This is a genomic window from Streptomyces sp. 5-10 (genome assembly GCF_014712245.1).
GTDB classification, from domain to species: domain Bacteria; phylum Actinomycetota; class Actinomycetes; order Streptomycetales; family Streptomycetaceae; genus Streptomyces; species Streptomyces violaceusniger.
The window spans coordinates 115,344-172,184 of sequence record NZ_JACVYG010000014.1 but is presented as its reverse complement, the minus strand read 5'-3'; the positions used below and the strand labels follow the sequence as shown (position 1 = coordinate 172,184).

Below are 56,841 nucleotides of genomic sequence, written 5' to 3'. Positions count from 1 at the left end.
CACCCGGCCGGACACCACGCTGGCGGAGTTGCCGATGGTGAAGTAGCCGGCCGAGCCCTCGGGCACCTGGGAGGCGTCGGAGCAGTAGTCGAGGTGATCGCAGCCGATGAAGGTGCCGGTCCGGCTGCCCCGCAGCGACTCCGGGTCGACCCCGGCGTGCTCGATGGCCTCCCAGGACGCCTCGAGGGCCAGCCGCTGCTGCGGCGCCATCCCAAGGGCCTCGCGGGGGCTGATGCCGAAGAACGTGGCGTCGAATCCCGCCGGGTCGTCGATGAAGCCGCCCTCGCGCGTATAACTCGTCCCCGGGTGGTCCGGGTCGGGGTGGAAGAGATTCTCCAGATCCCAATTGCGGTCGGTGGGGAGTTCCGAAATGGCGTCCCGTTCCGTGGCGACCAGTTCCCACAGCTCTTCGGGGGACGTTACGCCTCCGGGGAAGCGGCAGGACATTCCCACGATGGCGACCGGCTCATGCCCCGCGGACTCGACATCCTTCAGACGGCGCTGCGTCTGCCGGAGATCCGCCGTCACCCGCTTCAGATAGTCGAGCAGCTTCTCTTCATTGCTCGCCATGGTCGGCCACCCCCACTTCCCTCGGTCCGGAACGCTGAAACGCTATTGGCGACGGCAGTCGTAACTGCCTTGCAAAGTACTTCCGTCGGGGAAGGTGAAACTCGTGGTGTCCCTGAAATGCCCCGGCCCGAGCACCTGGTAGTCATCCTTGAGATCCAGCTTCACGCCCGTCGTCTGCCCCGAGGCATTCGGTGTGATCACCTGGGTGAGGGGACCCTTGAATATCAGATGGCCGTCCTCCCAGCCGGACGAGGTGTAGTTTCCGGAGGAACCCCAGTTGTCGTGGTACTGGGTGATGAATTTTCCGTCCACGGGATTCCAGCCGAAGGACGAACGGCCGACCACGCTTCCGGGTTCGAGCGTTGCGTCCGTGTACAGGTAATGCCCGCCCATGGCCCGCTTGGTGTTCAGCTTCAGCACCGCCGGCTTTCCGCCCGGCGGTGGGGTGTAGTCGCAGGTGTAGGAGCCGAGCAGAAAGTCCAGATCGCGGATCTGCGGGGGAGCGGGGAGCGGATTCCTGCCGCGCGGTGGGTTGGCTCTGGTATCGGGCTCGGCGTTCACCGGGGAGACGGTGAGCGCGATCAGGCCCACCGCGGCCACACCCACGACACCGGCCGGGACCTGCCGGCTCCACCTCCTCCGTCGGGCCGTGCCCCGGGATTCCCGTTCCCGTTCCTCCGACCTTTCGGTACGCACACTCGACTCCCAACCGTCAATCGGGCGCTGACCTGCGGCTGAGCCGCCTGATCGGCGGCTTGTCCGGATACGGCGACCATCATTTGTGCCGTCGCCAAAGTGGGTCTAACGCCCGGCTTGGTCTGCTCCCGGACGAGAACCTGGCCTCCTCCCGGACGAGAACCTGGCCTCCTCCCGGATGGGACTTGGCTTCCTCACGGATGAGAAAAGGGCATCGCGAAAGAGGAGTCCTGGCCTCGCATTAGCCCAGCTTTAGCCCGCCCACCGACCATGAATGCCGACCATGGCGATGAGGAGGATGACGATGAGCGGCTGGCCGGAGCTGGAGAAGTACATCGATCGGGCCCCCACCTCGAAGGAGATGATGGCCTGGATCGAACTGATCGTCAGCCAGGGCATTCGACGGGCGGGTTATCCGGCCGACGGCTGGACCGAGGAGTGGGCCGCCGAACAGTTCCGGGAGACCGGCCTTGAGGACGTACGGCTGGAGCCGCTGGACACGCCCATCTGGCGGCCGCGGTCCGCCGCCTTCGAGATCTGGCCCACCGACCGGCCCGATGAGGTCATCCGCTTCGAGGGGCTGGCCCTGCCGTACACCACCCCGACCGAGGGCACCGAGGGCCGGCTGGTGCGGATGGAGGACGGGGAGGTGCGGGGCTCCATCGCGGTCCAGGAGATCGCCTTCACCCGGCTGCCGCAGACCGAGGTGCAGGCCCGCGCCACCGGCTCCTACGACCCTGAGGGCGTCTTCCCCGACCTGGTCCAGACCGTGCCCTTCGACCTTCCCCATGTGCTGGACTTCGACATCGCCATCAAGGACGGCGCCACGGCCTATGTCGGCCTGCTCACCGGACTGCCCTGGGAGACCAGCGACTTCTACTGGCCGTATGACGCCGAGCGGCGCTCCATCCCCGGCATCTGGCTGAGTGGCAAGGACGGCCGGCGGGTCCGTGAGCTGATGGCGTCGGGCGAGTGCGAGGGCCGGATCGTCTCCGATGCCACCATCACCGAGGAGACCACCCACAACGTGGTGGGCACCCTGCCCGGCGCCTCCGACCACTGGGTGATCGTCGGCTCACACCACGACGGCCCCTGGGCGTCGGCCGTTGAGGACGCCTCCGGGGTGGCGCTCGTCCTGGCGCAGGCCAAGTTCTGGGCGTCGGTGCCGCAGGACTTGCGGCCGCACAACATGCTGTTCGTGCTGACGTCCGGCCACATGGCGGGCGCCGCGGGCACCCAGGCGTTCATCGCGGCACACCCCGAGCTGTTTCCCCAGGTCGTCCTCGAAATGCATCTGGAACACGCCGCCCGCCAGGCCGAGGTGGTCGACGGGGAGGTCGTGCCCACCGACGACCCCGAGGTGCGCTGGTGGTTCACCACCCAGGCGCCCGAGCTGGAGCAGCTGGTGGCCGAGTCGCTCGCGGCGGAGGACCTGCGCCGCTCGTGGATCCTGTCGCCGACCGCCTTCGCGCCGAATCCGGCCACTGACGGCGCCTACTTCTACTACACGGGTGTGCCGCTGGTGCAGCTGATCACCACGCCCATGTACATCTTCGATCCGCGGGACACCCCGGACAAGGTGGACGAGCAGAGCCTGGTGCCGCTCACCAAGGGGGCGGCGCGGATCATCGCCGGTACGGCGGGCTGTGAGCCCGACACCCTCCGGGTGCCGATCCAGACCGCGGCCGACGAGACGGAGTAGGACCGCGGAGGGAGTAGGACCGCGGAGGGAGTAGGACCGCCGAGGGAGTAGGACCGCCGAACGGGGACGGCCCGCCGCATTCCGGCGGGCCGTCACCCGTCGCCCTACCGGCGACCCGACAGCCGGCACAGCGCCTTGGCGGTTCGGTGCGGATCGCTCTCGGAGCGGGCGGTGAGGACGACCGCGCCCCGCCGCTCGGCACCCTTCTTCGCGGCCACGGCCACCTCCACGTCCACCGAGCCACCGGCCCTGGCGGTGGCGAGACGGTTGGGCAGCCAGGCGGACCAGCCCCGGCCGACGGCCCTCGCCGACAGCCGGTAGACATCCGAGTCCACCGACGTGGCCGGAGCCGTCGCCCGCTCGCCGGTGGCGCGTCCGGTGTTGTCGAGGCCGAAGGTGCACACGGCCCGGGAGCGGGAGGGATCGCCCTTGGCCTCGCCGCGGTGCAGGGCCACTCCGCGGCGCTGCGGTCCGGCGCCGTCGAGGGACTTCACGGCGATGGTGTACGAGAGCACTCCGGACGTGTCGCGCTCGAGGTCGAGCACATAGAAGTGCAGCCGGTTGGCCCGGTCGAGGTACTCGTACTGGCTGCCGGAGTCGGCCCCGGCGTGGAAGAGCGCATCGCTGAGCTGCCGGTAGTCGCCCATGGTGATCTTCTGGGTCGTGCCGTCGGGGCGCCGGAAGTCCACCAGGTCGATGTCCTCGGGGTGGGCGTCGACCACCCAGGCGAACGGGGCCCGGTCCTTGTCCTTGGTCTTGGCCAGCAGCACCCCGTGATCCGGGGTGAACGAGTCCATGCCCATGCGGTCGACGACCTCGACGGTGTAGTTGTCGTAGCCGCCGCCGTCGCACAGCGGGTCGGTGCCGTTGTCGCAGGGCTCCGACAGATCGCCGCCCATGGTGATGTTGACCCCGGAGAGCCCCTTCTCGCCCGGTGGCGCCGAGCGTGCGGTGACCCGGGCGACGACGACCCCGGAGCTCTTCAGCGCATCGCGGTCCAGCCGCAGCACGTTCTTCTCGTCCACGATGCCAAGCTTCAGCTTGTCGCGCAGCACGTGCTGGGAGCCCATCGAGCCCCCGGCCGTGGCGGGGATCTGCCACCGGGTGTGCGGTCCGCCGGGGCCGTTGAAGGAGCCGCGGGAGAGCATGCTCCAGATACCGGTGTACGAACGGCTGAGGGGGGTGCCGTACGGGTTGTTGTAGTTGTCCCCGATGCCCAGTATGTGGCTGAGCTCATGGGCGTACACGGCCATCCCGGAGCTCTCTGCCTGCACCGACGACCCGTCGGCGGCGTTGGGCCAGATGCGGGCGGCGGCCTGCCAGGACGTCCACGGCACATAGCGGGTCCGGGCGGAGTTGTCGCCCGCGGAGGCCGGCGGCCCCCAGGCGGCGGGTATGTCCGGTGCGCCCGGGAACTTCATCGGGCCGAACTCCTGCCAGGTGGACGACTCGTCCTGCCCGGCGGTGAGATAGAAGGCGAAGTCGAACGAGTCCGCCTTGTCGGCGCCGACATCGGCCACCCAGGCGGCCTTGCCGTCCTGCCGGATGTCCTTGCCGCAGGTGTCCCCGGCCGGGCAGGCGCCCGGGTTCATCGAGTCCTCGACGCCGTACTGATAGGACTTGCCCGGCATGCGGTACACGCCGAAGGCGGTCAGATCGACACCGATGCGGCCGCCGGAGTCCTCCATCCAGTACTCGTTGATGGTGTGGCCGTTGTTCAGCGGCCCCGGTGTGTTGAGGAAGTCCTGGTAGAAGCGCGGCAGGCGGTCGCGCGGGATACCGGATGCACTCGGCTGCGGATTGCCGAACAGGGTGGATCCGGCCGGCCGGCTGACCGTGAACTCCTCGTCGGGGTAGTCCAGGAGCACCAGCGCGCCCTTGAAGGTGCGCTGGGTGGGCTTGACGGAGGGGTCCGCCCAGTGCGTACCGGGGACCGCGCGGTAGTCGGCCCAGGTCATGTCGTCGGGATTGCGCCAGTGTTGCGGATCGATCGGCCGCACCAGCGACGGCCGGGCGGGACCGGCCGACGGTGTGCCGTCGGGGGTGGCCCGCGCGGGTCCGGCGGCGATGGCCGCCGCGGTGGCGAGGACGGTGGCGACGACGGTCAACCGGCCGACAGGTCTTCGGGGGAGGATCAAGGCTCACCTCGTGTCGGGCGTCTCGGAGCTCAGACATGACAAGCCGTGCGAGCGGTATGCCTACCGCTGCCCAAAGGTAGGACGGGGGAAGGGGGGACGCCAGAGTGCGTCGGGACGCCGAAGTGCGTCGGGATTGTCGAAGCGCCTCGGGACTGCCGGGCCGTCGCCCGTCGCCCGCCGCCCCCGCTTCGGCCCGCGGATGTCGTCCGGATGACGTCCTGGATGTCGTCCCGGCCCCGGTACCGGAGGACGGCTGCCGGGCCGGCCGGAAAGCGCGATAGCGTGTACAGGCCAACGGGAGCTGCCGCCGCCTGGGACTTCGTCAGCACACCCCGGGAACAGCCCACCCGGAAGGCGAGGTGCGACCGCGCCCCCGGTGCGTACGCGCTCGCCCGAAGCCGGGCACCGGCCCTCCCTCCCGTCCGGCGCGACTCGTGGATACCAGCACTAGGAGCCCTCTTGACCAGCCCAGAACAGCGCACGGCTGACCTGCTCAAGACCTTCGGTGAGCCTGCGGCGAACACCGCGTACCTGCTGTGCGACAGGCACCCGGACGACGCCGTCGCGTTCACGGTGGTGGGCAAGGACATGACCGGCCATGACATGACGTACGGGGAGCTTCGCGACCGTTCCTCGCGCATGGCCGGTGCCCTGGCCGATCTGGGGGTCGGGGTGGGCGACCGCGTCGCCACCTTGATGGGCAAATCCACCGAACTGCTGGTCGCGAGCCTTGCGATCTGGCGGCTCGGGGCCGTCCAGGTGCCGCTGTTCACCGCGTTCGCCCCGCCGGCCATCGCGCTGCGGATCACGGGCAACGACACCAAGGTCGTGATCACCGACGCCGACCAACGCCCCAAGCTGGACCCGGAGTCGGGCTTCCCCGGCGAGCGGCCCTGGCGGATCGTCACCACCGGGCCGGTCACCGAAGCCGATCTGTCCTTCGCGGAGCTGGTCGAGGGGCACGCCCCGCTCTCCGAGCCGGTGTCCGTGGGCGGCGACGGGCTCATCGTGGAGCTGTTCACCTCCGGCACCGCGGGCACCCCCAAGGCCGTCCCGATCCCGCTGTGGGCGGTCGCGAGCTTCGCCATGTACCAGCAGTTCGGCCTGGACCACCAGCCCACCGACGTCTTCTGGAACGCCGCCGACCCGGGCTGGGCGTACGGCCTGTACTACGCGATCATCGGGCCCCTCGCCCTCGGGCAGCGCGGACTGCTGCTGAACGGTCTGTTCTCCGCGGAGTCCACCTGGGAGGTGCTGTCCCGCTTCGGCGTCACCAACTTCGCCGCCGGACCCACCGTCTACCGCAAGCTGCGCGCCTCCGGTATCCCCGCCCCCGCCGATCTGCGGCTGCGCTGCTGCTCCGCGGCGGGCGAACCGCTGCCCCCGGACGTCGTCGACTGGGCGCTCGAGACGCTCGGCGTCCCGGTGCGCGACCACTACGGCTCGACCGAGCTGGGCATGGTGGTCGCCCACGCCTGGCACCCTGCCCTGCGCGAGGAGGTCAAGCCCGGCACCATGGGCCGTCCGCTGCCCGGCTGGAGCGTGAAGGTGCTGCGCGAGGACACCAACTCCGCGATGGCCCGCGTGGACGTTCCCGGCCGGGTCGTGGTGGACATCGCCGACAGCCCGCTGATGTGGTTCAAGGGCTACCGCGACGCCCCCGAGCAGACCGCGGAGAAGTTCAGCCCCGACGGGCGCTGGTTCTACACCGGTGACACCGCCGCCCGCGACGAGGAGGGACGGCTGTTCTTCTCCGGGCGCGGCGACGACATCATCCTGATGGCGGGCTACCGCATCGGCCCCTTCGAGGTGGAGACCGTGCTGCTGGAGCACGCGGCGGTGGCGGAGGTCGCCGTGGTCGGCGTGCCGGACGAGGAGTACGGCGAGGTCGTGGAGGCGTTCGTCGTGCCGCGTCCCGGGATCGAGGCGGGCGACGCGCTCGTGGCCGAGCTGCAGCAGCTGGTCAGGGAGCGGTACGCCAAGCACGCCTATCCGCGGCGCGTGCACTTCGTGGCCGAGCTGCCGAAGACCTCCAGCGGCAAGACGCAGCGGTACCTGCTGCGCCCGCAGCAGGCCACACCGCGGAGCCGCTGAGCCGGCCCGAGGCCGCCCGAGGCGGTGTGAACGACCGGGCACCGCGTACGCCCCGGCGCCCCGTGTACGTACACGGGGCGCCGGGGCGTTTCCGTGGTCCCTGGGCAGGTCCCCAGGCGGGTCCCGCGGCGGGGCCGGTGGCCGAGGCCCGAGGCGCGTCCCGAGGCCGGGACCCCGAGGGTCAGCCCCGGGACCGGGACAGCGCCTCCCGCACCGCCTCCTCGGTGCGCCCCACCACCGCCGAACCGTCGTCCGCCGTGATGATGGGCCGCTGGATGAGCTTGGGGTGCTCGGCGAGTGCCGCGATCCAGCGACCCCGGGCGCTCTCCTCACGCGGCCAGTCCTTCAGGCCCAGCTCCTTCGCGGCGGCCTCCTGGGTCCGGGTGATGTCCCACGGCTCCAGCCCGAGTCGGTCGAGCACCGCGCGGATCTCGTCCTGGCTCGGTACGTCCTCGAGATAGCGGCGCACGGTGTAACCGGCGCCCTCCGCGTCGAGCAGGGTGAGCGCGCTACGGCACTTCGAGCATGCCGGATTGATCCAGATCTCCATGCCGGACACGGTACCGCGAGACCGCCGTGGAATGGCGCCTGACCAGGGGCCTTTGTCAGTACCCGGCCGTAGAATGGAGGGAGTTGAAGGGAAGGTTTCCCGACCGACTCAGGAGGTTGCCGATGGCCGTTGCCGGACCCCCTCTTCAGGATCTGCCGACCTTTCCGACCCTACCGAAGAAGCGGATGCCGGCCGGGCGACCGCGTGAGTGGTACGAGTCCCACAACCGCCGTCTGAAGGCCATGCGCCTGGCCATCGCGCTGCTCAACTCCGGTGTCTACCGACCCGAGCAGGCGTCCAACCGCAAGATACGGTCGACGGCCGCCCGGATCGGCGTGCATCCGCCGTCCAACACCACCTGCCGGATGGTGCGCTCCCTCATCCGCACCGACCACACAGAGCACACCGACCGCGCCGCCCGCCGCTGAAACCCATAAGGTCCGTCGCGCCTCCGGTTCCTTTCCGTCCGACGGAAAGGAACCGGAGGCTTCCGGGAATCCCGTGGTGTCGGACCGGGTGGGAATTGAGGGGCGGAGAGTGCCGGGGAAATGTTCCGCGGAGAGCCGCGGTGGCGTTCCGGATATCCGGTGGTGCGGACTCGCCGCAAGGTTTCTCCGCTCTTCCCCGCCCCTCTCCCGTTGCGAGGGGGCAGGCGCGGGCGCACGCTCTCCTTGACGGAGGGAGTCAGCGATGACCCAGCAACCGCCGTCGGAGGTGGTCGACCGCCCGGTCGTCGGCTCGTACCCGACCTACGCCGGCGCCCAGCGCGCGGTGGACTTCCTGGCCGACAACAAGTTCCCGGTGGAGCACACGGCGATCATCGGCTCGGACCTCCGGATGGTCGAGACCGTGCTCGGGCGGCTGACCAGGGGCCGGGCGGCGCTCGCGGGTGCCGGTACGGGGGCGTGGTTCGGGCTGCTGATCGGGCTGCTGCTGTCCGTGTTCGCCGCGGGGGCCCACAACGTGATCGTGCTGCTGGTCAGCGGCCTGGTCTACGGCGCGGTATTCGGCGCGATCTTCGGTTTCGTCGGGCACGCCATGACCGGAGGGCGGCGCGATTTCTCGTCCCGCAGCCAGATCGTGGCCGCGCGCTATGAGGTGGTCGCGGACGCCCAGGTCGCCGATGAGGCGAAGAACATGCTGGCCAGGCTGGCGATGCGGGAGGGCTGAGCGGCTTCGGGGGCTTCCGGGGGCCCGTGCGCGTACGGCGCACCATGCGTTCGGTGAGCTGCGCCCCGCGCCGTATGGCGGCGATGCCGCGCGGTACGACGGCGACCCTGGCCGTATGGCGGCGACCCCGCCCTATGGCGTCGGCCACGGCGGCGGTACGGCCGCCACCGACACCGGGCCCCGGCGGGCCGCTCCCGCCCCGTCCGCCGAGGCCGGGCATGTCCCGGCCGCGCCCGAGACCAAGCCGCGCGAACCCATGACCGGTATGGACATGGCCTCGCTGTGTGTCGCGGTGCTCGGCGTCTGGGTGCTCGGAGCGCTCCTGCGCGCGGTGCTCGCCCGCCGGGGCGGTCCGCCGCTGCCAGCACGCCCCATGGAACAGTCAACACTTGGCAAAAAGAGGTATATCGACATGTCAGCTTCGCGCGGATGATGATCCCGCGTCATGAGCAGGCCCTGGAGATGGCCGGACTGGTCGACGACCGTGAAGAGCCGGTCCGCCGAGGTCGCCACCTTGCGGACCCTGCTCGACCGGCTCTGAGCCGCCGCACGCCCCGCCCCGGGCCGTGCGGGCCCTCCGTACGCCCGGGGCGGTCCCTGGGGCGCGCTCGCGGTGCTACATCCCGGGGGTGCGGCCCAGCAGGGGAGGCAGCAGCGGTAAGCCCACCGCGACCGCCGCCACCGCGCCGCGCGGCGCCGGGTGCGGGCGCCGCCGGGCGTCCAGCATCCGCCGCAGCCGGACCACGGCGCCCGGTCCGCCGACGGTGAAGGCCCCGCCGGGAGCGTGGGAGCCATGGCCCGCCGCCATCGTGTGGAGGGCGGAGACGAGCGCCTGGCGCGGATGGCGGCGCGGCGCGCGGTCGTCGGCGGCCATCTCCAGCAGGAGCGCCGTCCGCGCCCTGGCCTCGCGCGCCGGCGGCAGCCACCGGAACACCCGCGCGAACGCCTCCGTGGCCGCCGGCGCCAGATGGTGGCGGCCCGCGATATGCGCGCGCTCATGTTCCCGTGCGGACTCCAGCCGCGCGGGGGAGAGCAGTCGCAGCGCGCCCGTGCTCACCACGATCCGCGGCCCGCGGCCGGGCAGGCAGTAGGCCGCGGGCGTGTCGTGGTCCAGAACGCGCGCGGCCGCGCCGAGCGCCGGCCGACCATGTCCAGAACGCCCCGGTGGCGGGCGCGGACGCGCCGGGCCCGCAGCACCTCATGGCCGAAGCAGATGAGCGGAACCAGTGCCACCGAGGCCGGTACGGCGACGGCCGGAACGTCGAACGGGCCCGTGCCCGGGATCCAGGCGTCCAGCGTCACCCCACGGAACCGGAGCAAGCCGGACATTCCATTAGGAAGATGCCAAGTCGGGGTGACGAGGTGATAAGTGGTCAGAGCGAGCGCGATGGTGAGCGACAGGATCAATCCCTGCCAAACGGCAACCGCCAAGGCGGGTGCGCGATGCGGCCAGGCGCTGCGCACCAGCGCCTTCGGGGCCACTGGGCCGACGACGGCGGCGTAACAGGCCAGGGCGAGGGCGGCCGTCACGCCCTGGTCCGCCGCCCCGCGGCCCGCAGGGCCTTGCGCAGCGCGCTGACCTCCTCGGGGCCCATCTGCTCGACGAAGTGGGTGAGGGCGGCGGAGCGGTCCTCGCTGGTGCCGAGGGCGTCCTCCATCAGTGCCGCGGTGTACTCCTCGCGGCTGCGGACCGGTGAGTACACCCACGCCCGGCCCTCCTTGGCGCGCAACAGCCAGCCCTTGTTGTAGAGGATGGAGGCGACGGTCATCACCGTGGTATAGGCGACCGGGCGGTGCTCGTTGATGTCGTCCACGATCTCCCGCACCGTCGTGGGACGCTGCCAAGCCCAGAGGCGGTCCATGATCTCCGCCTCGAGCTCCCCCAACCGTCGCATGGACGCATCCTTCCGCCGTTAGTACGGAGGCCCATAGTAGAGACCCCTCAGCGGGGCGCCGCACCCGGCTGTGGAAAAATCCTCAACTCACCCTGCCCGCGATAGGCTTGACGCCACGCGCATTCAAATCCGCACGGTTCGAGGGAAGGGAAGTCCGGGTGACTGGTCTCAACAAGGGGCTTCAGAAAATCGAGGTGGCGCTCAAGTGGGATCCGAGCCCCCTCGGTGAGCCGCCCCATGATCTCGACATCGTGGCCGGGACGTACCGCGCCGCCGATCCGTACGGTGCGCCCGCGTACCTCGTCCACTTCGACAGCCGTTCACCGGACGGCACCATCAACCTCAACAGGGACAGCCGCACCGGTCAGGGCCTTGGCACCGATGAGTCCATGACCCTCGAGCTCGAGCGGCTGTCGTCCGAATACGCTCGGGTGGTCGTCGGGATAACCATCCAGCAGGGCGCGGGGCGGAAGACGTTCGGGGATGTTCCGAACACCAGTGTCCGGATTCTCAACGGATACACCGAACTCATGGCGAGCGACTTCACCGGTGTCTCAGAAGCCACTTCCGCCACGGTCGCGGTATTCACCCGGGACGACGCGGGGGAATGGGGAATTCAGAGCGCTATTCGTGGATTCGACGCGGATCCGGAAGGCTTTGGGCAGCTCATGGGCAAGGACTATTCCTGAGCGTACGGGCGGACTTCCCGAGGGCTTCCTGAGCTTCCTGAGCGGCCGGGCGCCCGATGCGGCACGGGGCCCGCACCATACGTCGTGCGGACCCCGTGTCGATTCCGGACATCAGGTCAGATGTCGGATCCGGGTCCGATCGGCGGGCGGCCCGGAGCGCGCGGCCCCCGGGTGAGGGTGTAGCCGCCCACCCCGGCGAGCGCCGCCAGCGCCGCGCCGATCACGGTCCACACCCACCGGTCCGACCACCAGCCGGAGCCCCAGCCGTCCTCCGGCTCGGCGACCGCGTGCCGGACCTCCCCGCCCTTGTCGTTCGGGGAATCCGAGGCCGTGTTGTCGTCCGGCGGCTCGGAGTCCGTCCCGGGGGCCGTTCCGGCCCGCAGCACCGGATTGAGCGGGGCCACGTCCCCGCCGTCGGCACGCGCCCCACCCGCGTCCCGTACGGACGCCTCGACCTCGGCGTCGATCGGCAGCCCGAGGTCCTGGGCGGGCAGGTCGACCACGGTGAGCCGCACGTAATACGCGCCCTGCAGAGGGTCGTTGGCCCAGCGCTCGGACCAGGACCGCACCTGGCGCAGGGTGCAGCTCACGGTGACCGTCTGATCCTGCTGGGCCGCCCGGCGCGCCGGAGTGCCCGAGGCGCACGGCTGGTGGCGGCGCAGACCGTCGTAGACATCCAGCTGCCAGGTGGCGCTGCCGTGCCGGCTCGAGGCGTCGGGCAGCTTCAGCTCCGCCTCGACCTCGGGCACCTGCCCGGCGGCGGCCGGGAACACCCAGTACAGATAGTCGCCGGTGGAGGCCGCCGCGGTGGCCCGCTGACCGGGCTCGATCTCGGTGGCGGTACGGAAGTTCGTGCCCGCCTCGGTGGGCGCCTCGGTGCCGCTCTTGCCGTCCGTGCCGCCTGTGCCATCCTTACCGTCCGCGGCGGCCGGTGCGGCGGCGGTCAGCCAGGCGGCGGCGCCCAGGGTGAGCGCGGCGCCCAGGGTACGCAGGGCTCGCATCAGTTGGACCTCCAGACGGTGACACGCCAGCGGGCCAGCCAGCCCCACAGCAACCCCACGAGCAGCCCGCCCACGGTGAGCACACCCAGCAGCACCCAGCCCCGGCCCAGGCCGAAGGCGGCCACATCGGCGGGCGGATCGTCGTTGTCCACCACATCGACGGCGAGCTCCACCGGAAGGCCCGGAGTGCGCTTGACGGAGGCGGGCGCGGAGAACGACTGGCTCAGCTCGACGCACACCGTCCGCGCCGTCACCTCCTCGTCGTCGTCCACATCCGCGACCGGATAGCGCAGCCCGCTGGAGATGACGTCCGTACGGCCGCCGCCCGCCTCGCTGCCGCGCACCAGCTCCCGGCCGCCCGGGGTCACCGCACGCACCAGCACGCCGTAGTCCGGGTCCACGGCGCGGTCCACGGCCACGCTCGCCGAGGCCCGCAGCTCCTGACCGGGTGCCACCCGCATCCGGTACCAGCGGTGTTCCCCGAAGCTCTCCCGGTCGCTGTACAGGCCGGAGCCCAGATACGGGGCCTTCGCGCACTGGGCGGCGCCCCGCACCGGCGTGGGCGTCTCCACGGGGGTGTCGGCGGAGCGCCGGACCAGCTGCTTGATACGGCTGGAGAGCTGGTCCCGGTGCTGGATCGCCGTATACGTGCCACCGGTGGCCTCGGCGATACAGCTGAGCTGCTCGCGGACCTTGTGGTCCAGTGTCAGCCCGAGCGTGTCGACGACCAGGTGGGTTCCCTGGGCGGCCAGTTCACGGGCCACATCGCACGGGTCCGGCAGACCACAGGAGTCCTCGCCGTCCGTGATCAGCACGATCCGGCGGGTCCCCTCGCCGCCGGAGAGGTCCTTGGACGCGCCGCGCAGCGCGAGCCCGATGGGCGTCCAGCCGGTGGGGCGCAGCGTGGCGACGGCCGCCTTGGCCTCGGTGCGGTCCACCTGGCCCACCGGGTAGAGCCGCTCGCTGTCCTGGCAGCCGGCCTTGCGGTCCTTGCCGGGGTAATTGGCGCCGAGGGTGCGGATGCCCAGCCGCACCTCTTCGGGTGTGGCGTCCAGCACCTCGTTGAACGCCTGCTTCGCTGCCGCCATCCGGGTGTCGCCGTCGACGTCGCGGGCCCGCATGGAGCCGCTGACATCGAGCACCAGCTCGACCTTGGGGGAATCGGGAGCCGGTTCGCCGGCCATGGCGGCGGGAGGGGATATCAGGCCGCAGGCGAGGGCCGCGAGCAGCCCCAACGCGCCTGTCGCCAGACGTTTCTTTATGATCACCGGCGCATCCTATGGAGCATCGTCAAACTGATCCAAAAGCCCGGCCGCCACGGCCGGGGCATACCGCGCCGGGTGTACGGGCGGTGTCCGGGTACTCCTCGGGGAGTGGACGAGAATCCGTCTGGTGTCAGCCGCGGCGTTTGCCTCCTCCTCTTAGGGTTCAGACATGGATCTCCGAAAGACCCGGCCGAGGGGCCGGCGCCTGGCCGCCGCCGTGGCCGCCGCTGTCCTCCTCGTGGGCGCGGGCACCTGGGCGGTCGCCGCCTCCGGTGACCGGCCGGCCGTGCACCGCCAGGACCGCGTGCTGGACATGCCGGGCGCGCGCATCGACACCTCGTACTTCACCGCGGGCACCGGCCGCAGGCCCGCGGTCCTGCTCGGCCACGGCTTCGGCGGCAGCAAGGAGGACGTACGCGACCACGCCGAGGAACTGGCCCGCGACGGATACGCCGTGCTGACCTGGTCGGCGCGTGGCTTCGGCAGATCCACGGGGAAGATCGGGCTCAATGATCCGGACCACGAGGTGGCCGATGTCCGGCGGCTGATCGACTGGCTGGCGAAACGTCCCGAGGTGCGGCTCGACGGTCAGGGCGACCCCCGGGTGGGCGTCGCCGGCGCCTCGTACGGCGGGGCGATCTCCCTGCTCGCCGCCGGATACGACCGTCGGGTGGACGCCATCGCGCCCGAGATCACCTACTGGAACCTCGCCGACGCGCTCTTCCCGAACGGCGTCTACAAGAAGCTCTGGGCCGGGCTGTTCTTCACCACCGGCTCGGCCGACCTCACCGGCGCCCAGGGCGGCCAGGGGGACGCCGGCGGCGCGGGAGGCTCAGGCGGGGGGATGGGCCCGGGAGGCCAGGGAGGCCCGGGAGGCCAGGGAGGTCAAGGTCAGGGAGGCGGAGGCGGCGGGACGGGCCAAGGGGCCCAGACGGGCCCGGGAGGCCCGAACGGCGGGGGAGAGGCCAGGACGGACCAGGGCCAGGGCTGCGGTCGCTTCGAGAAGCAACTGTGCGAGATGTACGAGCGGGTCGCGGTCGCCGGAAAGCCCGACGCCGCCGCCCGCCGGCTGCTCGAGGCCCGCAGCCCGTCCGCCGTCGCCGACCGGATCAAGGTCCCCACGCTGATCCTCCAGGGGCAGGCCGACTCCCTCTTCCCCCTCGCCCACGCCGACGCCATGGCGAAGGCGATCCGGGCCAACGGGGCGCCGGTCGCCGTCGACTGGACGGCCGGCGGACATGACGGCGGCGACCGCGAGACCTCGCGGGTGGCGGCCCGCACCGAAGCCTGGTTCGACCGCTACCTCAAGGGCGACAAGGGCACCGACACCGGACCCGCCTTCCGGATCAGCCGCACCGGCGGCATCGACACCACCAACGGCGCGGTCCAGTTGCGCGGCGCCACCGGCGAGCGCTATCCCGGCCTCGGCGACGGCGACCGGACGGTGGCGCTGCGCGGACGCGAGCAGTCGTTCGCCAACCCGCCCGGGGCGGGGCCGCCCTCCATCTCCACCGTGCCGGGCATCGCCGGACTGTCCCAGGCGTCCTCGCTCGGCGTCGGCCTCTCCCTCGACGTCCCCGGCCAGTTCGCCCGGTTCGACTCGGCGCCGCTGGACCGGCCCCTGCGGATCACCGGATCGCCCGAGGTGAAGGTGCGGGTCAAGGCCGACACGGACGACGCCGTGCTCTTCGCCAAGGTCTACGACGTGGGGCCGGACGGACAGCAGGTGCTGCCCGAGCAGTTGGTCGCGCCGGTGCGCGTCGACGGCGCGAAGCAGGGGCGTACCGTCACCGTCCGGCTGCCCGCCGTGGACCACGAGCTCATCGCGGGCCACCGGCTCCGGCTCGTCCTCGCCTCCACCGACCTCGGCTACGCCTCCCCGGTCGAGCCCGCCACCTACACGGTCGGGCTCGCGGACGGCGGTCTGAAGGTGCCCACCGCGCCCGGGGTGCACACCCAGCCCGCCCCGCTGCCCGCATGGGTGTGGGGGCTGCCGCTCGGCGCGGCCGTGGTGGCGCTCGCGCTGCTGCTGACCGGCAGGCGGCGTACGGCCACTCCGCCGCCCGACCCCGAACTGGCCGACGTACCCCTGCAGATCACCGGTCTGAGCAAGCGCTACGCCAAGTCCGCCGACCGCTACGCGGTGCGCGACCTGTCCTTCCGCGTCGAGAAGGGGCAGGTGCTCGGGCTCCTCGGGCCCAACGGCGCGGGCAAGACCACCATCTTGCGGATGCTCATGGGGCTCATCGCCCCCGACGACGGCGAGATCCGGGTCTTCGGCCAGGCCATCAGGCCCGGCGCGCCCGTGCTCTCCCGCGTGGGCGCCTTCGTCGAGGGGGCGGGCTTCCTGCCGCATCTGACCGGCAGCGCCAACCTGGAGCTGTACTGGCGGGCCACCGGCCGCCCCGCCGCCGACGCCCATATCGAGGAGGCCCTGGAGATCGCGGGCCTGGGCAGCGCGCTGGAGCGTGCCGTACGCACCTACTCCCAGGGCATGCGGCAGCGGCTGGCCATCGCCCAGGCCATGCTGGGCCTGCCCGATCTGCTGATCCTCGACGAACCGACCAACGGCCTCGACCCGCCGCAGATCCGCGAGATGCGCGAGGTGATGATCCGGTATGCCGCCGCGGGGCGCACGGTGATCGTTTCCAGCCATCTCCTGGCGGAGGTCGAGCAGTCCTGCACCCATCTGGTCGTGATGGACCGCGGCCGGCTGATCCAGGCGGGTCCGGTCGGCGAGATCACCGGTAATGGCGGCAGTGTGCTGGTGGGCCACGACGGCGAGTTGAGCGAGGCCCTGGTGGGCAAGGTGGACGCGCTGCCCGGGGTCGGCTCCGCCCGCCGCACCGCCGACGGACTGCTCGTCCAGCTCGACGGGACCACCCCGGCGCGGCTGCTCGCCGAACTGGTGCGGCTGGAGATCCCGGTGACCAGCTTCGGGCCCAACCGGCGTCTGGAAGACGCGTTCTTGACGCTGATCGGAGGAGGATCCGCGTGAGCTCCCTGTCCCAGGCCACCGAGGTCGCGCCCGGCTACCGGGCCGGCCACACCCTGCCGCTGCGGGTCGAGGCCGTACGGCAGCTGCGCCGTCGCCGAACCCTGGTGATGGGCCTGGTGCTGGCCTTGCTGCCGTTCGTCCTCGTGGTCGCGTTCGCCATCGGCGGCACCCCCGAGGGGCGGGAGAACCGGGTCACCCTGATGACCACGGCCACCGCCTCCGGCGCCAACCTCGCCGCCACCGCGCTGTTCGTCTCGGCCGCCTTTCTGCTGGTGGTGCCGGTCGCGCTGTTCTGCGGCGACACCGTGGCCTCCGAGGCCAGCTGGTCCTCGCTGCGCTATCTGCTGGCCGCGCCCGTGCCCCGGGCCCGGCTGCTGGTGAGCAAGCTGGCGGTGGCCCTGGTGTTCAGCGCGGCCGCCATGGTGCTGCTGCCGCTGGTCGCGCTCGCGGTGGGCACCGTGGCGTACGGCTGGGGGCCGCTGCGGATGCCCACGGGCGGTGAGCTGCCGGTCGGGGACGCCCTCGTCCGGCTGGCCCTGGTGGTGCTGTACATCTTCCTGTCCCAGCTGGTCACGGCCGCCCTGGCGTTCTGGCTCTCGACCGTCACGGACGCGCCGCTGGGCGCGGTGGGCGGCGCGGTGGGGCTCACCATCGTGGGCAATGTGCTGGACGCGGTCACCGCGCTCGGCTCGTGGCGCGACTTCCTGCCCGCGCACTGGCAGTTCGCGTGGGCGGACGCACTCCAGCCCCACATGGAGTGGGGCGGGATGGTGAAGGGCGTCTCGGTGTCCGTGGCGTACGCGCTGGTGCTCTTCGCGCTCGCCTTCCGCGGCTTCGGCCGCAAGGACGTGGTGTCCTAGCCCGGCCACGGCTGCTGCTCCGGACCCGGCTACGGCTGCTGGCCCGGCTACGGCTCCCGACCCGGCCACGGCCGCCGGGCCGGGTCAGTAGTCCTTGAGGGTGTAGGAGTTGACCACCTCGTAGAAGCTGTCGTCGATATTGGTCGGGTTGGTGTCGAGCTCCTGCCCGGCTCCTGCCTTTTGGGCGTCCTTCCGGGCCATGTTGTCCAGCGCGAGCTGCTGGTTGGCCGCCACATAGCCCCGCAGCTCGCGCTCGTAGGCGGCGAAGGCCGCGGTGTGGTCGCCGCCGGCGGCCTTCAGCTCGCCCGCCAGGACGTAGGCGCCGACCACGGCCACGCTGGTGCTCTGCCCGGACGCCGGCGAGCCGCAGTAGCCGGCGTCGCCGACCAGGGCCACCCGGCCACGGGACCAGGAGTCCATGTGGATCTGGGCCGTCGCGTCGAAGTGGAAGTCCGGCGCCCCCCACATGTACTCCAGCAGCCGTGGCATCTCCCAGCGCGCGTGCCGGTACCGCTCGGCCACCAGCCGCTTCTGCTCCGAGACCGACCGGGAGCCGAGGAACGTGGCGGGCGGTTCGTCCGAGTCGATGCCGATGTAGACCCGGGCCTCGGTGTTGTCGCGGACACTCATCATCATGCCGCCCCAGACGTCGCCGGTCATCTGGTAGATGACCTCCCAGCGGTCGAGGCCCAGATAGTTCGGCACCGTCCACACGCCCAGATAGCCCCCCAGATGGCGGAGGAAGCTCTCCTCCGGGCCGAAGACCAGCGCCCGGGTGGAGGAGTGCACCCCGTCGGCCGCCACCACGAGGTCGAAGGCGCGCGCACCGCCCCGGTGGAAGGTGACCGCCACCTCGTCGGGCCCCTGGACCAGCGAGGCGATCGAATCGTTGAAGAGGTACTCGATCCCGTCGCCGCCCGCGGCCATCAGCACCGAGGACAGATCGTCCCGCAGGATCTCGATGTCGGAGCCGCTGAGATCCCCGCCACTCGCCGTCCGCTCGGTGGTGCTGAACAGCTCCTTTCCGTCGTCGTCGACCATCGACATGCCGCGCAGCCCGGTGCTGCGCGCCCGGATCTCCTCCAGTACGCCCATCCGCTCGCACACATCGAGCGCCGGGCCCCGTACGTCGATCGCCTGTCCGCCCGGGCGCGGGCGCGCGGCGCGCTCCACGACGGTGACCTGGAAGCCATGGCGATCCAGCCAGTAGGCGAGCGCGGGCCCGGCGATACCGGCCCCGGAAATCAGAACCCGTGCATTCCGCATGGTGTTGTCCCTTCCGAATTCAACCACCGAATGTGGTGCCTCGGAAAAGACTGGCCGGAGCCACCGACACCGCACCGACGCGGCGCCGACGCCGGGTCGATGACGCGCCGACGAGCCGCCGACATCGTACCGACAGGGCTTCGACACCCCGCTGTCACGGGGGAGTTGGGCATGGCCGGGGGTGTTCGGCAGGCGAGCGGAACTCCCTCATCGGTTAATGAGAGTGTTACTTCGATGTGTTGTGTGATTCCGTAGTGATCGATGAGACTGGGGATTCCGACCGGTCAGCCCAAAAGATCGGTCGCCCCGCACTGGTGACGTTCGGTCCGCCCCCCACGATCCGAACAGGATGGGACCTTATGCGCAATTCGCTGGAGCACGTCCGCGTGATCCCCGCCGCCGTCGTGCCCGTCTGTCCGAGACCCCGCCGGAGATCTCACCTCTCCCCGCGCGGATCGGCCACGGTCGCGGCGTAGCCGCCCCTCACCACTCACCGAACGGCGGATCGCCCCGGCCTTCCCGGCGACGCCGTCCTCCGGCCTGCCCGTAGGCGCCTGCCCCTGTGCACATGCCCGCGGGCCACGTGGTCTGCCATGGCCACGCGGTCTGTCATGGGCACGTGGTCTGTCCGGCCACGTGGTCTGCCATGACCCCGGCCGGAACGTCCGCGTGCCCACGGCCCGTTCGGTGACGCACCCCCCACGAAAGGAACCCCTCAGGTGCTTACTTCGCACCACCCACGATCACGCGAATCCCAGCAACACGTGCCCGCCGCCCGCGGCGGCGTGGCGGAACCGAGCGGGCATGTGCTGGCGGTTGGCACACCGGGCCCCAGGCTCGACCGGCTGACACGGACACTCGTCTCCACCGGGCATGAGGTGAGCCATGCGGAGCCCGGCGATGTCAGCCGGCAGATGCGGCACTCCCCGCCGGACGCGATCGTCGCCCTGGACGACGCCGACGCCGACGCCGGACTGGAGGTGATACGCGAGGTCCGCGCCGTCCCCGCCGGACGGGCGCTCCCCCTGCTGATGGTCACCTCCGACCCCGGCCCCACCGGGGTCGCCGACATGCTGCGCGGTGGCGCCGACGACTGCGTGGCGGAGACCTCCGACCCCGTCGAGCTCTCCGCCCGGATCGAGGCCAAGCTGCGCCGGGTCCCGGTCCCCGTCGAGAACCTGCTGCTCGACCCGCGCACCGGCCTGTACTCCCAGCCCCACTTCCTGGGCGAGCTCGACCGGGAGCTCAAGCGGGTCGACGACAGCCGCACCGGTGGCGTCGTCGCCATGGTGGGCGTGGCCGAGATCGCCTCCCTCGAGGCCCGGTTGGGGCCGCGGGTGCGCCGTGAGGTCGCCGAACGTCTCGCGGGAGTGGCCGAGAAGCTGGGCGGCGTCTGCGACCGGCTCGGCTGGGACGACGAGGGCCATCTGCTGATGCTGATGCCCGGTGTGGACGAGGACACCGCGCGCCGCGAACTGCAGAACTTCGCCAACGCCGTGGCCGGTACCCGCTTCGTGGTGGCCGATGAGAACGTGCGGCTGACCCCCGCGATCGGCTGGATCCCGCTGGCCGACTGCGCGGACCGCGCCCAGGCCGTCGCGGGCGCCCGGAACGCGGTCGAGGAGTCGATCCGCCACCGGGACCTGCGGCCGGTCAAGTACGCGGCCTGGATGCGCGGCACCCACCGGCGCAGCCGCCGGACCCTCGCCACCGCCCTCCGCACCCTGCTGTCGGCGCTCTCACCCGTCCTGGTGCTCCTCTTCGGGGTGGGCATCCCGTTCGTCTTCTACCAGCAGATGTACGAGCTGGGCTGGGACGTCGGCTCGGCCGCGTACTGGGTCGTGGTGTCCGGCCTGGTGCTCTCCGCCGCGCTGATCGTGCTGGAGTGCCTCTTCTCGCTCGACGCCAAACCCCGGCCGGAACGGCCCGCGCAGCCGTATCCACCGGCCAGCGCCGTCATCGCCGCGTATCTGCCCAATGAGGCCGCGACCATCGTGGACACCATCGAGTCCTTCCTGCGCCTGGACTACCCCAACGAGCTGGAGATCGTGCTCGCGTACAACACGCCGCACCCCATGCCCGTCGAGGAGACCCTGCGCGAGATGGCCCGCCGCGACCCGCGGCTGGTGCTGATGCCGGTGGCGGGCAGCACCTCCAAGGCACAGAACGTCAACGCCGCGGTCACCCGGGTGCGCGGTGAGTTCGTCGGCATCTTCGACGCGGACCACCACCCGGTGCCCGACGCCTTCCAGCACGCCTGGCACTGGCTGTCAGGCGGGTACGACGTGGTCCAGGGCCACTGTGTGATCCGCAACGGCGAGAGCTCCTGGGTCTCCAAGCTGGTGGGCGTGGAGTTCGAGGCCATCTACGCCGTCAGCCACCCCGGCCGGACCCGGCTCTACACCTTCGGTGTCTTCGGCGGCTCCAACGGCTTCTGGCGCACCGATCTGCTCGCCCGGACCCGGATGCACGGCACGATGCTCACCGAGGACATCGACTCCACGATGCGCGCCCTCCACGAGGGCGCCCGGATCGCCACCGACCGCACCCTCATCTCGCGCGAACTGGCGCCCACCACCCTCAAGGCGCTGTGGAACCAGCGGTCGCGCTGGGCCCAGGGCTGGCTCCAGGTGTCGCTGAAGTACCTGTGGCGGGGCCTGCGCTCGCCGGCCTTCACCGCCCGTCAGAAGGCGGGGCTGCTGGTGCTGCTGGGCTGGCGGGAGATCCAGCCGTGGCTGACCCTGCAGATCCTGCCCGTGCTGCTGTACTCGGCGTGGCGGGCCGGGGGAGTGAACCATCTCGACTGGGCGGTGCCGGTCTGCCTGCTGGCCACCTTGTTCACGCTGTCCGCCGGGCTGGTGCAGGCGCTGTTCGCGTGGCGGCTCGCGGTGCCCGAACTGCGCCGCCGCAGGGCGTGGTTCTGGCGGTATCTGCTGGTGTCCACCGTCTTCTACAGCCACTTCAAGAACATCGTGGCCCGTCAGTCGCTCCTCAAGGAGGTGCTGCGGGACCGCCAGTGGCGGGTCACCCCGCGCCCCGGTGACAAGGCGGTGAAGCGGACATGAGCACGGTGTCCACGGCCATCGCCGCCACCACCGCCCCCCGGGCGGTCAACGGCACGCCCGCCAGGACCGCGCCCTCGCGGAACCGGAGAAACCAGGAGATCCAGGGCTTCCGCGGAATGGCGGCGCTCCTCACGGTCGTCTTCCACGTCTGGCAGCAGTACTTCGTCTACGACCGGGACGGCGCCCACTCACCGGTGCCCAACCGGTACGCGAACGCGCTGGTGTCGCTGGAGGTCATCGACCTCTTCTTCGTCCTCTCCGCGTATCTGCTGACGCTGTCCTACGCACGGGCGGCGATCGACGGGGGCTCGACCCGCCCCGGCCGGGTGTTCCTCTTCCGGCGGGCCATCCGGATCGTCCCGCTGTACTTCCTGGCGGTGACGTTCATCTGGGCCACCCGCAATCCCACCCTGCCCGGCGAGTGGTCCGATCTGCTGCACCATCTCACCTTCACCCAGGTCTTCGACCAGGAGCAGATCTTCTACACCATCGGCCCCACCTGGTCGTTGTCGCTGGAAATCATGTTCTATGTGGCACTGGTGGGACTCGGCCCGCTGGCCGTCCGCGCCTGCCGTCCGCTGCGCCGGCGGGCCTCCCGGGTGGCGGTGTGCGCCGTGGGGTGCGCCCTGCTGTACATCGGGCCGTGTCTGTGGATCGCGGTCGCCCGCTACGGGCTTCGGATCCCGCACACCGAATGGCCGGTGTACTTCGGCCCGCAGGCCCGCTTCGGCGGGTTCGCCGCGGGCATGGGCCTCGCCGTACTGATGGTCGCCCTCGGCGACCGCGGACGGCTGGACGCGAAGGTGGCGGTCCCGCTGCGGGCTGCCGCCCTGCTGGGGCTGTATGTGCTGTCCTTCTCCGGTACGGAGGCGGAGGACTTCCCCACCACCTTCTACCACCCGCTGTCCGCCCTGCTGTGGACGCTGTTGCTGTACAGCACCATCCATGTGCGGCGGCAGGGGCGGTGGCACTCATGGCTCACGGCCCGCTGGCTCACCGGTGTCGGCCTCGCCAGCTACAGCCTCTTCGTCTGGCATGAGCCGATCATGCTGGGCCTGTACAACGCGGGGCTGCTGCCGCCCGACGGCCAGTCGGGCTTCCCGCTGGCCGTGGTCATCGTGCTGGTGGTGGCCGTGGCCGCCGCCACGGTGAGCTACTGGGTCATCGAGTACCCGGCGAGTCTGCTCGGGAAGCTCAAGGACGGCCAGGGGCGTTCGCGCGACTTCTACCCTTAAGGCAGCGCGCTAGCCAGGAACACACGTTCCCCGGTGTACGGGTGGCCGTACACCGGGGGACGGTGGTTATCATCTGGCTCGTTCTTTACTGTGTAACACGTGTGCGTCGGACATCTGTTCCGCTGGGAATCGGGCTTCCGGGGCACCCCACCCAACCCATGCCATAACGGGGAGACCAGCGAAATGGGTCGACACAGCCGACCGACCGCCGCACAGCAGGCGCGTACCACGACGCTCAAGGCGGCCACCGCCCTCGGAGTGGCCGGAACCATAGCCTTCGGCCTCCACTCGACGGTCGGCGGTGACAAGTCCGTCGAGGCCCGCTCCGATGTGAACTCACAGCAGGCGCAGGTGCCGGACGACGTCGAGCCCACCGCCGCTCACTCGCCCTCGCAGAGCCATGTCGCGCCCAGCGAGTCCAAGAAGCCGAAGCTGATCTCCGACCACACCGACGCCGCCACCCCCGGCGGTGGCGGTTCGGACCGGAGCGCCGGCACACCGCGGCACGCCGCCCCGGCCACCCCGGACGCGGCCCCCTCCAAGGCCGCGCCCACCATGGCGCCCATCACCCCCGCACAGCGGAACGACCAGGTGCCCTCGTCGCCCTCCGCGCCGAGCGAGACGACCCCGAGCGCCGACCCGACCACCCCGTCGCAACAGCCCAGCCAGCCGTCGCAGACCCCCGGCCAGGGCGGTCAGCACGGCAAGGGCCTGGTGGGCGGACTGGTGGACGGTGTCGGCGACACCCTGGACGGGGTGCTCGGCGGGGTCGGCGGTGTGCTCGGCGGCTGACCGCCGCCTCACCCCGTGGCCAGCGCCTTGAGGTCCGCCAGGCTTCCGTTGAACCGGTTGTGGTCACCCACCAGCGGCCCGCTGGAGGTGTACTGCCACAGGGTGTGGGTCGTCCAGCCGGCCGGCAGCGGCCCGGGGGTGGCGGCGTACCGCGCCAGCCACAGCGGGTTCCGCTCGGCGAAGGCGGCGCTGTCGCCGGTGCACGTCTGCCACCAGCCGGTGGTCGTGTAGATCACCGGCCGGCGTCCGGTGCGCTCTGCGACGCGCGCGGTGAAGTCGCCGATCCAGTTCACCATCTCGGAGGCGGTCAGGCCGTAGCAGGTTGCTCCGTACGGGTTGTACTCGAGGTCCAGGACGGGCGGCAGCGTCTTGCCGTCGTCCGACCAGTCGCCACCGCCTGCCACGAAGAAGTCCGCCTGACGGGTGCCGCTGGAACGGTCCGGCAGGGCGAAGTGGTAGGCGCCGCGGATCATGCCCTGCTGGAAGGAGCCGTTGTACTGCGAGGCGAACGAGGGGTTCTTGTAGGTCGTGCTCTCGGTGGCCTTCACATAGGCGAATCGGACGTTGTCGTCCCACAGGGCCGCCCAGTCGACCGAACCCTGGTGGTCGCTGACGTCCACGCCCTCCACCGAGGCCGCTCTGGCGGCCCGGGGCGTGGCGCCGGGGTCGGTCTTCTCGTGGCGGGCGATGGTCGAGCCCATCCAGTCCCGCTCGGGGTGCGGGACGGACGCCGCGGGGGCCGGGCCGGCGGCGGCGTGGGTGTCGTGGTCGGCGTCGGGGTCGGTCGTCGAGGCCGTGGCCGGTACGAGGGTGGCGAGGACCGCGGCGGTGATCGCCACTCCCAGTCCGCCGATGGCGTAGGGCGAGCGCAGACGCGAAGGCGCCCGGTGGCTACCGGATTTCAGGGACATCTGTTCCTCCGATCCGTTCCGCATCGACGGTATGCGCGTCGAACGGAGAACGTGAAGCGGAACGGGAAATTCTGTCCCTCCGTCAGCGGTCCCGGCCCTCCTCGCCGACCGGCCCCGACGCCACGCCGTAGCCCGCCACCAGCGCCCTCGCGGCCCGGGTCGCCCGGATGGCGACCTCCTCGACCACGTCATCCGGATCGCCGAACTTCCCTTCCAGCAATTGGGCGACATAGCCGCGGGCGAGCGCGTGCAGGGCGTCGAGCAACGCCACGGCCGTCACCGCGGCGTCGTCCGGGGCGACCACCTCGAAGGCGCTCGGCAGCAGCAGATCCACGAACTCCCTGGTGCTGTCCCGTAGCTCCGGATGGGTGGCCCGCAGCCCCGGCGCGAAGAGGATGTCCAGCCCGCCGCGGTAGCGGGCCGCCGCGCGCACGAAGGTGCCCGCCACCGTGGCCAGCCGCTCCTGGGCGGACCCGACATCGGCCACCGTGTCCAGGTAGATGGCCCGCAGCCGCCGCGAGACCTCCAGGGCGGCGGCCGCGAGCAGCGCGTCACGGTCGGCGAAGTGGCGGTACGGCGCACCGGGGCTCACACAGGTGCGGCGCGCCGCCTCCGCCACGGAGAAGCCGCGCACTCCGACCTCGTCGATGATCTCCAGGGTCGTCTGCACCAGCGCGGCGGCCAGGTCGCCGTGGTGGTAGGTGGCGCGTCCCTTCGGGGTGGGTGCCATTCGGGTGACCCTACCCGACCCGTGATTCCGGCTCACCCGCCCCCTGGCCTGCGCTTTTCGGCGGTCCGTGCGGCCCGCAGCGCGTCCCGCGAGCGCTCGATGCGGATCGGCAGATCCCGCACCCGCTCGCCTGTGGCATGGTGGAAGGCGTTGCCGATGGCCGCCGCCGCGCCCACGATGCCCAGTTCGCCGATGCCCTTGGCGCCCACCGGGTTGGTGGTGTTGTCGTCCTCCTCCAGCAGCACCACCTCCAGTCGCGGAACGTCGGCGTGGGCGGCGATGTGATAGCCCGCGAAGTCATGGTTGGCGAAGTCGCCGAAGACCGGATCGACCTCGCCGACCTCCAGCAGCGCCATCGACAGACCCATCGTCATGGCCCCCAGGAACTGGGAGCGCGCGGTGTGCGGATTGACGATCCGCCCGGCCGCGAACACGCCCAGCATCCGGTCCACCCGGATCTCACCGGTGTCGCCGTCCACCCGCACCTGGGCGAACTGCGCCCCGAAGGTGTGGCGCGACAGATCCGCCCGCCGCTCCAGATCCTCGGCGGTGTCGGCCACCACCTCCAGACCGCCGTCCGGGACCACACCCCCGTAGGCGTCCAGCTCCTTGAGCAGCGCACGGCACGCCTTGTCCACCGCCCAGCCCCATGAGGCGGTGCCGAGCGAACCGCCCGCGAACGGCGCCATGCCCAGCGACGCACGCCCGATCTCCAGCCGCAGCCGCGACAGCGGAACGCCGAGCGCGTCCGCCGCCACCTGGGTGAGGGCGGTACGGGCGCCCGTGCCGAGGTCGGCCGCGCCGATGCGCACCCGGTACGTCCCGTCCTCCTCGGCGCGCGCCACCGCGGAGGAGGGGAAGGTGTAGTCCGGGTGGTGCGAGGCGGCCACACCGGTGCCCAGCAGCCAGCGCCCCTCGCGCCGGATCCCCGGCGCCGGATCGCGGCGCTCCCAGCCGAAGCGCGCCGCGCCCTCGCGCAGACAGGCGACCAGGTTGCGGCTGCTGAACGGCTTGCCGCTCTCCGGGTCGTGCTCCGGCTCGTTGCGGATCCGCAGCTCGACCGGGTCCATGCCCAGCGCCCCGGCCAGCTCGTCGACGGCCGACTCCAGCGCGAACATCCCCGGGGTGTGGCCGGGGGCGCGGAACCAGGCGGGCGTCATCACATCGAGCGGCGCCACCTTCACCGTCGTCCGGGCGTGGGGCGCCGCGTACATCATCCGGGTGGAGGACACCGTCTGGTCGGCGAACGGCACCTGGGTCGAGCGCTGCTGCACCGACTCGTGCTGGATCACCGTCAGCCGGCCGTCGCGCTCGGCGCCCAGCCGCACCCGCTGGATCGTGGGGGAGCGGTAGGGGATCAGCTGGAACATCTGCTGCCGGGTCAGGGCGATCTTCACCGGCCGTTCGACGGTCCGCGCGGCGAGCGCCGCAAGCACCGTCGGCGAGCGCGGAATGCCCTTGGACCCGAACCCCCCGCCGATGTACTCGGCCACGACCTCCACCGCGCCCAGCTCGATCCCGAACAGCGCGGACATCAGCTGCGCGCTCATATAGGGACCCTGGTCGGAGTTGAACAGCGTCAGCCGGTCCTCGTCCCACACCGCGATGGTGGCATGCGGCTCCATCGGGCTCGGATGCTCCACCGGAGTGGTGTACGTGGCGTCCACCCGCACCGGGGCGGTGGCCCAGGCGCCATCGGCGTCGCCGCGCTCCACCAGGCCCGGACTGCCGTCGGTCACCGTCTCGGCGATCTCCAGCCGCTCGTCGTCGGCGCGCAGCACCACATCGTGCGGCTCCCGCTCATAGCCCACCTGGACCGCCGCCGCGCCCTCGCGCGCCGCCTCCAGTGAGGTGGCCACCACGGCGGCCACGATCTGGCCGTGGTACGCCACCTGAGGGGACTGCAGCACGAAGAGGTCCGCGCTCGCCTCCGCCTCCGCGTTCAGCCGCGGGGCGTTCGTGTGGTCGAGCACCGTCAGCACACCGGGCAGGGCCAGCGCCGGGGCGGGGTCCACCTCGGTCACCCGGCCGCGGGCGATGGTGGCCTGCACCGGCCATACGTAACTGACGTCCCGGGTGGGGAACTCATAGGCGTAGCGGGCCGCTCCGGTCACCTTGTCCAGGCCGTCGACCCGGGTCACCGGGGCGCCGACGCTCTGTTGGACGGTGGTCATGCGCGATCCCTCCTCGCGACGAGGTCGCGGACGCCCGCGACGATCAGATCAGTGGCCAGGTCGACCTTGAAGGCGTTGTCGGGCAGCGGCCGCGCCTCGGCCAGTTCGGCCCGCGCCGCCTCCTGCAGCGTCTCCTCGTCCGGCCGTCCGCCGCGCAGCCGCTCCTCGGCGATCCGGGCGCGCCACGGCCGCGGCGCCACCCCGCCGAGCGCGATCCGCACGTCCCGCAGCGAGCCGTCCTCGGCCACGGACACCGTGGTGGCGACGCTCACCAGCGCGAAGGCGTACGACCAGCGGTCGCGCACCTTGCGGTAGCGCATCCGGGCGCCGTCCGGTGGCGGGGGCAGCTCCACGGCCGTGATGAGGTCGCCGTGGTCCAGGACGGTCTCCCGGTGCGGTGTGTCGCCGGGCAGCAGATACAGCTCCGCCACCGGAACGGTGCGCGAGCCGCCGTCCACCGACCGCACGTGTGCCACCGCGTCGAGCGCCACCAGCGCCACCGCCATGTCGGAGGGGTGGGAGGCCACGCAGTGGTCGGAGGTGCCCAGCACGGCCAGATCGCGGTGCGCGCCCTGAATCGCCGGACACCCGGTGCCCGGCTCGCGCTTGTTGCACGGCTTGGTCACGTCCTGGAAGTAGCCGCAGCGGGTGCGCTGCAGCAGATTGCCGCCCACCGTGGCGACCGTGCGCAGCTGCCCGGAGGCCCCCGCCAGCAGCGCCTGGGACAGCAGTGGGAAGCGCTCGCGGATGCCCGGATCGCCCGCCAGCGCGCCGTTGCGCACGGTGGCGCCGATGAGCACGGAGCCGTCCTCGCGGTGCTCGATCCGGTCGTACGGCAGCCGGGAGACGTCGATGAGCAGCCCGGGGCCGGTGACGCCCAGCTTCATCAGGTCCACCAGATTGGTGCCCCCGCCGAGATAGGTCGCATCGGGGCGCTGGGCGATCAGCGCGGCCGCCTCGGCGGCGTCGCCCGCGCGGGCGTAGCCGAACTCCTTCATCGGGCGCCCCCGACGGTGGCCGTGTCCTGGGCACCTTGGGCGCCCGCGGCCTCCAGCACGGCCTCGACGATCCCGTTGTACGCGCCGCAGCGGCACAGGTTGCCGCTCATGCGCTCGCGCACCTCGCGCGCGTCCAGCGCCGACGCATCGGCCACCCCGGTGGCGGTGTCCTCGGTGACATGGCTGGGCCAGCCGCGCCCGGCCTCGCCCAGCGCCCCGATGGCGGAGCAGATCTGACCCGGGGTGCAATAGCCGCACTGGAGCCCGTCGTGGTCGAGGAAGGCGCGCTGCACCGGGTGCAGCTCCCCGCCGTCCGCCAGCGCCGCCACGCCCTCGATGGAGACGATCTCGCGCCCCTCGGCGGTCACCGCGAACATCAGGCAGCTGTTCACCCGCTCACCGTCCACCAGCACCGTGCAGGCCCCGCACTGACCGTGGTCACAGCCCTTCTTGGTGCCCGTGAGCCCCAGTCGCTCGCGCAGCACATCGAGCAGGGTGGTCCGGTTGTCGATGGTCAGGGCGTGGGACGTGCCGTTGATCCGCACGATGATGTCGCTGCTCGGTGAGTGATGTGAGAGGGTCATACATTGAATGTATCAACCTCTTACATCCGTGGCGAGGAGATATGGATTCCATGCGGGACGTCGTAGCGCAGATGCACCGATGGTGGGGCGAGGGCGAGCCGTTCGCCCGTGCCACGGTGGTGGCGACCTGGCATTCCTCGCCGCTGCCGCCCGGGACGTCCATGCTGGTCGGGCCCGATGGCGCCGCGATCGGCAGCGTCTCCGGCGGCTGCGTCGAGGGTGCCGTCTACGAACTTGCCCAGGAGGTGACCGACAGCGGCAGGCCCGCGCTGGAGCGCTACGGCGTCAGCGACGACGACGCCTTCGCGGTCGGGCTGACCTGCGGCGGAATCATCGATGTCTATGTGGAGCGGATCGACCCCGCGGGCTTCCCCGAACTGGGGGAGGTGGCCGAGGCGGTGGCCGCCGGAGAGCCGGTGGCCGAGGTGATCTGCGTGGCCGTCGACGGGCCCGACCCGGAGGGGCGGCTGGGCCGCCGGCTGGTCGTACGGCCCGAGGGCACCTCCGGATCCCTCGGCTCCGGGCGGCTGGACGCGGCCGTCGCCGAGGACGCGCGCGCACTGCTGGCCGGCGGGCGCACCGAGACCCTGGCCTACGGCTACGACGGCGTCCGCATGGACGAGGAACTCACCCTGTTCGTCTCGGTCCACGCCACCCCGCCGCGGATGCTGGTCTTCGGCGCCGTGGACTTCGCGGCGGCCATGGCCCGGATCGGCGCCTACCTCGGCTACCACGTCACCGTGTGCGACGCCCGGCCGGTCTTCGCCACCCCGCGCCGCTTCCCCGAGGCACACGAGGTGGTGACCGACTGGCCGCACCGCTATCTGCGCACCGAGGCGGAGGCGGGCCGGATCGACGAACGCACGGTGGTCTGTGTACTCACCCACGACCCCAAGTTCGATGTGCCGCTGCTGGACGTCGCCCTGCGCCTGCCGCTGGCCTACGTGGGCGCCATGGGCTCCCGCCGCACCCACGACGACCGGATCCGCCGGCTGCGCGCCACCGGCCTCGGCGAGGAGGAGCTGGCCCGGCTCGCGTCGCCGATCGGCCTGGACCTCGGGGCCCGTACGCCCGAGGAGACCGCCGTCAGCATCGCGGCCGAGATCATCGCCGACCGCTGGGGCGGCAGCGGCACCCGGCTGACCTCCCTCAGCGGCAGCATCCACCGTCAGGAGCCGATGCGGCCCGCGGCCGGAGGCTGAGACGGGGCCACGGCCCGGGCCGGGGATCGTCACAATGGTTCCCGGCCCGAATGGATGGAGGAGGAATCGAACCAGCCGTGGAGACCGCTCGAAGCAGCGACGACGACATAGAACCCACCGCGGCCGACGATGACGCCGGGGACGGCGCCCCGGCCCCGCCGCCGAGACCCGGCTGGCGCCGCTGGGTGATGGACACCCGGCCGCTGCGCCACCGCCCCTTCCGCCGGCTGTGGAGCTCCACCACCATCACCGCCATCGGCAGCCAGCTGACGGCCGTCGCCGTGCCCAAGCAGATCTACGACATCACCGGCTCGTCGGCGTGGGTCGGCTACGCCAGCTTCGCCGGACTCCTCCCGCTGGTGGTCTTCGCGTTGTGGGGCGGGGTGGTCGCCGACCGGATGGACCGGCGCACCCTGATGCTCATCACCAACGTCGGCATCGCCGTCACCTCGCTGCTGTTCTGGGCCCAGTCCTTCGCCGGGCTGGACTCGGTGGCGGTGCTCATGGTGCTGCTCGCCGCCCAGCAGGGCTTCTTCGGCATGAACTCCCCGGCCCGCAACGCCTCCGTCGCCCGCCTCGTCCCCGCCGACGAACTGCCCGCCGCGGGCGCCCTGCAGTCCACCGTCGCCCAGACGGGCATGATCCTGGGCCCGCTGCTCGCGGGCGCCCTGATCCCCGTACTCGGCCTGCCCACGCTCTACCTCATCGACGCCGTGGCGCTGTGCGTCACCCTGTGGGCCGTCTGGCGGCTGCCCGCCATGCCACCCCTCACCGAGGGCGCCACGGGCGGCGCGCGGCGGGGCGGATGGCGCGATGTGGCCGACGGCTTCCGGTACATCGCCACCCACCGCATCCTGCTGATGTCCTTCCTCGCGGACATCATCGCCATGGTCTTCGGCATGCCCCGCGCGCTCTTCCCCCAACTCGCCTCGCACACCTACGCACCCTGGGGCGAGGGCTTCGCGCTCGGCCTGCTCTTCGCGGCGATCCCGCTCGGCGCGGTGGCCGGCGGTCTGCTGTCCGGCACCTTCTCCCGCGCCCGCCGCCACGGCCTGATGGTCATCGCCGCCGTGGTGGCCTGGGGCGTGGCCATCACCGGATTCGGGCTCAGCCTCAACCTGTGGTGGGCGGTGGCCTTCCTCGCCCTCGCGGGCGTGGCCGACATGGTCTCGATGGTCTTCCGCGGGACGATCCTCCAGGCGGCCGCCACCGACGACATGCGCGGCCGGATGCAGGGCGTGTTCACCGTGGTGGTGGCGGGCGGACCGCGCATCGCCGATCTGCTGCACGGCACCGCGGGCTCGCTCCTCGGGGCCCGCGCGGCGGTCGCCGCGGGCGGGCTGCTGGTGGCCGTCAGCACGCTCGGGCTCGCCGTCGCGGTGCCCGCCTTCCGCCGCTACACGCCCTGACGACGCGGCCGCGCGCGGCCAAGCGAACGCACGACGGCCGTGCCCCCGCGCCGGAACCCGGGGCGGGGGCACGGCCGTCGCGGCCCTCAGGCCGTACGCTCGTCGCGGTCGCCGCCCCACAGCGTGTGGAACGAACCCTCGCGGTCCACCCGCCGGTAGGTGTGCGCGCCGAAGAAGTCCCGCTGCCCCTGGACCAGCGCCGCGGGCAGCCGCTGCGAGCGCAGCGCGTCGTAGTACGCCAGCGCGGCCGAGAAGCCCGGCGCCGGCACGCCCAGCTCGACCGAGGTGGTCACCACCCGCCGCCAGGCGTCCTGCGCCGCGCCCAGCGCCTCGGCGAAGTGGTCGTCCGTCAGCAGTGTGACGGGCTTGCGCTCCTTGGCGTACGCCTCGGTGATCCGGTTCAGGAACCGCGCCCGGATGATGCAGCCGCCCCGCCAGATCCGCGCGACCGCCCCGGGGTCGATGTCCCAGCCGTACTCCTGGCTGCCCGCCTCGATCTGGTGGATGCCCTGCGCGTACGCCACGATCTTCGAGGCGTACAGCGCCTGCTCGACATCGTCGGCGAACCGCTCCGCGACGGCCCCCGTGAGCCCCTTGCCGGACGGCCCCGGCAGCCCCTGCGAGGCGTCCCGCAGCTCCGCGTGGCCGGACAGCGAGCGGGCGAACACCGCCTCGGCGATCCCGCTCACCGGCACGCCCAGGTCCAGCGCGGTCTGCACGGTCCAGCGGCCGGTGCCCTTCTGCTCGGCCTGGTCCTGCACCACGTCCACGAACGGCTTGCCGGTGGCGGCGTCGGTGTGCCCGAGCACCTCGGCGGTGATCTCGATCAGATACGACTCCAGCCGGCCGCCGTTCCAGGTGCGGAACACCTCCGCGATCTCGCCCGGCGACATGCCGAGCGCCCGCCGCAGCAGGTCGTACGACTCGGCGATGAGCTGCATGTCCGCGTACTCGATGCCGTTGTGCACCATCTTCACGAAGTGGCCGGCGCCGTCCGGGCCGATGTGGGTGCAGCACGGGGTGCCGTCCACCTTGGCGGAGATGGACTCCAGCAGCGGGCCGAGCGACTTGTAGGATTCCACCGATCCGCCGGGCATGATGCTGGGCCCGTTGAGCGCGCCCTCCTCGCCGCCGGAGATGCCGGTGCCCACGAAGTGCAGCCCGCGCTCGCGCAGCGACTTCTCCCGGCGCCGGGTGTCCTCGAAGTGGGCGTTGCCCCCGTCGATGATCACGTCGCCCTCTTCGAGGAGGGGTGCGAACTCCTCGATGACGGCGTCGGTGGGCGCACCCGCCTTGACCATGATGATCAGCCGCCGGGGCCGCTGCAACGAGGCGACGAACTCCTCGGCGCTCTCGGCCGGCACGAAGTTCCCCTCGTGGCCGTGCTCCTCCATCAGCGCCTTGGTCTTGGCGAACGTGCGGTTGTGGAGAGCGACGGTGTGCCCGTGCCGGGCGAAGTTGCGGGCGAGGTTGCTCCCCATGACGGCGAGCCCGGTGACGCCGATCTGGGCGGTCGGCTGGGCGCTGGAAGGGCTGGGCATACGGTGTTCCACTCCTGTCACGCGCATCGAATCCTTATGCGAGGCAGCAACGCCGAGGGGAGTGGGGATCTTCCCTCTCGATCAGCCGGGTTTCGCCCGGCCATAGTTGCACGATGTGCGCGACGGCGGATGGGTGTCCGGGGAAAGCCGCGGAGGTGTGTCATTTTTCGCACGCCCGGGCGGTGCGCCGGATTGTGGGGTGTCCACAAGATGGACGATGGATGCGCGATGGATTCCGGCGGTGGGTTCGATGCCGACCCGGCGAGGGCGGACACCGGACCGCGGTGTCCGCTCGCCACTGCCCCGCGACGGGACTGACGGTTGCCGCGTTCGGCCTGCCGCGCATCCGGGGGTGCCGCATACACGAGGGTGCCGTCCGGATGGGGACGGCACCCTCGTATCCGCGGCCTTTCCGGCCGCTTCCCCATACCGGGGGCCGGCGTTATCTCGGCATCTCCGTCGCCGTGCCGTTCACCGTTCCGGTGGCACGCGTCGGGCGCTCCAGGATGCCCCGGGCGTCGGGCGGGGCCGGGTCCGGTGCGCCCGTGGTCTGCTGGGGGCCGGTGGACTCGGCGGAGCCGTTCGCGGTGCCGTTGTGCGGATGCGCCGAGCCGTTGATCTTCTCGATCGCCTGCCGGGCCTGCTCGCCGGGGGAGCGGGCGGCCAGCGGGGGCGAGGTGTGGGGTGCGGTGGGCGCGGGCTGGTTGCGGTCCCGCTCGGGTTTGGCGTGGACGCCGATGGTCTGGGCCGTCCCATGGCGCAGCCGGTGGCTGACCGCCTCGTCGAGGCTCACCGGCCGCTGTGTCTGGGCCGCCAGCCGGCCGGCCTCCTGGCCCAGGGCGGCGACCACGTCCCAGGGCAGGTGGAGCACCAGGCGGACTTCGGCGTCGCCATCCGGCAGCGCCTGGATGGGAGGGATGAACCGGTCATTCATGGAACGGGGCCTCCGGTCTCGGTATCGGCCTGTGCGGGCGGCGCGCGTCCCGAAGGGCAGGACGCACACAGAGCCATACGGAGGACCGGCCCCGCGCGTTCACCCGACCGCGGAGGGTTCTCAGGTCTTGCTGAGCACGATCGTCACCGTCGCCAGGATCGCCGCCAGCACCAGCAGGGCGATGCCGTAGATCAGCCGCTGCGAGCGCAGGACCGGGAGGAACGCGTCGAGGGAGATCCGGCCGGCGCCGGACAGCGCGAGCCCGGCGGCGCCGACGCCGATGAGCACCGGGAATTCCATGCCACCGAAATAGCCGAGCGGCGTGGAGGCGGCCACCGCGTTGGCCATCGTGCCCGCGACGGCCGCACCGGCGAGCGGGGTGAGCAGCCCCACGGCGAGGCCGAGGCCGCCGAAGGTCTCGGCGATCCCGGCGATCACGGCCATGGCCTTGGGCGCCGGATAGCCGAACTGCGCGAACGCCACCGCCGTCTTGCCGATGCCCAGGCCACCCCACCAGCCGAAGAGGTGCTGCGCGCCGCGCCCGGCGACGACCAGCCCGACACCGAGCCGGATGACCAGCAGACCGACGTCATGGGCGAGGAGTACGTGCGCCGCGGACCTGGGCGGGTGCGGGGCGGGTGCGGAGGCGTTCTCCGGGGCGTTCTCGTAGGGGGGATAAGACATGGCGCCCTCGTCTGGTCGGGCTCGGCGCGGATCGCCGAGCCGATATCCGATATGCACCTTGAGTACTTTTTATTCCACCGAGGTGCCGGGTTCAATCCGGACGCCCGTCGGCGGCGGAGCGGCCTCCGTGGGAGCCACCGGGCCGTATCCGTGTCAGCAGCGTGATGAGCAGGAGCGCGGCCCCGGCCAGACAGCATCCCCCGGCGGCCATCAGCGCCGCGTCGACGGCGGCGCCGCTCTCTGCCTCGGCGGCATCCCCGGACAGGGTCACCCCCAGCCCCGCCGCGGTGGTGATGACCGTCTTGGTCACCCCCGACGCCTCCCCGGCGCGCTCGGGCCGCACCGCCGCCTGAGTGGCGATGAGCGTCAGGGCGCCCGCGACCCCGAGCGCGGCCCCGCACCCGGTGATCGCCAGGAGGAAGACCGGCAGGGTCGTCGCCCTGGCGGCGGCGCCGAGCGACGCCGCCGCCAGCCCCAGGGCCCCGGCCATCACCCGCACCGCGTCCGCCGTGCGGATCCGCCCCGCCACCGGCCCGGCCAGCGCCATCGCCGCCGCCGGGGCCAGGAAGGCCGCCCCCGCGCCCGTGGCCGACAGCCCCCACGGCCCCTGGAGCGCCAGGGGCGCCGCGAACAGGACGACCACGGTCGCCGCGTTGGCCGCCGCCCCGGCCGCCGTGAGAGCCACAAACGGCCGGTTGCCGAACAGGACCAGGTCCACCAGCGGATGCGCCACCGCACGCTCATGCCGGACGAAGGCGAACCCGAGCGCGATGGCCAGGGCCAGGGCCGCCGCCGAGCGGCCCGAGGACCAGCCCCACAGCGGCCCCCGGTCGACCAGGAACGCCAGCGCCGCGAGCGCGCCGGTGGCCGTGACCAGCCCCGCCACGTCCACGGACGGCGGCGCGGTGGTGTCCCGCGACTCCCCGGCCCGTGCCGCGCACACCCCGGCGACCAGCGCCACCGGTACGTTCAGCCAGAACACCGCCCGCCAGGACACCGCCTCGGTGAGCACCCCGCCCACGTACGGCCCGCATACGGTGGCCACGCCTCCGATGCCCAGCGCCCGCCCCATGACCCGCGCCCGCGCACCGGGCGGGCAGGCGTTGGTCAGCAGGGCGAGCCCGGCCGGCATGGCCACCGCCCCGCCCGCGCCCTGCACCACCCGCGCGGCCACCAGCACCGGAAGCGACGGGGACAGCGCACACACCAGCGACGCGCCGCCGAACACCGCCAGGCCCGCCGTCAGCGACTGGCGGCGGCCGTACAGATCGCCCAGCCGTCCCGCACCCGCCATCAGCGAGCCGGCCGCGAGCAGATACCCGCTCACCACCCACCGGAGGCCGCCTCCCGCCGCCCCCAGATCCCGCCCGATCCCGGGCAGGGCCAGGTTCAGCGCGAAGGCGTCCAGCTGCACGCAGAACACGGTCGCGGCCACCGCCGCCAGCGCCCAGCGCCGGCCGGACCCGCCACTCGCCGTCGTCATCACTCACTCCTCGGCACCCCGAAACGACAGGTCGGATACCGGGGCTGAAGAGTGAGACGAGCGAGTGCGGAAGGAAACGGGCGCGGCCACCACGCCCGGGGAACGGCGATACGCCAGGGGAACGGCGATCGGTCAGTGGCGGGGCGGCAGCCGGTGCAACTCCACGGCGGTCAGCCGCCCGGCCTCGATCGCGGCCGTCATAAACGTACAGTACGGCTGTCGGCGCCGGTCGGTGGGGGAGCCGGGGTTGAGCAGCCGCAGCCGCCCCTCGGCCGTGGTGTCCCACGGGATGTGGCTGTGGCCGAACACCAGCACATCGAGGTCGGGGAACCGCTCGGCGCAGCGCCGCTCCCGCCCCTTCGCCTGCCCGGTCTCGTGCACCACGCCCAGCCGCACTCCGGCCAGCTCGGCCCGGGCCACCTCGGGCAGCCGCGCCCGCAGCTCGGGGCCGTCGTTGTTGCCGTACACCCCGATCAGCCGCCGCGAGCGCTCCTCGAGCAGATCGAGGGTGGCGAGGTCGACCCAGTCGCCCGCGTGGATCACCACATCGGCGTCCTGCAGCCGCTCCAGCAACTCCCCGGGGAGCGCCTTGGTGCGGCGGGGGAGATGAGTGTCGGACATCAGCAGAAGGCGCACACGGACGACCGTACCGCCGCACATCCCTTGACGAGGACACCGGCGGCAGAAATAGTGTGCCAAGCGGCTCGGTCGGGAGGCTCCCAGGGGGTAGAGGTGGCAGCGCGGACGGCGAAGGAGACGGCGCGGGACCGCTATCCGCGGCCGGTGGTCACGACGGCGGAGGCGGAGTGGATCTGGCGCTGGCTGTCGGTCGAGGCGATGGAGGACGGCGCGAAGCCGGAGACGGTACGGCTCGCCGTGGTGGTGGGCCTGGCGCGGGCCAGCGGCGCCCGGTACGGCGGGCTGCTGCGCTGCACCCTGTCGGCGCTGGACCTGGACTCCGGATGGGTGACCATCGAGCACGGCAAACACCGTGTCCCGCGTCGGCACGGACTGGACCGCGGCACGGTGTTGGTGCTGCGCCGCTGGCTGCGGGTGCGTCAGGAACTCTGCGCCGAGCTGGAGGGGTCGGTGCCGGACGCGCTGCTGCTGACGGTGCACCACACGCATGACAACGGGGTGACCGTCGCCGCCGGGCTGCCGATCACCCGGCAGGGTCTGGTGCTCTCCTGGCGCCGGTTCGTCCACCGTACGAACGCCCGGTACGCCGGTCGCCGCCCTCCGCTGCCCACCCGCTTCGAGCAGGTGCGCCGCGTCTGGGACACCTGAGCGCGGCCCGACACCTGAGCCTGGCGGGGTGTCTGGGCCCGGTGGGGGCGGGGCGCTCGGGCCGCCCCGCCCCCACCGGCCCGGCTAGGCCGCGGGTGCCGCGGCCGCCGCGGTGACGGTGAACCGCGCCTGTGCGATGGCGCCGTTCACGCTCACCGCGAGGGTGGCCGTTCCCGGGCGCAGCGCGGTCAGCCTGCCGGTCGCCGGGTCGTACGCCGCCACATCACGGCGCCCGGCGTCGTCCGGATCGCCGATGTGGAGGCCGGGCGAGCCGGTCCAGTCCGCGCTGAGCGGGAAGCCGACCGGCACCCGGCGGGCAGCGGCCCCCTCGCCCTGGAGAACGGTGGCGCTGACATCGGCGTTCTGCCCGGTGCGCAGGTCGGCCGGGGCGGTGACGGTCAGCCCGTCCACATGGGCGCGGGTCTGCACGGACACCCAGTCCGGGCCGCCCTGCCACGGTGCGTGGCGCGCGGCCGCCTGGTCCCGCGCCGAGACGTGGTCCACGCCGACCATCGACCAGCCGGTGAAGCCGCCCTGGCCGGGCGGGGTGGCGGGGTTCTTGCCCGAGTTGCCGTTGATCAGGTACGGGACGCCGTCCACCCGGGACGCGTGGAAGGTGCCGACGTGGCTGCCGATGAGGCCCGCGCCCTTGCCCGTGGTGCGGCGGAAGTCGGCCAGCCAGCCCTCCAGCAGCGCCGCCTCCTTGCGGTCGCCGAGCTGGCTGCCCTGCTGCGGGGTGGGGTCACGCGGCGGTACGTGCTCGATCACCATGACCGAGCCGATGTCCGGGTCCTCGGCGGCCGCGTCCAGCTGGGCGCGCAACTCCTTGATCTGGTCGAAGCCACCGGCGCGCAGCCCCAGGCGTGAGGTGTCCAGGGTGAGGAAGCGGGTGCCCCGGTGGTCGAACGTGCGGTGGGCGGGCCCGAATTCGGCGGTGAAGTTGTCGATGGAGCCGCCCATCACCTCGTGGTTGCCGGGGACGTAAGTCCAGGGCAGCTCATCGCCCAGCTCCTCCTTCAGCACGGTGCGGGCGAAGGAGAGATCGGCGGGGGAGCCCTCGTCCACCAAGTCCCCGTTGATCACCAGGAAGTCGGGCTTGGCCGCCTTGATCTCGCGGAGGGTGCGGCGGGCCTGGGCGACGATCGGGCTGTTCGGATCGCGGGCCACGAACTGCGCGTCGGACATCACCGCGAACCGCCAGTCGCGTCCCCGCGTCCGGGCGGCGGTGGAGATGAGCGGATCGGGGCGCGCGCTCTCCGTGGGCAGTTCGACGGAGGGCGGCACCCGCGCGGTCAGGTCGTCGATGACCACGCCGCCGGTGTACTGGCGGGTGGCGGAGGTCTCGGCGAGGTAGAAGCGGTTGACCTTCAGCGGATAGGCGACCCCGGCCGGTACGGCGAAGTCGACATGTCGCCATCCGGTCCAGGTCACATACGGTCCGCGCAGCAACTGGTCCGAGCCCGCCGCGTCCTTGAGGTGCAGGGTGGGCCAGGCCCCCTTGCCATCGCCCTTGATCCACAGGCCGAAGGACTGCGGCTGCCCGTCCACCGCGATCTGCTGGGGCGGGGTGACATAGGCGGCGCGAGTGGCCGTGGACTGGGTGAAGTCGTAGTTCAGCTCGAGCCCGGTGCCGGTGTGGCCGTCGGGCGTGGCCCCGGCCGAACCGGAGGCGCGGGCCTGGCTGAACGTCCAGCGGTCGGCGTCGTCGAAGGACGCCTCCGGCCGCTCGGTCAGGCCGACCGTGACGGCGAGCACCGTAGTCGTGCCGCCGACGGCGATGGTGACCTGCCCCGCGGCCTGGTCGTGGCGCGCCTTGACGGTGAAGGTGCCGGTCCGCGGGTCCGGGGCGATGTCGAACAGCGTGTGGTCGTACGACAGTCGAGCGTCGGACGGTTCGATGGGGGCGCTGGTGCCGTGCGCGTCCAGGCCGACGATGCCGAACCGGCCCGTGGCCTCGGCGTCGGCCAGGCCGACCAGCCGGCTGGTGGGCTGGATCCGGTCCAGCCGGTCCAGGACGGTGAGGCCGAGCTCGCCATGGGCGGCGCCGCGCCGGGCGGTGACGGTGGTGTCGCCGCCGTGGCGGGCGGTGAAGGTGCCGTCGGCGTCGACCCGGCCGATGTGGGAGTCGTCCGTCCGCCACTGCGGCGCGCCCTCGGCGGGGCCGTACGTCTCGTCGTAACCGGCCGCGGTGAGGCGGCGGGTGAGCCCGGGGAAGACCCGCTCGGGGTGGCCGCCCCGGACCGGGTCGGCGGTGGGCGCGGCGGCGCGGTCCATCGCGGTGTCCACCCAGAAGCCCTTGAGGCGGCCGCTGCCGTCGGGGGCGGTGAGGGCCAGGCCGTTGGGGACGGTGCGCTCTGTCCCGTCGGACGGGCTGTTCTCCACCTGGGTGGTGTCGCTGCCGGGCTCGCGTGCGACGAGGGTGGAGGAGCCGCCGCCGTCGAGGTTGAGGGCGCTGTAGGCGCCCGCGTCCTTCATCATCAGGCCCAGCTCGGTGAGGGTGACGCCGCCGCTGTCGGCCTGCCGCCCGTCCACGGTGAGGATCCGCATGGTGTGGCCGTCGCGGGAGAAGCCGACCGCGGTGCGCGGCGCGGTGGCGTTGTTGCCCTCGCCCTCGTGGCCGACCGCCTTGCCGTCCACGACCAGCAGCTCCCGGCCGCCGACGGCGGTGCGGGGCAGGTCGCCGCCGTCGGTGCGGGGCCGGTACTCCATCGACACCGCGTCGCCGACGGCCAGTTCGGACAGCGTGTCGGCCCCGGCGTCGCGGCCGACCAGTACGGTGGCACCGTCCGGGATCGGGCCCTTGCCGGGTGCGCCGGCCGCCTGGGTGACCTTGCCGTCCACGACCGTGACCTCGGCGGTGCGCCGTGCGCCGTCCACGGTCTGGGCGCGGTCCGCCTCGCCCCACTGGGCGGTGTACGCCCCGATCCCGCTGCCCGGGACGTTGGCGGCGTTGAGCGCCGCGAGCGGGTGGGGGCCGTCGGGGAGGGTCAGGGTGCCGTCGAAGTAGAGCTGGAGGACGCGGCCGGCGTCGGCCGGGCCGATGCCGACGGCCCGGGCGGGCCCGGCGGCGGAGGCGGAGTTGACGAGGCGGCCGTCGCCGATGCCGTTGCCCTCGGGGGCGCCGGTCTGGTTGATGTCGAAGAAGTCACCGTTGATGGCCGCGACCGTGCGGCGCCCCGGCCCGGGGTCGTGCTCGGCGGCCAGTTGGGAGACGCTCCGGCGCTCCGCGACCTTGTCGGGGTGGAGGTAGTCGACCTTGGTGCCGCCGGCCAGGTCCACCGAGAGTGAGTCGACCCGCAGCCATTTGTCCGACTCCAGCCGGTCGTACGAGGTCAGCCGCACGCCTGGGGCGACCGGCCGGGAGGAGCGGGCGGTCTGCACCCCGTCCCCGTCGGCCACGGACCGGGTGCCGGTCGCACCGCTGGCGGCCGGGGGCGCGACCGGCCGCAGCATTTCCGAGGACGACCTGGGAGCGGGTTCGGGCGCCGGGGCGGGGGTGTTGTCGGCGGTGGCCTGGCCGGCGGCGCCCAGCACGAGGGCGGACACCGCGGCCAGGGCCGCCAGTGGTCTGGGACACGCGACAGGAGGCACGGCAACTCCATGAGGCCGGGGAACACGTGTGGTTCACACGCACAGCGCCCCAGCATCGCCCCGGAGTTGACCGGGCACCAGAAGGCGTCGGCGACGACACGGGAAACAAATGACCAAGTCGGTGCGGACCGTGATCGCTGACGCGGGGTGGGGTGGGGTCGGTCAGTCCCCGGTCACCCCGTCGAGATAGACCCAGGTGCCCTCGTGGCGTACGAAGCGGCTGTTCTCGTGGAGCGAGCCCGCGCGGCCGCCCTGGGTGTAGTGGGCGCGGAACTCGACGGTGCCGGTGGTGTGGAACGCGCTGCCCTCGGTGGTGCCCAGGATCTCCAGGCGCACCCAGCGCAGCCCCGGGTCGAGGTCCGCGCCGGGCGGCCGGGTGGTGGGGTGCCAGCTGCGCAGCAGATACGCCTCGTCCCCGACGGCGAAGGCGCTGTAGCGCGAGCGCATCAGCTGCTCGGCGGTGGTCGCCGTGGCCTGGCCGCGGTGGAGCCGCCCGCAGCAGTCGGCATAGGCCGCGGGCAGCCCGCAGGGGCAGGTGGCCGGGGTGGTGGGGCGGGCCGGCCGCGGGCGTCGCGTACGTCGGGACATGGCCCCCATTGTGGCGGGTGGGACGGACGGGGTGCCGCCGTGCCACGGCTGCTCAGGTCCTGCCTCAGGGGTGTCCGACGGTACGCGTACGCCTGCGCGGGCCACGCGGCGGAGCCGCATATCGGTGCTTCCCCCTCCCCGCCCCTTCCCTCAACTGGGGCTCCGCCCCAGACCCTAAGGTCCGGGGGACGAGCCTTCGCCACGTGGTCCGCCGGAAACCCCGTAGCCTCCCCGCGGCCCGGGCGGCTCAGGGTTCGATGACGACCTTCAGCTGCGCCGGGTCGGTGAGCGCCGTCTGGAGCGCGTCCGCCGAGCGCTCCAGCGGGAAGCGCGCGGTGATCAGCGACTCCAGGTCGACCCGTCCGGTGGCGGCCAGGGACACCGCCGCGGGGAACTCCCCGGCGTAGCGGAAGGCGGTGACCAGGCTGAGCTCCTGGCGCTGCATCCAGGCCAGCGGGAGTGTGGTCCGGGGCTGGGGCGGGTTGCCGACGGCGACCAGGGTGCCGCCGGGGCGTAGTGCGCGGGCGGCGGCGGTCAGGGCGGTCTCGATGCCGGAGCAGTCGAGCGCGATGTCGAACAGCGGCTCCTGCGGGAGGGGTTCGCGGGAGGTCTCCAGGACCCGGTCGGCGCCCAGGCGGCGGGCGTGGGCGAGCCGGCCGGGGTTGATGTCGGTCACCACGGTCTCGCCCGCGCCCACCGCGCGGGCGGCTTGCAGGACCAGCAGGCCGATCGGCCCGGCGCCGGTGACCAGCACCCGGTCCCCGGCCGTGACGCCGCCGCGGCGCACCGCGTGCAGTGCCACCGCGAGGGGTTCGATGAGCGCCCCGGAGGTGAGGGGGAAGTCGTCGGGGAGGGGGTGGGCGAACTCCGCCGGCACGGCCAGGTGTCCGGTCAGGGCGCCGTGGGTGGGCGGGGAGCCGAAGCAGCGGCCGTGCGGGCACTGGTTGTAGCGGCCCGCGCGGCAGGCCCGGCAGCGTCCGCAGGGGATGGCGGGCTCGATGGCGACCGGGGTGCCCGCGGACAGCGGGCCGTCGCCCGCCACGACCGTTCCGGCCGCCTCGTGGCCGAGCGCGGTGGGGGAACGGAGCACATTGGGGCCGTTCTCGCCGTGGGCGTAGTAGTGCAGGTCGGAGCCGCACAGCCCGACCGCGCCGATCTCCACGAGGACCTCGCCGGGGGCGGGCCCGGGAATCGGGCGCCGCTCGATGCGCACATCCTTCGGGCCGTGCAGGATCGCGGCGGTGGCGTCGTTCATCGGGTGGTTCTCCTGGTACGCGAAGACGTGAAGGGGACTCAGGCGGCGGTCAGCCGCAGCGGTTCGACGCGCTTGACGACCAGGCCGTAGGTGAGGGCGCCGACCACGCACAGCGCGCCGGACAGCATCAGCGGTGCGACGAAGGAGTGGTGGAAGAAGCCCAGCAGCAGACCGGTGGTGGTCGAGCCGAGCACTCCGGCGAGGTTGGAGGCGAAGTTCTGGATGCCGCCGAGCGAGGCGACATGGCGCGGGGTGGGTGCGACGTCTGCGGGCAGGCTGGCCACCGAGGCGGCGGAGAAGGCCAGGCTGGCGTAGCTGACGGAGAGCAGGGCCAGGGCCCACATGGCGCTGGGGACGAGCACGGCGAAGGCGATGACGGAGGAGAAGAGCATCCCGCACACCAGACAGGTCTTGCGGGCCCGGGTCACCGACCAGCCGCGGCGCAGCAGGGTGTCGCTGGTCCAGCCGCCGAGCAGGCTGCCGCCGATGGCGACGATGCCGGGCAGGGCGCCGTAGAAGCCCAGCTTGAGCAGGTCGAAGCCGCGGGCGTCGACGAGGTAGCTGGGGAACCAGGTGATGAAGAAGTAGATGACGTAGTTGAGGCAGAAGAAGCCGATCATCATGCCCCAGACCGTGCGGTGGCGGAACAGGTCGCGCCAGCGGACGGCGGGTTCCTCCGGCGCCGCCGTCTCCTCGGCGGGGTTCTCCTCGAGCCGGGCACCGCCCGCCATGACGTAGGCGCGCTCCTCGGCGCTGAGTCCGCCGCGCGCCGAGGGCTCGCGGTACGCCTTGAGCCACAGCGCCACCCACAGCAGGGCCACGGCGCCGGTGACCCAGAACGCCATCCGCCAGCCCTGCCAGGCGATCAGCGCGGTGACGACGGGGGCGGCGACGGCGGTGCCGGCGCGGGCGCCGTTGTCCCAGACGCTGTTGGCCAGGGCCCGTTCGCGGACCGGGAACCAGCGGGAGACGGACTTGGCGCACGAGGGGTACGCGGGGGCCTCGCCCGCGCCGAGGGCGAGGCGGGCGAAGAGCAGGCTGCCGATGCCCCGGACGAATCCGGTGCCCACGGTGACCAGTGACCAGATCAGCCCGCCGATGGCGAACATGCGCTTCTCGCCGTAGCGGTCGATGAGCGCCCCGGCGGGCAGTTGGCCCAGTGCGTAGGTCACGAAGAACATGCTGAGGATGACGCCCTGCCACTCGGGGCCGATGTGCAGGTCATCGGTCATATAGGGCAGGGAGATGGAGATGGTGGCGCGGTCGACGTAGTTGACGGTCATGCCCAGGAAGCAGAGGAAGACCATCAGCCAGCGGGTGTTGTGGCGCGGTCCGCGGGGGCGCGGTGGTCCGGTCGTGGCCTCGTCCTGGGCGGGGGAGGGCTGGTCGGTGGCGGGGACGGCTCCGGGGGTCTTCAAGGCGGCTCTCCTTTGAAGGGGCGGTGCGTGGGGTCAGCGCGGCGGCCGGGCGCCGGGGTTCAGCTCCGCCCGTACGGACGCGACGAGGGCGGTGTCGTCCGCGAGGTCCTCGGCGCCCAGCAGCCGCAGCAGCCGGCGCGGGGCGTCGGTGTGAGGGCCGTCCCAGGCGCGGCGCAGCTCCTCGGCCCGGGGATCGTCCAGGGGGTGGTCGCGGGTGAGGCGGGCCCAGGCGGCGAGGGCGGTGGCCAGGAGCGGGGTGTCCCGTCCGGCGGCGCGCAGTTCGCGCAGCGGGGCGAGCCACCGTTCGGGGATCTTCTGGGATCCGTCCATGGCGATCTGCTGGATGCGGTGGTGCATCGCGGGGTTGGCGAAGCGGTCCACCAGGCTGTCGATGTAGGCGGGGAGGTCAAGACCCTCGGTGGGCGGCAGGCTCTGTGCGGCCTCGGCGCAGTAGGCGCGTACGGTCTGCTCGCCCCAGGGGGTGGCCAGGACGTCGGCGACGGTCTCGCATCCGTCGGCGAGTCCGAGATACGCGATGAGGGAGTGGGAGCCGTTGAGCAGCCGGAGCTTGGCGAGCTGGTAGGGGCTCACATCGGGGACGAAGCGGACCCCCGCCGCCTCCCAGTGCGGGCGGTCGGCGGCGAAGATGTCCTGGAGCACCCACTGGGTGAACGGTTCGCCGGTGACCGCGCCCGCGTCGTCCACGGTCAGGGCGCGGGCGGCGGTCCGCCGGTCGGTGTCGGTGGTGGCGGGGACGATGCGGTCGACGACGGTGGCGGGGAAGGCGACCGAGCCGGTGATCCAGTCCAGCAGGCGGTCGCGGTCGTCCCATGGGGTGGCGGCGATGAACTCCCGTACCAGGCGCCGCAGCACGGCGCCGTTGTCGGCCATGTTGTCGCAGGAGACCAGCGACACCGGGGCGCCGCCGGCCCGCAGCCGGGCGCGCAGCCCCGCGGCGAGCTGCCCGGCCACGCTCGCGGGGGCGGGCCGTCCCGCCAGGTCGCCCCGGATCAGCGGGTCGTCCAGGGCGAGTCCGCCGGTGGCGGTGTCGCGCCGGTAGCCCTTCTCGGTGACGGTGAGGGTGACGACGGTGACCTCGGGGGAGGCGAGGAGCGCGCCGAGCCGGCCGCCGTCGTCGGTGGCGTGCAGCACCTCGGCCACGGTGCCGACCACGCGGGTGGCCGGTCCTTCGGGGCGCCGCTCGGTGAAGGAGTACAGCCCGTCCTGTGGGCGCAGCGCGTCCACGACGGACCGGCTGCGCTGGGTGACGCCGGCGATGCCCCAGCCGCCGCCGTGCGCGGCCTCGGCGGCTTCGGTGTAGAGGGCCTGGTGGGCGCGGTGGAAGGCGCCGATGCCCAGGTGCACGATCCGGGGGCGCAGCGCCCGCGGGTCGACGGGCGGGCGGCTCTCGGCGGGGACGCGGGGCAGGGTGGCCAGCGACAGGCGCCGCGGGGAGTCGGTGGTCACCAGTCGTGCACCGACCCGTCGGTACGGCGGCTCACCGGGAGGTACTTCGGGTCGTACGGGAAGCGGGCGGCCGCCTTCTCGTCGAACTCGATGCCGAGGCCGGGCGCGGCCGAGGGGTGCAGGGCGCCGTCGATCAGCTCGTAGGCCGGCCGGAACACCTCGTGGGTGAGCGGGTCGTGCGCCATGTACTCCTGGATGCCGAAGTTGGGCACGGTGACATCGAGGTGGACGGCGGCCGACATGCTCACCGGGGACAGGTCGGTGGCGCCGTGCGAACCGGTGCGCACCTGGTACAGCTCGGCGAGGTGGAAGATCCGCCGCAGATGGGTGATGCCGCCGGCGTGCACGACCGAGGCGCGGATGTAGTCGATGAGCCGTTCGGTGATGAGCTGCTGGCAGTCCCAGATGGAGTTGAAGACCTCGCCGACCGCTATCGGGGTGGTGGTGGACTGGCGGATCTGGCGGAAGGACTCCTGGAGCTCGGCGGGGGTGGGGTCCTCCATCCAGAACAGCCGCACCTCCTCCAGGCCGCGGCCGAGCTGCCCCGCCTCGGTGGGGGTGAGCCGGTGGTGGACGTCGTGCAGCAGGTGGAAGCCGAAGCCGAACCGCTCGCGGACCGCCTCCAGGTAGCGCGGTGCGAAGTCCAGATACGCCTCGGTGGACCACGGCTGCTCCTCGGGCAGCGCGCCGGTGGCGGGCTCGTAGACGGTGGCGACCGTGCCGTGGCGGATGCCGTAGGTGCCCGGTGAGCCGGGGACGGCGGCCTGGGCGCGGATCGCGCGGTAGCCCATCTCCTGGAAGCGGGCCACGTCGTCCAGCAGCTCGGGGATGTCGCCGCCGCTGGCGTGGCCGTAGACCAGGGCGCCCTCGCGGGCCTTGCCGCCCAGCAGCTCGTACACCGGAAGGCCCGCGACCTTGCCCTTGATGTCCCACAGCGCGGTGTCCACGGCCGAGATGGCGGTCATGGTGACCGGGCCGCGGCGCCAGTAGGCCCCCTTGTAGAGGTAGTGCCAGGTGTCCTCGATACGGGCGGGGTCGCGCCCGATCAGCAGCGGTATGAGGTGGTCCTCCAGATAGGAGGCGACCGCGAGCTCGCGGCCGTTCAAGGTCGCGTCACCGAGACCGGTCACGCCGTCGGAGGTGGTCACCTTCAGGGTCACGAAATTGCGACCCGGGGAGGTGACGATGACCTTGGCCTCCGTGATCGTGGCCATGTGTGTGTGCTCCTCACTGAGCGGGCTCCCGGGGTGGAGCCCGGGCTGTCGGTCGGCTACCATACAAGTACGTCAGCAAGCGGAGTCAAGGGTCAGGAAGGAGTCGGATGGCATCGGCGGAGGGATTGCACGCGGCACGCTCCCGGGGGCGGAACACCCGGCAGCTGGTCCATGAGGTGCTGCGTTCGCGCATCGTCGGCCTGGAGCTGGAGCCCGGCTCCGCCGTCTCGGAGAACGACCTGGCGGCCGAGCTCGGGGTGAGCCGCACCCCCGTCCGCGAGTCCCTGATCCTGCTCGCCGACGAGGGGCTGGTGGACATCTACCCCCAGATGGGCACGTTCGTCTCGCGCATCCGGGAGCGCGATGTGGCCTCCGCCCAGTTCATCCGGGAGGCCTTGGAGCGCGCCGCGCTGCGGGAGGCCGTGGAGAAGGCCACCGCGCGGGACGTGGCGGAGCTGCGGGTGCTGCTCACCGCGCAGGAGGAGGCCGACCGGCAGTCCGACATGGAGGGCTTCTTCCAGCTGGACGAGGAGTTCCACGCCCGGCTGATGGCGGTCAGCGGCCACGCCTCGGCCTGGCCGGTCGTCAGCCAGGCCAAGGCCCAGCTGGACCGGGCCCGCAGGCTGTCACTGCCGATGACCCAGCAGATGTCCCTGCTCATCGGCCAGCACCGGGAGGTGGTCGACCTGCTGGAGGCGGGCGATCTGGACCGGGCCGACGAGTCGCTGCGCTCCCATCTGCGGCTGGTCTTCAGCGATGTGGAGAAGATCCGCGCCAAGCACCCGGAGCTCTTCAGCGACGAGGACGCGCCCTTGCGGCCCCGCCGCGACAGCGCCCGGCGCGGGGGTGGCACGCACCGGGTCATCCCAGGTGGGTCAGCACATTGATCACCCGGCCGTTGGGGTCGCGGACGAAGAAGCGGCGCACGCCCCACTCCTCGTCCCGCAGGGAGTGGACGATCTCGGCGCCGCTGTCGCGCATCGCCGCGTAGGCCGCGTCCACGTCGTCCACCTCGATGCTCAGATCGGGGACCACCGGCCCGGTCTCGTCGTCGGTCATCACGCCGATCTGGGCGGTGGGGTTGGTGGGGGAGGCGAGGGTCATGACCCAGCCGAGGTTCATCACCTCCTCGAGGCCCAGGAGACCGTAGAACTCCCGGTTCTCCCGCATCGCTTCGGACCGGACATTGGGTACGACACGGCGCACGGTCATCGTGGGCTCCCCCGGTGGTTCAGCTGGTGGTGTGGTTGTCGAGGACGGCGTCAAGATACTCGGAGATCGCGTCCCGGTTGCGGGTCAGGCACTCGATGCGCCGGGTCATGCGGTCCCGCTCGTTCTCCAGTGTGGCGATCATCTCCGGTGTGGCATCGGAGAAGTGAATGAGCCGGGGCTTGTCGAGACACGGCAGGATCTGCTTGATGATGCGGGTGGGGAGCCCGGCGTCGAGCAGTCCCCTGATCTGCAGCACCCGGTCGACGAGCCGCTCGTCGTACGCGCGGTAGCCGTTCGCGCAGCGGTCGGGCAGGATCAGCCCCTGCTCCTCGTAGTAGCGCAGCAGCCGGCGCGGTGTGCCGGTGCGCTCCGACAGCTCTCCGATGCGCATATGCGGGCTCCCCTCACCATCACATCCATGTGAGGGATGCAGCGTAGCGTTGGGGCGGGCGCGCTCGCGAGGGGTGGAAGGCGCCGGGAAAAGTGCCAGGTGATTGAACGCGGACCCCCGGCACGCCGTACGAATAACGACGGGCCCGGCCACCCGAGCCGGGTCCGCCGTGCCACCACCGGGCTTCGCAGGGAAGGACCTTCGGGTTGTCGCGCCAATCGAGCTCTCGTCAGCGGTCGGAAACGGACAAGGGAACCACGGAGGAGGGCCTGACGGAGGGCCCGTCACCGGAGGGTCCACCTGAGCGCACGCCGGATGTCCCCGCCCAGGGGCGGGATGACGCGGGGGAGCGGGATACGGCCCCCGCCCAGGCGGCGGACACGGACTCCTCAGCCGGCACGGACACGGGCGCCGTCGCGGACACGGGCGCGGGCGCGGGACACGACCAGTCCCCCGAGCCGTCCGGCGAAGCGGAGGAGGTGGAGGAGGCGGAGGACCCGGAGGAGACCACCGTGACCGGCCCGCTGGCCGGCACCGTCCCCGACGCGGTCCCCGTCCCCAAGGGATGGCGGGCCAAGTACCCCGTCGTGGCGCGCACGGTGGCGTGGACGGTCACGGGACTGTCCCTCGCCCTCGTGTTCACCGCCCTCCTCCTGCCGACCAAACTCACCCTCGTCGAACCCAGCGCCTTCATGCGCATCCCGGTGGAGGGGATCTTCGGCGCCACGCTGCTGCTGATGCTGCCGACGGTGGCGCGGCGGGTGGTGGCGGTGCTCGCCGGGGTGGCCCTCGGGGCGCTGACCATCCTGAACCTCCTCGACATCGGCTTCAACGAGTTCCTCGGCCGTGGGTTCAACGTGGTGCTCGACTGGATACTGCTGGACGACGCCGAGTCGTACCTCAAGGACTCGCTCGGCGAGACGGCCGCCACCGTCGCCGTGATCGGGGTCGTGGTGCTCGCCGTCGCCGTGCTCGCCTTGATGGCGCTCGCCGTCCTGCGGGTCAGCAACGTCATGGCGCGCAACACCGCCGTGGCCACCCGCACCACCCTGGTGCTCGGCACCGTCTGGGTGATGTGCGCGGCGCTCGGGGTGCAGGTGGCCGGGGCGCCGTTCGCGTCCAGGAGCACCACCGCGCTGGTCCAGGACCGGGCGGAGCGGGTGCGCAAGACCCTCAAGGACGAGCGGGAGTTCGCCAAGGTGGCCGCCGTGGACACCTACGGCGACACCCCCGGCGACCAGCTGCTGACCGGGTTGCGCGGCAAGGACATGATGATCACCTTCATCGAGAGCTACGGCCGCTCGGCCATCGAGGACCCGGCGATCGCGCCCGGTGTGGACAAGACGCTCAAGAACGCCACCAAGCGGCTGAGCAAGGCCGGGTTCGCCTCCAAGAGCGGCTGGCTCACCTCGGCCACGTACGGCGGCAGCAGCTGGCTGGGCCACTCCACCTTCCTCACCGGCCTGTGGATCGACAACCAGAACCGCTACCGCACCGTCACCGCGGGCGACCACATGTCCATCACCCGCGCCTTCCAGCGCACCGGCGCCTGGCGGACCGTCGGCATCATGCCGGGTGTCACCAAGGGCTGGCCGGAGGGCAAGTTCTACGGCCTCGACCACGTCTACGACTCCCGCGACCTCGGCTACAAGGGCCCGAAGTTCAGCTGGTCGACCATGCCCGACCAGTACGCCCTGAAGGCGTTCCAGCGGCTGGAGCACGGCAAGAAGCACGACAAGCCGCTGATGTCGGAGATCATCCTGACCTCCAGCCACCAGCCCTGGGCGCCCATCCCCAAGACGATCCCCTGGAGCCAGGTCGGCGACGGCTCGGTCTACAAGGACATCCAGAAGGCGGGCAAGAAGCCCGCGGACGTCTTCACCGACCCCACGAAGGTGAAGACCGAGTACGGGAAGTCCATCCAGTACTCGGTGAACAGCCTCATCGACTACGTGCTGAAGTACGGCAACAAGAACACGGTGCTGGTCTTCCTCGGCGACCACCAGCCCCTCGCCCGGGTCAGTGGCGACAACGCCAGCCGGGACGTGCCGGTGGCGATCGTCGCGCACGACAAGGCGGTGCTGGACCGGATCTCCCACTGGGGCTGGGACGACGGCCTGATGCCGGGCGCGAAGGCCCCGGTGTGGAAGATGAGCTCCTTCCGCGACCGTTTCCTCGACGCCTACGGGCCGAACCCCGGCGGTGGCACCGCCCCCGCCGCACCGTCGGCCAAGCGATAGCCCTCGATGCTCGTGGCGGCGGGTCAGCCGTCCTCCGGCCGCTCCCGCCGCGCCTCGAGCCGTTCCCGCTGGGGCAGGACCGTGTACTTCGGATCCTCCGCCGACCGCATCCCGGCGTGGAACACCCCGAAACGGGTGCACGCGGAGGCCGCCAGCAGGGCAGCGCCGCTGAGGGCCGCGGCGGGGCGGCTGTGGCGGCCGAGGAGGGCGCCGCCCAGCGCGCCCGCCACCGACAGCGCCTCGGCGGCGCGCATCAGCTTGCCCGCCCGGCCCTCGCGGTAGGTCTCGGCGACCACCCCGAGCCGCCGTTCCATGGCCTGGACGGCGGCGGTCTCCACCGCCGTGCCGAGCAGCGCCACGCCCCGCGCCGGGGCGTTCTCGGCGACCGGCGAGGCCAGCAGGGCCATACCGCCCGCCGCCATGGCGGCCGAGCCGACGAAGAGATACGGCAGTTCGCGATAGCCGTCGTGCCACGCCGGGACGGCGGTGTCGGCGGCCAGCACCGCCGTGTACGAGGCCACCGCCGGGCCCAGTAGCGCCGCCCCCACCGTGGCCGCCCGGCCGGTGCGCGGCGGCCGCCCGGCCAGGTCCGAGACGGCGGCGGCACCGGCCATCGGGCCGTAGGCCGCCAGCAGCCACGAGCCGACGCTCATCGGCGAGGTGGGCTTGAAGACCCGCAGCATATTGACGAACCGCCCGGGGCGCCCGAGGTCGTGGATCAGGGCGGCGGTGGAACCGGCCAGGGCGGCGATCGAGGACACCTTGAGCGCGCGGGCCATGGCCGGACGGCCGGTCAGCTCGGCGCCCGCCGCGAGCACCGACCCGGCGCCCGCGAGCCCGCCGAGGAAGAAGTAGCCCGCGATGTCCCGGGACCGCCAGGTGGGCGGATTGAGCACCGGCCGCCCGTAGTAGGAGGTGAACTCCGCCCCGGGGACCATCGACCGCTCGCCCCCGCGGCCCTTCCCGCCCCTGCGGCCGCGCCGCTTGCCGTCCCCCATCCCCTTGCCGACCTGAGCGTCCCGGCCCGGCCGGGCGCCGCGGATGCCGTCACGGGTGACGTCCGACTCGCTCATCAGCGCCTCCTTCCGGTACGGCGCCCGCCCACGCCGCCCTGAGCCGCGAACACGGCGGCCACGCCGCCGAGCAGGGTCAGGGCCGCGGCACCCGCGTGCCGCCACATCGAGGGCAGGTCCCGGGTGGTGACGACCGGGTCCGGCGGCAGCCCGTACACCTCCGGCTCGTCCAGCAGCAGGAAGAAGGCGCCGTCACCGCCGACGCCGTCCTCCGGGTCGTGTCCGTACAGCCGCGCGTCCTCGACGCCCACCCGGTGCAGCTGCTCGACCCGGGCGGCGGCGCGCTCGCGCAGCTCGTCCAGGGGGCCGAACTGGATGGAGTCGGTGGGGCACGCCTTGGCGCACGCGGGTTCCTGCCCGGCGCCCAGCCGGTCGTAGCACAGGGTGCACTTGTGGGCCCCGCCGTCCTCCGGCCGTACGTCGATGACCCCGTACGGGCACGCGGGCACGCAGTAGCCGCAGCCGTTGCAGACGTCGTCCTGGACCACCACGGTTCCGAACTCGGTGCGGAACAGCGCACCGGTCGGGCACACGTCCAGGCATGCCGCGTGGGTGCAGTGCTTGCACACGTCCGAGGACATCAGCCACCGCAGCCCGTTCTGCCCGCCGTCGGACAGGGGCGCCGGGGAGGTGGGGGTGATCGCCGCCTCCTCGACGGGGGTCCCGGAGCCCCGCGCCGCGAGGGCCAGCACATCGACATCGCCGTGGTCGACCCCCGTCTCGGCCCGGCCCAGCGGCTTGTTCTGCTCGATGAAAGCCACATGGCGCCAGGTGGAGGCGGAGAGGCCCTGGGTGTTGTCGAAGGACATGCCGGTGAAGTCCAGCCCGTCCTCCGGGATGGCGTTCCACTCCTTGCACGCCACCTCGCACGCCTTGCAGCCGATGCACACCGAGGTGTCGGTGAAGAAGCCGACCCGGGGCGGATGGTCCTCGTGCCCGGCGTCCCCGGCGACATCCGGTTCGGCTCCGGCGAGCAGATTGCGGCCGATCAGCGAGGAGCGCTTGGAGGTGTCGGTCATCCCCGCACCTCCGTTCCGGTCCGCGGCGTGATCCCGGCGCGCCGCCGGTAGTCCTCGAGCAGGGCCGTCAGCTCCGGGCCGCGGGGGCGGCGGCCGGGACGGATGTCGGCGCTCAGCGCCTTCACCTCCTGGATGTGGACATTCGGGTCGAGGGCGATGGCGGACAGCTCATTGGCGGCGTCCCCGCGGGTGTAGCCATTGGGACCCCAGTGGTACGGCAGCCCGATCTGGTGCACCGTGCGGCCCCCGGCCCTGAGCGGGGACATCCGCTCGGTGACCATCACCCGGGCCTCGATCACCCCCCGGGCGCTGATCAGCGTCGCCCAGCCGGTGTGCTCCAGATGCCGCTCACCGGCCAGCTCGGGGGAGACCTCGCAGAAGAACTCCGGCTGGAGCTCGGCCAGATACGGCGTCCAGCGGCTCATCCCGCCCGCCGTGAAGTGTTCGGTGAGCCGATAGGTGGTGATCACGTACGGGAACACCTCGCTGCCCGGCTCGCCGCCGCTGGGGTGGAAGGCGTTGTGCTCATCGGGGATCACCTCCCGGACCGGGTTGCGCTGCTGCTCCGGGTAGAGGGGATTGCGCACCGGCGAGTCCTGCGGCTCGTAGTGCGTCGGCATCGGACCGTCCACCAGCCCGGCCGGGGCGTACAGCCACCCCTTGCCGTCGGCCTGCATGATGAACGGATCCACTCCGCTGAGCGCGTCCGGGCCCTGGGCGTCCTCGGGCGGCCGGTAGGAGGGCGCCCGGTCGGGGATGAAGTCCGGGACGTCATGGCCGGTCCACCGCTTCTGCTCGGCATCCCACCACACCAGCGCCTTGCGCTCGCTCCACGGCTTGCCGTCGGGGTCGGCCGAGGCGCGGTTGTAGAGGATGCGGCGGTTGGCCGGCCAGGCCCAGGCCCATTCGGCGGCGATCCAGTCCTGCTCGGTGTGCGGTGTGCGGCGGGCGGCCTGGTTGACGCCGTCGGCGTACACCCCGCAGTAGATCCAGCAGCCGCAGGAGGTGGAGCCGTCGTCCTTCAGCTGGGTGTACGCGCTGAGCGGCTCGCCCCGCGCGTCATGGCCGTTGATCTCGGCCAGGATCGCCTCGGCGCTGGGCTCGTCCAGCGGGCCCTCGGTGGGGTAGGACCAGGCCAGGTCCTGGACGGCCCGGTCCATGGGGTCGGTGGAGTCCTTCAGCCGCTCCTTGATCCGCCGTCCCAGGTGGTACATGAACCACAGATCGCTGCGCGCCTCGCCGTCCGGCTCCTTGGCGGCGAAGTGCCACTGCAGCATCCGGTTGGTGTTGGTGAACGAGCCGGACTTCTCGGTGTGGGCGGCGGCGGGGAAGAAGAACACCTCGGTGGCGATGTCCTCGGTGCGCAGCTCGCCGGTCTCGATCTCCGGGCCGTCCTTCCACCAGGTGGCGGACTCGATGAGGGAGAAGTCGCGGACCACCAGCCAGTCCAGGTTGGCCATGCCCAGCCGCTGCATCTTGGTGTTGGCCGAGCCCACGGCGGGGTTCTCGCCCATCAGAAAGTAGCCCTTGCAGACTCCGTCCAGCATCTCCTTCACGGTGTGGTAGGTGCTGTGGGAGCCGGTCAGCCGGGGCAGATGGCCGAAGCAGTAGTCGTTGCCGGCGTGCGCCGCGTCGCCGAAGTACGCCTTGAGCAGGCTGACGACATAGGAGCGCATCTCGCCCCAGAAGCCCTTCTCGGTCTTTATGGCCTCGACGAAGGTGTCCAGGTCCTCGTGGGCGTGGGCGTGCGGCATCGCGATGTAGCCGGGGAGCACGTTGAACAGGGTCGGGATGTCGCTGGAGCCCTGGATGCTGGCGTGGCCGCGCAGCGCCTGGATGCCGCCGCCGGGGCGGCCGATGTTGCCGAGCAGCAGCTGGAGGATGCCGGCGGTGCGGATGTACTGGGCGCCCACGGTGTGCTGGGTCCAGCCGACGGCGTACACGAACTCCGAGGTGCGGTCCGGGCCGGAGTTCTCCACCAGCGCGCGGCACACCTCCAGGAAGGTGTCCTGGGGAATCCCGCAGATCCTCTGAACCATCTCGGGTGTGTAGCGGGAGAAGTGGCGCTTGAGGATCTGATAGACGCAGCGCGGATGGAGCAGGGTCCGGTCGGTGGGGACCTGCGCGGCGGTGGGCGCGCCGCCGGAGCCGTGGGATTCGGAGAAGGCGGCGGTCGACAGGGAGGCGCCACGCCGGGTGCGGTCCTCGTACAGCTCGTCGGGCGCGCCCTGCGGCGCCTGGACCTCGGCACCTTCGTAGGCCCAGGTGGAGACGTCGTAGTGGCCGGTCTCCGGGTCGAGCCCGGAGAAGATCCCCGCCAGGTCCTCGGTGTCCTCGAACCCCTCGCCGACGATGCTGGCCGCGTTGGTGTACTCCAGGACATAGTCGCGGAAGTCGTGGCCGCCGGTCAGGACGTGGTTGATGATGCCGCCGAGGAAGGCGATGTCGGTGCCGGCCCGGATCGGTACGTACAGATCGGCCAGCGCGCTGGTGCGGCTGAAGCGCGGATCGACATGGATGACCTTGGCGCCGCGCGCCTTGGCCTCCATCACCCACTGGAAGCCCACGGGGTGGGCCTCGGCGAAGTTGGAGCCCTCGATCACGATGCAGTCCGCGTTCTGCAGGTCCTGCAGAAAGGTGGTGGCGCCGCCGCGGCCGAAGGAGGTGCCGAGCCCGGCCACGGTCGAGGAGTGGCAGACCCGGGCCTGGTTCTCCACCTGGATCACCCCGAGCCCGGTCAGCAACTTCTTGATGAGGTAGTTCTCCTCGTTGTCCAGGGTGGCGCCGCCGAGGCTGGCGATGCCCAGGGTGCGGTTGACGCTGATCCCGTCCCGCTCCCACTGCCAGCCCTCGCGCCGGGTGCGGATCACCCGCTCGACGACCATGTCCATCGCGGTGTCCAGGTCCAGCCGCTCCCAGTCGGTGCCGTAGGGGCGGCGGTAGAGCACCTCGTGGCGCCGGGACTCGCCGGTGGTCAGCTGGAGGGACGCCGAGCCCTTGGGGCACAGCCGGCCGCGGCTGACCGGTGAGTCGGGGTCGCCCTCGATCTGCACCACCCGGTCGTCCTTCACATAGACGTTCTGGGCGCACCCCACCGCGCAGTAGGGGCACACCGACTTGACCACCTTGTCGGCCGTGACGGTGCGGGGGCGCTGCTCACGGGTGGCGGCCGAGGTGGTGGCGGCGCCGCGGCCGAGCGGGTCGCCTCCGGTCAGCTGGCGGTAGACGGGCCAGTCCTGGATCCATGTACGTACGCCCATCGCCGTCCTTTCGTGCCGTCCGGCCCCGCACCGGCGCATCCGCGTGGTCGGATACGGCGCATGGGTTCCCGTCGCGATGCTTTTCACACTCCGCCCGCACCCGGATGCGCCGAATCGCCCGTCGTGGGGGTGGACGCCTGCCGCACCGGGTGGGTGGCCGTGACCCTGGACGAGGCGGGCCGCTTCGCCG

The 56,841-nt window shown here is 72.2% G+C and carries 47 protein-coding genes and 2 pseudogenes (2 of these 49 running past the window's edge); 17 read left to right on the top strand and 32 right to left on the bottom strand.

Annotation, left to right across the window (positions count from 1 at the left end; genetic code table 11):
- The 3 genes and pseudogenes from IEJ02_RS18715 to IEJ02_RS18710 form a co-directional block, all read right to left on the bottom strand.
- Positions 1-447: pseudogene (locus IEJ02_RS18715) on the bottom strand (type I polyketide synthase) (its annotated part extends 1,035 nt beyond the left edge of the window); the annotation flags it as partial.
- Between the two features lie 69 nt (positions 448-516).
- A pseudogene (locus IEJ02_RS51080) lies at positions 517-570 on the bottom strand (polyketide synthase docking domain-containing protein); the annotation flags it as partial.
- Between the two features lie 42 nt (positions 571-612).
- Positions 613-1,161, bottom strand: a complete 549-nt coding sequence (locus tag IEJ02_RS18710; RefSeq protein ID WP_317985836.1) for a hypothetical protein — start codon at positions 1,159-1,161, stop codon at positions 613-615.
- A 409-nt stretch (positions 1,162-1,570) separates the two neighbouring features.
- Here IEJ02_RS18710 and IEJ02_RS18705 point away from each other — a divergent pair, with 409 nt between their 5' ends.
- Positions 1,571-2,968, top strand: coding sequence for a M28 family metallopeptidase (locus tag IEJ02_RS18705; protein ID WP_191065918.1), 1,398 nt, complete (start codon positions 1,571-1,573; stop codon positions 2,966-2,968).
- Between the two features lie 104 nt (positions 2,969-3,072).
- Here the strand turns inward: IEJ02_RS18705 and IEJ02_RS18700 are convergent, their stop codons facing one another.
- Entirely contained in the window at positions 3,073-5,076 is a 2,004-nt protein-coding gene (locus IEJ02_RS18700) for a M6 family metalloprotease domain-containing protein (RefSeq protein ID WP_223864039.1), read from the bottom strand.
- A gap of 489 nt (positions 5,077-5,565) precedes the next feature.
- Between IEJ02_RS18700 and IEJ02_RS18695 the strand changes: the two genes are divergently transcribed.
- Complete coding sequence (locus IEJ02_RS18695; protein WP_191065916.1) at positions 5,566-7,200, top strand: AMP-binding protein; 1,635 nt, start codon at positions 5,566-5,568, stop codon at positions 7,198-7,200.
- 181 nt (positions 7,201-7,381) lie between these two features.
- Here IEJ02_RS18695 and IEJ02_RS18690 read toward each other — a convergent pair whose 3' ends face one another.
- A complete protein-coding gene (locus IEJ02_RS18690; RefSeq protein WP_137981543.1) occupies positions 7,382-7,750 on the bottom strand; it encodes an arsenate reductase family protein in 369 nt (122 codons plus the stop codon).
- Between the two features lie 122 nt (positions 7,751-7,872).
- Between IEJ02_RS18690 and IEJ02_RS18685 the strand changes: the two genes are divergently transcribed.
- The 3 genes from IEJ02_RS18685 to IEJ02_RS18675 all read left to right on the top strand — a co-directional run bounded on the left by IEJ02_RS18685 (position 7,873) and on the right by IEJ02_RS18675 (position 9,353).
- Positions 7,873-8,178 carry a hypothetical protein gene (locus IEJ02_RS18685; protein ID WP_191065915.1) on the top strand — a complete coding sequence of 102 codons (306 nt, stop codon included), beginning with the start codon at positions 7,873-7,875 and terminating at the stop codon, positions 8,176-8,178.
- 262 nt (positions 8,179-8,440) lie between these two features.
- Positions 8,441-8,920 carry a YflT domain-containing protein gene (locus tag IEJ02_RS18680; RefSeq protein ID WP_191065914.1) on the top strand — a complete coding sequence of 160 codons (480 nt, stop codon included), beginning with the start codon at positions 8,441-8,443 and terminating at the stop codon, positions 8,918-8,920.
- A gap of 115 nt (positions 8,921-9,035) precedes the next feature.
- Positions 9,036-9,353, top strand: a complete 318-nt coding sequence (locus IEJ02_RS18675) for a hypothetical protein (RefSeq protein WP_191065913.1) — start codon at positions 9,036-9,038, stop codon at positions 9,351-9,353.
- Between the two features lie 183 nt (positions 9,354-9,536).
- Here the strand turns inward: IEJ02_RS18675 and IEJ02_RS50405 are convergent, their stop codons facing one another.
- From IEJ02_RS50405 to IEJ02_RS18665, 3 genes are all read right to left on the bottom strand, one after another.
- Entirely contained in the window at positions 9,537-9,977 is a 441-nt protein-coding gene (locus tag IEJ02_RS50405; protein WP_317985835.1) for a M48 family metalloprotease, read from the bottom strand.
- Positions 9,974-10,249, bottom strand: a complete 276-nt coding sequence (locus IEJ02_RS50400; protein WP_317985834.1) for a hypothetical protein — start codon at positions 10,247-10,249, stop codon at positions 9,974-9,976. Before IEJ02_RS50400 ends, IEJ02_RS50405 begins: the two co-directional genes overlap by 4 nt.
- Positions 10,250-10,446: 197 nt before the next feature.
- On the bottom strand, positions 10,447-10,815 hold the full coding sequence (locus IEJ02_RS18665) for a BlaI/MecI/CopY family transcriptional regulator (RefSeq protein ID WP_069860587.1): 369 nt from the start codon (positions 10,813-10,815) through the stop codon (positions 10,447-10,449).
- A gap of 107 nt (positions 10,816-10,922) precedes the next feature.
- On the opposite strand from IEJ02_RS18665, the gene IEJ02_RS18660 reads away from it, so the two are divergent.
- A complete protein-coding gene (locus IEJ02_RS18660; protein ID WP_223864038.1) occupies positions 10,923-11,504 on the top strand; it encodes a TerD family protein in 582 nt (193 codons plus the stop codon).
- A 116-nt stretch (positions 11,505-11,620) separates the two neighbouring features.
- Here the strand turns inward: IEJ02_RS18660 and IEJ02_RS18655 are convergent, their stop codons facing one another.
- Together IEJ02_RS18655 and IEJ02_RS18650 are read right to left on the bottom strand one after the other, a co-directional pair.
- The gene (locus IEJ02_RS18655; RefSeq protein WP_191065912.1) at positions 11,621-12,505 is read right to left on the bottom strand and encodes a hypothetical protein; all 885 of its coding nucleotides are present in this window, start codon (positions 12,503-12,505) and stop codon (positions 11,621-11,623) included.
- Positions 12,505-13,773 (bottom strand): VWA domain-containing protein, encoded by a 1,269-nt coding sequence (locus IEJ02_RS18650; protein ID WP_191065911.1) that lies wholly within the window; start codon positions 13,771-13,773, stop codon positions 12,505-12,507. Before IEJ02_RS18650 ends, IEJ02_RS18655 begins: the two co-directional genes overlap by 1 nt.
- Before the next feature lie 166 nt (positions 13,774-13,939).
- Between IEJ02_RS18650 and IEJ02_RS18645 the strand changes: the two genes are divergently transcribed.
- Together IEJ02_RS18645 and IEJ02_RS18640 are read left to right on the top strand one after the other, a co-directional pair.
- Entirely contained in the window at positions 13,940-16,768 is a 2,829-nt protein-coding gene (locus tag IEJ02_RS18645) for an alpha/beta fold hydrolase (protein WP_191065910.1), read from the top strand.
- Positions 16,769-16,773: 5 nt separating this feature from the next.
- The gene (locus tag IEJ02_RS18640) at positions 16,774-17,628 is read left to right on the top strand and encodes an ABC transporter permease (protein WP_223864055.1); all 855 of its coding nucleotides are present in this window, start codon (positions 16,774-16,776) and stop codon (positions 17,626-17,628) included.
- Between the two features lie 84 nt (positions 17,629-17,712).
- Here IEJ02_RS18640 and IEJ02_RS18635 read toward each other — a convergent pair whose 3' ends face one another.
- The gene (locus IEJ02_RS18635; RefSeq protein ID WP_191065909.1) at positions 17,713-18,894 is read right to left on the bottom strand and encodes an FAD-dependent monooxygenase; all 1,182 of its coding nucleotides are present in this window, start codon (positions 18,892-18,894) and stop codon (positions 17,713-17,715) included.
- A gap of 719 nt (positions 18,895-19,613) precedes the next feature.
- On the opposite strand from IEJ02_RS18635, the gene IEJ02_RS18630 reads away from it, so the two are divergent.
- The 3 genes from IEJ02_RS18630 to IEJ02_RS18620 all read left to right on the top strand — a co-directional run bounded on the left by IEJ02_RS18630 (position 19,614) and on the right by IEJ02_RS18620 (position 23,986).
- Positions 19,614-21,959 (top strand): glycosyltransferase, encoded by a 2,346-nt coding sequence (locus tag IEJ02_RS18630; RefSeq protein ID WP_191065908.1) that lies wholly within the window; start codon positions 19,614-19,616, stop codon positions 21,957-21,959.
- Positions 21,956-23,194, top strand: a complete 1,239-nt coding sequence (locus tag IEJ02_RS18625; RefSeq protein ID WP_191065907.1) for an acyltransferase family protein — start codon at positions 21,956-21,958, stop codon at positions 23,192-23,194. The genes IEJ02_RS18630 and IEJ02_RS18625 overlap by 4 nt, the downstream gene beginning before the upstream one ends.
- 183 nt (positions 23,195-23,377) lie before the next feature.
- On the top strand, positions 23,378-23,986 hold the full coding sequence (locus IEJ02_RS18620; RefSeq protein ID WP_191065906.1) for an extensin: 609 nt from the start codon (positions 23,378-23,380) through the stop codon (positions 23,984-23,986).
- Between the two features lie 8 nt (positions 23,987-23,994).
- On the opposite strand, the gene IEJ02_RS18615 is transcribed toward IEJ02_RS18620, so the two are convergent.
- From IEJ02_RS18615 to IEJ02_RS18595, 5 genes are all read right to left on the bottom strand, one after another.
- Positions 23,995-24,897 (bottom strand): lysozyme, encoded by a 903-nt coding sequence (locus tag IEJ02_RS18615; RefSeq protein WP_191065905.1) that lies wholly within the window; start codon positions 24,895-24,897, stop codon positions 23,995-23,997.
- Between the two features lie 82 nt (positions 24,898-24,979).
- On the bottom strand, positions 24,980-25,627 hold the full coding sequence (locus tag IEJ02_RS18610; RefSeq protein WP_191065904.1) for a TetR/AcrR family transcriptional regulator: 648 nt from the start codon (positions 25,625-25,627) through the stop codon (positions 24,980-24,982).
- 32 nt (positions 25,628-25,659) lie between these two features.
- The gene (locus tag IEJ02_RS18605; RefSeq protein ID WP_191065903.1) at positions 25,660-27,801 is read right to left on the bottom strand and encodes a xanthine dehydrogenase family protein molybdopterin-binding subunit; all 2,142 of its coding nucleotides are present in this window, start codon (positions 27,799-27,801) and stop codon (positions 25,660-25,662) included.
- On the bottom strand, positions 27,798-28,799 hold the full coding sequence (locus tag IEJ02_RS18600; RefSeq protein ID WP_191065902.1) for an FAD binding domain-containing protein: 1,002 nt from the start codon (positions 28,797-28,799) through the stop codon (positions 27,798-27,800). Before IEJ02_RS18600 ends, IEJ02_RS18605 begins: the two co-directional genes overlap by 4 nt.
- On the bottom strand, positions 28,796-29,383 hold the full coding sequence (locus IEJ02_RS18595) for a (2Fe-2S)-binding protein (RefSeq protein WP_191065901.1): 588 nt from the start codon (positions 29,381-29,383) through the stop codon (positions 28,796-28,798). Before IEJ02_RS18595 ends, IEJ02_RS18600 begins: the two co-directional genes overlap by 4 nt.
- A gap of 50 nt (positions 29,384-29,433) precedes the next feature.
- On the opposite strand from IEJ02_RS18595, the gene IEJ02_RS18590 reads away from it, so the two are divergent.
- Positions 29,434-30,585, top strand: a complete 1,152-nt coding sequence (locus IEJ02_RS18590) for an XdhC family protein (RefSeq protein ID WP_191065900.1) — start codon at positions 29,434-29,436, stop codon at positions 30,583-30,585.
- 77 nt (positions 30,586-30,662) lie between these two features.
- A complete protein-coding gene (locus IEJ02_RS18585) occupies positions 30,663-31,994 on the top strand; it encodes an MFS transporter (RefSeq protein WP_191065899.1) in 1,332 nt (443 codons plus the stop codon).
- An 86-nt stretch (positions 31,995-32,080) separates the two neighbouring features.
- On the opposite strand, the gene gnd is transcribed toward IEJ02_RS18585, so the two are convergent.
- The 5 genes from gnd to IEJ02_RS18560 form a co-directional block, all read right to left on the bottom strand.
- Entirely contained in the window at positions 32,081-33,535 is a 1,455-nt protein-coding gene (gene gnd / locus IEJ02_RS18580; protein ID WP_191065898.1) for an NADP-dependent phosphogluconate dehydrogenase, read from the bottom strand.
- A 442-nt stretch (positions 33,536-33,977) separates the two neighbouring features.
- Complete coding sequence (locus IEJ02_RS18575; protein ID WP_191065897.1) at positions 33,978-34,469, bottom strand: hypothetical protein; 492 nt, start codon at positions 34,467-34,469, stop codon at positions 33,978-33,980.
- A 120-nt stretch (positions 34,470-34,589) separates the two neighbouring features.
- The gene (locus IEJ02_RS18570) at positions 34,590-35,153 is read right to left on the bottom strand and encodes a DoxX family protein (RefSeq protein ID WP_191065896.1); all 564 of its coding nucleotides are present in this window, start codon (positions 35,151-35,153) and stop codon (positions 34,590-34,592) included.
- Positions 35,154-35,244: 91 nt separating this feature from the next.
- A complete protein-coding gene (locus IEJ02_RS18565) occupies positions 35,245-36,636 on the bottom strand; it encodes an MFS transporter (protein WP_191065895.1) in 1,392 nt (463 codons plus the stop codon).
- A 132-nt stretch (positions 36,637-36,768) separates the two neighbouring features.
- Positions 36,769-37,272 carry a metallophosphoesterase family protein gene (locus IEJ02_RS18560; RefSeq protein ID WP_191065894.1) on the bottom strand — a complete coding sequence of 168 codons (504 nt, stop codon included), beginning with the start codon at positions 37,270-37,272 and terminating at the stop codon, positions 36,769-36,771.
- A gap of 96 nt (positions 37,273-37,368) precedes the next feature.
- On the opposite strand from IEJ02_RS18560, the gene IEJ02_RS18555 reads away from it, so the two are divergent.
- Positions 37,369-37,923, top strand: coding sequence for a tyrosine-type recombinase/integrase (locus IEJ02_RS18555; protein WP_317985833.1), 555 nt, complete (start codon positions 37,369-37,371; stop codon positions 37,921-37,923).
- A gap of 84 nt (positions 37,924-38,007) precedes the next feature.
- On the opposite strand, the gene IEJ02_RS18550 is transcribed toward IEJ02_RS18555, so the two are convergent.
- The 6 genes from IEJ02_RS18550 to manD form a co-directional block, all read right to left on the bottom strand.
- Positions 38,008-41,514 (bottom strand): phosphodiester glycosidase family protein, encoded by a 3,507-nt coding sequence (locus IEJ02_RS18550; protein ID WP_191065893.1) that lies wholly within the window; start codon positions 41,512-41,514, stop codon positions 38,008-38,010.
- Positions 41,515-41,676: 162 nt separating this feature from the next.
- On the bottom strand, positions 41,677-42,102 hold the full coding sequence (locus IEJ02_RS18545) for a YchJ family protein (protein WP_191065892.1): 426 nt from the start codon (positions 42,100-42,102) through the stop codon (positions 41,677-41,679).
- Between the two features lie 247 nt (positions 42,103-42,349).
- Positions 42,350-43,357: an NAD(P)-dependent alcohol dehydrogenase gene (locus IEJ02_RS18540; protein WP_191065891.1), complete on the bottom strand. Its 1,008-nt coding sequence runs from the start codon at positions 43,355-43,357 to the stop codon at positions 42,350-42,352.
- A 38-nt stretch (positions 43,358-43,395) separates the two neighbouring features.
- Complete coding sequence (locus IEJ02_RS18535; RefSeq protein WP_191065890.1) at positions 43,396-44,775, bottom strand: MFS transporter; 1,380 nt, start codon at positions 44,773-44,775, stop codon at positions 43,396-43,398.
- Positions 44,776-44,808: 33 nt separating this feature from the next.
- On the bottom strand, positions 44,809-46,242 hold the full coding sequence (locus IEJ02_RS18530) for a mannitol dehydrogenase family protein (protein ID WP_191065889.1): 1,434 nt from the start codon (positions 46,240-46,242) through the stop codon (positions 44,809-44,811).
- Positions 46,239-47,456, bottom strand: a complete 1,218-nt coding sequence (gene manD, locus IEJ02_RS18525; RefSeq protein ID WP_191065888.1) for a D-mannonate dehydratase ManD — start codon at positions 47,454-47,456, stop codon at positions 46,239-46,241. Before manD ends, IEJ02_RS18530 begins: the two co-directional genes overlap by 4 nt.
- Positions 47,457-47,563: 107 nt before the next feature.
- Between manD and IEJ02_RS18520 the strand changes: the two genes are divergently transcribed.
- Positions 47,564-48,343, top strand: coding sequence for a GntR family transcriptional regulator (locus IEJ02_RS18520; RefSeq protein WP_191065887.1), 780 nt, complete (start codon positions 47,564-47,566; stop codon positions 48,341-48,343).
- On the opposite strand, the gene IEJ02_RS18515 is transcribed toward IEJ02_RS18520, so the two are convergent.
- Both IEJ02_RS18515 and IEJ02_RS18510 read right to left on the bottom strand, forming a co-directional pair.
- A complete protein-coding gene (locus tag IEJ02_RS18515; RefSeq protein ID WP_191065886.1) occupies positions 48,318-48,668 on the bottom strand; it encodes a VOC family protein in 351 nt (116 codons plus the stop codon). The genes IEJ02_RS18520 and IEJ02_RS18515 overlap by 26 nt on opposite strands.
- 19 nt (positions 48,669-48,687) lie before the next feature.
- A complete protein-coding gene (locus tag IEJ02_RS18510; protein ID WP_191065885.1) occupies positions 48,688-49,059 on the bottom strand; it encodes a MerR family transcriptional regulator in 372 nt (123 codons plus the stop codon).
- A gap of 206 nt (positions 49,060-49,265) precedes the next feature.
- On the opposite strand from IEJ02_RS18510, the gene IEJ02_RS18505 reads away from it, so the two are divergent.
- Positions 49,266-51,299: an alkaline phosphatase family protein gene (locus IEJ02_RS18505; protein ID WP_191065884.1), complete on the top strand. Its 2,034-nt coding sequence runs from the start codon at positions 49,266-49,268 to the stop codon at positions 51,297-51,299.
- A gap of 23 nt (positions 51,300-51,322) precedes the next feature.
- Here IEJ02_RS18505 and nrfD read toward each other — a convergent pair whose 3' ends face one another.
- From nrfD to fdh, 3 genes are read right to left on the bottom strand one after another with little or no spacing between them, the layout of a single operon-like run.
- Positions 51,323-52,372 (bottom strand): NrfD/PsrC family molybdoenzyme membrane anchor subunit, encoded by a 1,050-nt coding sequence (gene nrfD / locus IEJ02_RS18500; protein ID WP_191065883.1) that lies wholly within the window; start codon positions 52,370-52,372, stop codon positions 51,323-51,325.
- Positions 52,372-53,391: a 4Fe-4S dicluster domain-containing protein gene (locus IEJ02_RS18495; protein WP_191065882.1), complete on the bottom strand. Its 1,020-nt coding sequence runs from the start codon at positions 53,389-53,391 to the stop codon at positions 52,372-52,374. Before IEJ02_RS18495 ends, nrfD begins: the two co-directional genes overlap by 1 nt.
- On the bottom strand, positions 53,388-56,651 hold the full coding sequence (gene fdh / locus IEJ02_RS18490; protein WP_191065881.1) for a formate dehydrogenase: 3,264 nt from the start codon (positions 56,649-56,651) through the stop codon (positions 53,388-53,390). The genes IEJ02_RS18495 and fdh overlap by 4 nt, the downstream gene beginning before the upstream one ends.
- A gap of 60 nt (positions 56,652-56,711) precedes the next feature.
- On the opposite strand from fdh, the gene IEJ02_RS18485 reads away from it, so the two are divergent.
- Positions 56,712-56,841, top strand: partial view of a DUF429 domain-containing protein gene (locus tag IEJ02_RS18485; protein ID WP_191065880.1) — the 5' portion only. Its footprint extends 605 nt past the window's final position; only the first 130 of its 735 coding nucleotides appear in the window; its start codon is at positions 56,712-56,714; the stop codon falls past the right edge of the window.

What these genes read in the sequence shown, in the direction of transcription:
- IEJ02_RS18705 (WP_191065918.1), top strand. Translation starts at nt 1,571, where the DNA reads ATGAGCGGCTGGCCGGAGCTGGAGAAGTACATCGATCGGGCCCCCACC.
- IEJ02_RS18690 (WP_137981543.1), bottom strand. Translation starts at nt 7,750, where the DNA reads ATGGAGATCTGGATCAATCCGGCATGCTCGAAGTGCCGTAGCGCGCTC.
- IEJ02_RS18685 (WP_191065915.1), top strand. Translation starts at nt 7,873, where the DNA reads ATGGCCGTTGCCGGACCCCCTCTTCAGGATCTGCCGACCTTTCCGACC.
- IEJ02_RS18680 (WP_191065914.1), top strand. Translation starts at nt 8,441, where the DNA reads ATGACCCAGCAACCGCCGTCGGAGGTGGTCGACCGCCCGGTCGTCGGC.
- IEJ02_RS18675 (WP_191065913.1), top strand. Translation starts at nt 9,036, where the DNA reads ATGGCGGCGACCCCGCCCTATGGCGTCGGCCACGGCGGCGGTACGGCC.
- IEJ02_RS50400 (WP_317985834.1), bottom strand. Translation starts at nt 10,249, where the DNA reads ATGTCCGGCTTGCTCCGGTTCCGTGGGGTGACGCTGGACGCCTGGATC.
- IEJ02_RS18665 (WP_069860587.1), bottom strand. Translation starts at nt 10,815, where the DNA reads ATGCGACGGTTGGGGGAGCTCGAGGCGGAGATCATGGACCGCCTCTGG.
- IEJ02_RS18655 (WP_191065912.1), bottom strand. Translation starts at nt 12,505, where the DNA reads ATGCGAGCCCTGCGTACCCTGGGCGCCGCGCTCACCCTGGGCGCCGCC.
- IEJ02_RS18645 (WP_191065910.1), top strand. Translation starts at nt 13,940, where the DNA reads ATGGATCTCCGAAAGACCCGGCCGAGGGGCCGGCGCCTGGCCGCCGCC.
- IEJ02_RS18635 (WP_191065909.1), bottom strand. Translation starts at nt 18,894, where the DNA reads ATGCGGAATGCACGGGTTCTGATTTCCGGGGCCGGTATCGCCGGGCCC.
- IEJ02_RS18625 (WP_191065907.1), top strand. Translation starts at nt 21,956, where the DNA reads ATGAGCACGGTGTCCACGGCCATCGCCGCCACCACCGCCCCCCGGGCG.
- IEJ02_RS18620 (WP_191065906.1), top strand. Translation starts at nt 23,378, where the DNA reads ATGGGTCGACACAGCCGACCGACCGCCGCACAGCAGGCGCGTACCACG.
- IEJ02_RS18615 (WP_191065905.1), bottom strand. Translation starts at nt 24,897, where the DNA reads ATGTCCCTGAAATCCGGTAGCCACCGGGCGCCTTCGCGTCTGCGCTCG.
- IEJ02_RS18610 (WP_191065904.1), bottom strand. Translation starts at nt 25,627, where the DNA reads ATGGCACCCACCCCGAAGGGACGCGCCACCTACCACCACGGCGACCTG.
- IEJ02_RS18605 (WP_191065903.1), bottom strand. Translation starts at nt 27,801, where the DNA reads ATGACCACCGTCCAACAGAGCGTCGGCGCCCCGGTGACCCGGGTCGAC.
- IEJ02_RS18600 (WP_191065902.1), bottom strand. Translation starts at nt 28,799, where the DNA reads ATGAAGGAGTTCGGCTACGCCCGCGCGGGCGACGCCGCCGAGGCGGCC.
- IEJ02_RS18595 (WP_191065901.1), bottom strand. Translation starts at nt 29,383, where the DNA reads ATGACCCTCTCACATCACTCACCGAGCAGCGACATCATCGTGCGGATC.
- IEJ02_RS18590 (WP_191065900.1), top strand. Translation starts at nt 29,434, where the DNA reads ATGCGGGACGTCGTAGCGCAGATGCACCGATGGTGGGGCGAGGGCGAG.
- gnd (WP_191065898.1), bottom strand. Translation starts at nt 33,535, where the DNA reads ATGCCCAGCCCTTCCAGCGCCCAGCCGACCGCCCAGATCGGCGTCACC.
- IEJ02_RS18575 (WP_191065897.1), bottom strand. Translation starts at nt 34,469, where the DNA reads ATGAATGACCGGTTCATCCCTCCCATCCAGGCGCTGCCGGATGGCGAC.
- IEJ02_RS18570 (WP_191065896.1), bottom strand. Translation starts at nt 35,153, where the DNA reads ATGTCTTATCCCCCCTACGAGAACGCCCCGGAGAACGCCTCCGCACCC.
- IEJ02_RS18565 (WP_191065895.1), bottom strand. Translation starts at nt 36,636, where the DNA reads ATGACGACGGCGAGTGGCGGGTCCGGCCGGCGCTGGGCGCTGGCGGCG.
- IEJ02_RS18545 (WP_191065892.1), bottom strand. Translation starts at nt 42,102, where the DNA reads ATGTCCCGACGTACGCGACGCCCGCGGCCGGCCCGCCCCACCACCCCG.
- IEJ02_RS18540 (WP_191065891.1), bottom strand. Translation starts at nt 43,357, where the DNA reads ATGAACGACGCCACCGCCGCGATCCTGCACGGCCCGAAGGATGTGCGC.
- manD (WP_191065888.1), bottom strand. Translation starts at nt 47,456, where the DNA reads ATGGCCACGATCACGGAGGCCAAGGTCATCGTCACCTCCCCGGGTCGC.
- IEJ02_RS18520 (WP_191065887.1), top strand. Translation starts at nt 47,564, where the DNA reads ATGGCATCGGCGGAGGGATTGCACGCGGCACGCTCCCGGGGGCGGAAC.
- IEJ02_RS18515 (WP_191065886.1), bottom strand. Translation starts at nt 48,668, where the DNA reads ATGACCGTGCGCCGTGTCGTACCCAATGTCCGGTCCGAAGCGATGCGG.
- IEJ02_RS18510 (WP_191065885.1), bottom strand. Translation starts at nt 49,059, where the DNA reads ATGCGCATCGGAGAGCTGTCGGAGCGCACCGGCACACCGCGCCGGCTG.
- nrfD (WP_191065883.1), bottom strand. Translation starts at nt 52,372, where the DNA reads ATGAGCGAGTCGGACGTCACCCGTGACGGCATCCGCGGCGCCCGGCCG.
- IEJ02_RS18495 (WP_191065882.1), bottom strand. Translation starts at nt 53,391, where the DNA reads ATGACCGACACCTCCAAGCGCTCCTCGCTGATCGGCCGCAATCTGCTC.
- fdh (WP_191065881.1), bottom strand. Translation starts at nt 56,651, where the DNA reads ATGGGCGTACGTACATGGATCCAGGACTGGCCCGTCTACCGCCAGCTG.